The organism is Devosia sp. Root436 (assembly GCF_001426345.1).
Taxonomy (GTDB): domain Bacteria; phylum Pseudomonadota; class Alphaproteobacteria; order Rhizobiales; family Devosiaceae; genus Devosia.
This window is the reverse complement of record NZ_LMEM01000011.1, coordinates 337,780-393,567: the sequence shown is the minus strand read 5'-3', so window position 1 is coordinate 393,567 and position 55,788 is coordinate 337,780. Positions and strand designations below refer to the sequence as shown.

General features: G+C 63.6%; 57 protein-coding genes, 1 tRNA gene and 1 pseudogene. 44 read left to right on the top strand and 15 right to left on the bottom strand.

All coding sequences use genetic code 11. The features are described 5' to 3' along the window. The first annotated feature begins 23 nt into the window (after window positions 1-23). The gene (locus ASD04_RS12995; RefSeq protein ID WP_056257539.1) at window positions 24-308 is read left to right on the top strand and encodes a type II toxin-antitoxin system RelE/ParE family toxin; all 285 of its coding nucleotides are present in this window, start codon (window positions 24-26) and stop codon (window positions 306-308) included. Then, window positions 280-594 carry a HigA family addiction module antitoxin gene (locus ASD04_RS12990; protein WP_056257534.1) on the top strand — a complete coding sequence of 105 codons (315 nt, stop codon included), beginning with the start codon at window positions 280-282 and terminating at the stop codon, window positions 592-594. The genes ASD04_RS12995 and ASD04_RS12990 overlap by 29 nt, the downstream gene beginning before the upstream one ends. Window positions 595-613: 19 nt before the next feature. Here the strand turns inward: ASD04_RS12990 and ASD04_RS12985 are convergent, their stop codons facing one another. Then, window positions 614-1,633 (bottom strand): rhodanese-related sulfurtransferase, encoded by a 1,020-nt coding sequence (locus ASD04_RS12985; protein ID WP_082531205.1) that lies wholly within the window; start codon window positions 1,631-1,633, stop codon window positions 614-616. A 92-nt stretch (window positions 1,634-1,725) separates the two neighbouring features. On the opposite strand from ASD04_RS12985, the gene ASD04_RS12980 reads away from it, so the two are divergent. Continuing rightward, a complete protein-coding gene (locus ASD04_RS12980) occupies window positions 1,726-2,763 on the top strand; it encodes an aldo/keto reductase (RefSeq protein ID WP_056257530.1) in 1,038 nt (345 codons plus the stop codon). An 86-nt stretch (window positions 2,764-2,849) separates the two neighbouring features. On the opposite strand, the gene ASD04_RS12975 is transcribed toward ASD04_RS12980, so the two are convergent. The 4 genes from ASD04_RS12975 to ASD04_RS12960 form a co-directional block, all read right to left on the bottom strand. Continuing rightward, a complete protein-coding gene (locus ASD04_RS12975; protein ID WP_056257527.1) occupies window positions 2,850-3,332 on the bottom strand; it encodes an SRPBCC domain-containing protein in 483 nt (160 codons plus the stop codon). After that, the gene (locus ASD04_RS12970) at window positions 3,332-3,685 is read right to left on the bottom strand and encodes a metalloregulator ArsR/SmtB family transcription factor (RefSeq protein ID WP_056257525.1); all 354 of its coding nucleotides are present in this window, start codon (window positions 3,683-3,685) and stop codon (window positions 3,332-3,334) included. The genes ASD04_RS12975 and ASD04_RS12970 overlap by 1 nt, the downstream gene beginning before the upstream one ends. A 506-nt stretch (window positions 3,686-4,191) precedes the next feature. Continuing rightward, window positions 4,192-5,448, bottom strand: a complete 1,257-nt coding sequence (locus tag ASD04_RS12965; RefSeq protein ID WP_056257521.1) for an FAD-binding oxidoreductase — start codon at window positions 5,446-5,448, stop codon at window positions 4,192-4,194. A 224-nt stretch (window positions 5,449-5,672) separates the two neighbouring features. Beyond that, the gene (locus tag ASD04_RS12960) at window positions 5,673-6,083 is read right to left on the bottom strand and encodes a helix-turn-helix domain-containing protein (protein WP_056257518.1); all 411 of its coding nucleotides are present in this window, start codon (window positions 6,081-6,083) and stop codon (window positions 5,673-5,675) included. Between the two features lie 71 nt (window positions 6,084-6,154). Between ASD04_RS12960 and ASD04_RS12955 the strand changes: the two genes are divergently transcribed. Then, complete coding sequence (locus tag ASD04_RS12955; protein ID WP_056257515.1) at window positions 6,155-6,805, top strand: cation transporter; 651 nt, start codon at window positions 6,155-6,157, stop codon at window positions 6,803-6,805. Between the two features lie 8 nt (window positions 6,806-6,813). Here the strand turns inward: ASD04_RS12955 and ASD04_RS12950 are convergent, their stop codons facing one another. After that, window positions 6,814-7,725 (bottom strand): LysR substrate-binding domain-containing protein, encoded by a 912-nt coding sequence (locus tag ASD04_RS12950; RefSeq protein WP_056257512.1) that lies wholly within the window; start codon window positions 7,723-7,725, stop codon window positions 6,814-6,816. Between the two features lie 106 nt (window positions 7,726-7,831). Between ASD04_RS12950 and ASD04_RS19455 the strand changes: the two genes are divergently transcribed. Then, window positions 7,832-7,978 (top strand): hypothetical protein, encoded by a 147-nt coding sequence (locus ASD04_RS19455; protein ID WP_156461239.1) that lies wholly within the window; start codon window positions 7,832-7,834, stop codon window positions 7,976-7,978. Between the two features lie 53 nt (window positions 7,979-8,031). Continuing rightward, window positions 8,032-8,505: a hypothetical protein gene (locus ASD04_RS12945; protein ID WP_056257509.1), complete on the top strand. Its 474-nt coding sequence runs from the start codon at window positions 8,032-8,034 to the stop codon at window positions 8,503-8,505. Window positions 8,506-8,607: 102 nt separating this feature from the next. On the opposite strand, the gene ASD04_RS12940 is transcribed toward ASD04_RS12945, so the two are convergent. Beyond that, window positions 8,608-9,492 (bottom strand): extensin family protein, encoded by an 885-nt coding sequence (locus tag ASD04_RS12940; protein ID WP_056257506.1) that lies wholly within the window; start codon window positions 9,490-9,492, stop codon window positions 8,608-8,610. 100 nt (window positions 9,493-9,592) lie between these two features. Here ASD04_RS12940 and lepA point away from each other — a divergent pair, with 100 nt between their 5' ends. From lepA to ASD04_RS20000, 3 genes are all read left to right on the top strand, one after another. Beyond that, the gene (gene lepA / locus ASD04_RS12935) at window positions 9,593-11,398 is read left to right on the top strand and encodes a translation elongation factor 4 (protein ID WP_056257504.1); all 1,806 of its coding nucleotides are present in this window, start codon (window positions 9,593-9,595) and stop codon (window positions 11,396-11,398) included. A 754-nt stretch (window positions 11,399-12,152) separates the two neighbouring features. Next, window positions 12,153-12,407, top strand: a complete 255-nt coding sequence (locus ASD04_RS12925) for a DNA-binding protein (RefSeq protein WP_156461238.1) — start codon at window positions 12,153-12,155, stop codon at window positions 12,405-12,407. Window positions 12,408-12,586: 179 nt separating this feature from the next. Next, complete coding sequence (locus ASD04_RS20000; RefSeq protein ID WP_280137676.1) at window positions 12,587-12,721, top strand: hypothetical protein; 135 nt, start codon at window positions 12,587-12,589, stop codon at window positions 12,719-12,721. A gap of 40 nt (window positions 12,722-12,761) precedes the next feature. Here ASD04_RS20000 and ASD04_RS19450 read toward each other — a convergent pair whose 3' ends face one another. Beyond that, window positions 12,762-12,953: a hypothetical protein gene (locus tag ASD04_RS19450; RefSeq protein ID WP_156461237.1), complete on the bottom strand. Its 192-nt coding sequence runs from the start codon at window positions 12,951-12,953 to the stop codon at window positions 12,762-12,764. A 104-nt stretch (window positions 12,954-13,057) separates the two neighbouring features. On the opposite strand from ASD04_RS19450, the gene ASD04_RS12920 reads away from it, so the two are divergent. From ASD04_RS12920 to ASD04_RS12865, 13 genes and pseudogenes are all read left to right on the top strand, one after another. After that, window positions 13,058-14,605: an anti-phage dCTP deaminase gene (locus ASD04_RS12920; protein ID WP_056257498.1), complete on the top strand. Its 1,548-nt coding sequence runs from the start codon at window positions 13,058-13,060 to the stop codon at window positions 14,603-14,605. A gap of 70 nt (window positions 14,606-14,675) precedes the next feature. Next, window positions 14,676-15,320 carry a hypothetical protein gene (locus ASD04_RS12915; protein ID WP_056257497.1) on the top strand — a complete coding sequence of 215 codons (645 nt, stop codon included), beginning with the start codon at window positions 14,676-14,678 and terminating at the stop codon, window positions 15,318-15,320. Window positions 15,321-15,660: 340 nt separating this feature from the next. Next, complete coding sequence (locus tag ASD04_RS12910) at window positions 15,661-15,858, top strand: hypothetical protein (RefSeq protein ID WP_056257494.1); 198 nt, start codon at window positions 15,661-15,663, stop codon at window positions 15,856-15,858. 36 nt (window positions 15,859-15,894) lie between these two features. After that, window positions 15,895-16,359, top strand: a complete 465-nt coding sequence (locus ASD04_RS12905) for a glutathione peroxidase (protein WP_056257493.1) — start codon at window positions 15,895-15,897, stop codon at window positions 16,357-16,359. Window positions 16,360-16,533: 174 nt separating this feature from the next. Beyond that, window positions 16,534-17,172 (top strand): DUF1236 domain-containing protein, encoded by a 639-nt coding sequence (locus ASD04_RS12900; protein WP_056257490.1) that lies wholly within the window; start codon window positions 16,534-16,536, stop codon window positions 17,170-17,172. A 105-nt stretch (window positions 17,173-17,277) separates the two neighbouring features. Beyond that, window positions 17,278-17,739, top strand: a complete 462-nt coding sequence (locus ASD04_RS12895) for a cyclic nucleotide-binding domain-containing protein (protein WP_056257487.1) — start codon at window positions 17,278-17,280, stop codon at window positions 17,737-17,739. Window positions 17,740-17,742: 3 nt separating this feature from the next. Next, on the top strand, window positions 17,743-18,051 hold the full coding sequence (locus ASD04_RS12890; RefSeq protein ID WP_056257631.1) for a SelT/SelW/SelH family protein: 309 nt from the start codon (window positions 17,743-17,745) through the stop codon (window positions 18,049-18,051). Window positions 18,052-18,143: 92 nt separating this feature from the next. Next, a pseudogene (locus tag ASD04_RS19875) lies at window positions 18,144-18,326 on the top strand (DUF1508 domain-containing protein); the annotation flags it as partial. Window positions 18,327-18,350: 24 nt separating this feature from the next. After that, complete coding sequence (locus ASD04_RS19995; protein ID WP_280137677.1) at window positions 18,351-18,512, top strand: YegP family protein; 162 nt, start codon at window positions 18,351-18,353, stop codon at window positions 18,510-18,512. A 70-nt stretch (window positions 18,513-18,582) separates the two neighbouring features. Further along, window positions 18,583-19,386, top strand: coding sequence for a transporter substrate-binding domain-containing protein (locus ASD04_RS12880; protein ID WP_056257481.1), 804 nt, complete (start codon window positions 18,583-18,585; stop codon window positions 19,384-19,386). Between the two features lie 218 nt (window positions 19,387-19,604). Further along, on the top strand, window positions 19,605-20,405 hold the full coding sequence (locus ASD04_RS12875; protein WP_056257480.1) for an amino acid ABC transporter permease: 801 nt from the start codon (window positions 19,605-19,607) through the stop codon (window positions 20,403-20,405). Window positions 20,406-20,463: 58 nt separating this feature from the next. After that, window positions 20,464-20,958, top strand: coding sequence for a CreA family protein (locus ASD04_RS12870; protein WP_056257479.1), 495 nt, complete (start codon window positions 20,464-20,466; stop codon window positions 20,956-20,958). Between the two features lie 157 nt (window positions 20,959-21,115). Then, entirely contained in the window at window positions 21,116-21,751 is a 636-nt protein-coding gene (locus ASD04_RS12865) for a peroxiredoxin (protein ID WP_056257476.1), read from the top strand. A gap of 188 nt (window positions 21,752-21,939) precedes the next feature. Here the strand turns inward: ASD04_RS12865 and ASD04_RS12860 are convergent, their stop codons facing one another. Further along, window positions 21,940-23,364, bottom strand: coding sequence for an MFS transporter (locus ASD04_RS12860; RefSeq protein WP_056257475.1), 1,425 nt, complete (start codon window positions 23,362-23,364; stop codon window positions 21,940-21,942). A gap of 511 nt (window positions 23,365-23,875) precedes the next feature. Here ASD04_RS12860 and ASD04_RS12855 point away from each other — a divergent pair. Next, window positions 23,876-25,660: a hypothetical protein gene (locus ASD04_RS12855; protein WP_056257472.1), complete on the top strand. Its 1,785-nt coding sequence runs from the start codon at window positions 23,876-23,878 to the stop codon at window positions 25,658-25,660. A gap of 177 nt (window positions 25,661-25,837) precedes the next feature. Here the strand turns inward: ASD04_RS12855 and ASD04_RS12850 are convergent, their stop codons facing one another. The 3 genes from ASD04_RS12850 to ASD04_RS12840 are packed head-to-tail and all read right to left on the bottom strand — an operon-like array spanning window position 25,838 to window position 27,302. Beyond that, window positions 25,838-26,206: an MmcQ/YjbR family DNA-binding protein gene (locus ASD04_RS12850; RefSeq protein ID WP_244488311.1), complete on the bottom strand. Its 369-nt coding sequence runs from the start codon at window positions 26,204-26,206 to the stop codon at window positions 25,838-25,840. Window positions 26,207-26,261: 55 nt separating this feature from the next. After that, window positions 26,262-26,921: a peptide-methionine (S)-S-oxide reductase MsrA gene (msrA, locus tag ASD04_RS12845; RefSeq protein WP_056257467.1), complete on the bottom strand. Its 660-nt coding sequence runs from the start codon at window positions 26,919-26,921 to the stop codon at window positions 26,262-26,264. A 57-nt stretch (window positions 26,922-26,978) separates the two neighbouring features. Beyond that, the gene (locus ASD04_RS12840; RefSeq protein ID WP_056257465.1) at window positions 26,979-27,302 is read right to left on the bottom strand and encodes a hypothetical protein; all 324 of its coding nucleotides are present in this window, start codon (window positions 27,300-27,302) and stop codon (window positions 26,979-26,981) included. Between the two features lie 244 nt (window positions 27,303-27,546). Here ASD04_RS12840 and ASD04_RS12835 point away from each other — a divergent pair. Next, a tRNA-Ser gene (locus tag ASD04_RS12835) sits at window positions 27,547-27,636 on the top strand. 25 nt (window positions 27,637-27,661) lie between these two features. Here ASD04_RS12835 and ASD04_RS12830 read toward each other — a convergent pair. Together ASD04_RS12830 and ASD04_RS12825 are read right to left on the bottom strand one after the other, a co-directional pair. Continuing rightward, window positions 27,662-30,016, bottom strand: a complete 2,355-nt coding sequence (locus tag ASD04_RS12830; protein ID WP_056257462.1) for a PIG-L family deacetylase — start codon at window positions 30,014-30,016, stop codon at window positions 27,662-27,664. A gap of 9 nt (window positions 30,017-30,025) precedes the next feature. Then, on the bottom strand, window positions 30,026-31,270 hold the full coding sequence (locus ASD04_RS12825) for an ROK family transcriptional regulator (protein ID WP_056257460.1): 1,245 nt from the start codon (window positions 31,268-31,270) through the stop codon (window positions 30,026-30,028). A gap of 176 nt (window positions 31,271-31,446) precedes the next feature. Here ASD04_RS12825 and ASD04_RS12820 point away from each other — a divergent pair, with 176 nt between their 5' ends. The 6 genes from ASD04_RS12820 to ASD04_RS12795 are packed head-to-tail and all read left to right on the top strand — an operon-like array spanning window position 31,447 to window position 37,975. Next, window positions 31,447-32,700 carry an extracellular solute-binding protein gene (locus tag ASD04_RS12820; protein WP_056257458.1) on the top strand — a complete coding sequence of 418 codons (1,254 nt, stop codon included), beginning with the start codon at window positions 31,447-31,449 and terminating at the stop codon, window positions 32,698-32,700. Between the two features lie 26 nt (window positions 32,701-32,726). Next, window positions 32,727-33,641 carry a sugar ABC transporter permease gene (locus ASD04_RS12815; RefSeq protein ID WP_244488314.1) on the top strand — a complete coding sequence of 305 codons (915 nt, stop codon included), beginning with the start codon at window positions 32,727-32,729 and terminating at the stop codon, window positions 33,639-33,641. A 1-nt stretch (window position 33,642) separates the two neighbouring features. Next, entirely contained in the window at window positions 33,643-34,500 is an 858-nt protein-coding gene (locus ASD04_RS12810) for a carbohydrate ABC transporter permease (protein ID WP_056257454.1), read from the top strand. 3 nt (window positions 34,501-34,503) lie between these two features. After that, window positions 34,504-36,012 (top strand): argininosuccinate lyase, encoded by a 1,509-nt coding sequence (gene argH, locus ASD04_RS12805; protein WP_056257452.1) that lies wholly within the window; start codon window positions 34,504-34,506, stop codon window positions 36,010-36,012. Next, window positions 36,012-37,079 (top strand): sn-glycerol-3-phosphate ABC transporter ATP-binding protein UgpC, encoded by a 1,068-nt coding sequence (gene ugpC / locus ASD04_RS12800; protein ID WP_056257449.1) that lies wholly within the window; start codon window positions 36,012-36,014, stop codon window positions 37,077-37,079. Before argH ends, ugpC (ASD04_RS12800) begins: the two co-directional genes overlap by 1 nt. Then, a complete protein-coding gene (locus tag ASD04_RS12795) occupies window positions 37,076-37,975 on the top strand; it encodes a PfkB family carbohydrate kinase (RefSeq protein WP_056257440.1) in 900 nt (299 codons plus the stop codon). The genes ugpC (ASD04_RS12800) and ASD04_RS12795 overlap by 4 nt, the downstream gene beginning before the upstream one ends. 22 nt (window positions 37,976-37,997) lie before the next feature. Here the strand turns inward: ASD04_RS12795 and ASD04_RS12790 are convergent, their stop codons facing one another. Further along, window positions 37,998-39,035 (bottom strand): LacI family DNA-binding transcriptional regulator, encoded by a 1,038-nt coding sequence (locus tag ASD04_RS12790; RefSeq protein WP_056257437.1) that lies wholly within the window; start codon window positions 39,033-39,035, stop codon window positions 37,998-38,000. A gap of 166 nt (window positions 39,036-39,201) precedes the next feature. Here ASD04_RS12790 and ASD04_RS12785 point away from each other — a divergent pair, with 166 nt between their 5' ends. The 14 genes from ASD04_RS12785 (at window position 39,202) to ASD04_RS12720 (ending at window position 55,775) form a co-directional block, all read left to right on the top strand. Then, complete coding sequence (locus ASD04_RS12785; protein ID WP_056257434.1) at window positions 39,202-40,236, top strand: Gfo/Idh/MocA family oxidoreductase; 1,035 nt, start codon at window positions 39,202-39,204, stop codon at window positions 40,234-40,236. Window positions 40,237-40,247: 11 nt separating this feature from the next. After that, window positions 40,248-41,150: a sugar phosphate isomerase/epimerase gene (locus ASD04_RS12780; RefSeq protein ID WP_056257431.1), complete on the top strand. Its 903-nt coding sequence runs from the start codon at window positions 40,248-40,250 to the stop codon at window positions 41,148-41,150. A gap of 60 nt (window positions 41,151-41,210) precedes the next feature. After that, on the top strand, window positions 41,211-42,266 hold the full coding sequence (locus ASD04_RS12775) for a LacI family DNA-binding transcriptional regulator (protein WP_056257427.1): 1,056 nt from the start codon (window positions 41,211-41,213) through the stop codon (window positions 42,264-42,266). 109 nt (window positions 42,267-42,375) lie between these two features. After that, window positions 42,376-43,602 (top strand): sugar ABC transporter substrate-binding protein, encoded by a 1,227-nt coding sequence (locus ASD04_RS12770; RefSeq protein WP_082531197.1) that lies wholly within the window; start codon window positions 42,376-42,378, stop codon window positions 43,600-43,602. 66 nt (window positions 43,603-43,668) lie between these two features. After that, window positions 43,669-44,571 carry a sugar ABC transporter permease gene (locus ASD04_RS12765; RefSeq protein WP_056257423.1) on the top strand — a complete coding sequence of 301 codons (903 nt, stop codon included), beginning with the start codon at window positions 43,669-43,671 and terminating at the stop codon, window positions 44,569-44,571. Next, a complete protein-coding gene (locus tag ASD04_RS12760) occupies window positions 44,568-45,395 on the top strand; it encodes a carbohydrate ABC transporter permease (RefSeq protein WP_056257420.1) in 828 nt (275 codons plus the stop codon). Before ASD04_RS12765 ends, ASD04_RS12760 begins: the two co-directional genes overlap by 4 nt. Then, window positions 45,392-46,453: a sn-glycerol-3-phosphate ABC transporter ATP-binding protein UgpC gene (gene ugpC / locus ASD04_RS12755; protein ID WP_056257418.1), complete on the top strand. Its 1,062-nt coding sequence runs from the start codon at window positions 45,392-45,394 to the stop codon at window positions 46,451-46,453. Before ASD04_RS12760 ends, ugpC (ASD04_RS12755) begins: the two co-directional genes overlap by 4 nt. Before the next feature lie 8 nt (window positions 46,454-46,461). Next, the gene (locus ASD04_RS12750) at window positions 46,462-48,372 is read left to right on the top strand and encodes a beta-L-arabinofuranosidase domain-containing protein (RefSeq protein WP_056257415.1); all 1,911 of its coding nucleotides are present in this window, start codon (window positions 46,462-46,464) and stop codon (window positions 48,370-48,372) included. 204 nt (window positions 48,373-48,576) lie between these two features. After that, window positions 48,577-50,109, top strand: coding sequence for an ABC transporter substrate-binding protein (locus ASD04_RS12745; RefSeq protein ID WP_056257414.1), 1,533 nt, complete (start codon window positions 48,577-48,579; stop codon window positions 50,107-50,109). Window positions 50,110-50,163: 54 nt separating this feature from the next. Then, complete coding sequence (locus tag ASD04_RS12740; protein ID WP_056257411.1) at window positions 50,164-51,081, top strand: ABC transporter permease; 918 nt, start codon at window positions 50,164-50,166, stop codon at window positions 51,079-51,081. Continuing rightward, window positions 51,078-51,986 carry an ABC transporter permease gene (locus ASD04_RS12735; RefSeq protein WP_056257410.1) on the top strand — a complete coding sequence of 303 codons (909 nt, stop codon included), beginning with the start codon at window positions 51,078-51,080 and terminating at the stop codon, window positions 51,984-51,986. Before ASD04_RS12740 ends, ASD04_RS12735 begins: the two co-directional genes overlap by 4 nt. Before the next feature lie 2 nt (window positions 51,987-51,988). Then, complete coding sequence (locus tag ASD04_RS12730) at window positions 51,989-53,830, top strand: ABC transporter ATP-binding protein (protein ID WP_056257407.1); 1,842 nt, start codon at window positions 51,989-51,991, stop codon at window positions 53,828-53,830. After that, window positions 53,827-55,161, top strand: coding sequence for a lyase family protein (locus ASD04_RS12725; RefSeq protein ID WP_056257402.1), 1,335 nt, complete (start codon window positions 53,827-53,829; stop codon window positions 55,159-55,161). The genes ASD04_RS12730 and ASD04_RS12725 overlap by 4 nt, the downstream gene beginning before the upstream one ends. After that, complete coding sequence (locus ASD04_RS12720) at window positions 55,161-55,775, top strand: flavin reductase family protein (protein ID WP_056257398.1); 615 nt, start codon at window positions 55,161-55,163, stop codon at window positions 55,773-55,775. The genes ASD04_RS12725 and ASD04_RS12720 overlap by 1 nt, the downstream gene beginning before the upstream one ends. Window positions 55,776-55,788: the final 13 nt, after the last annotated feature.

Genomic DNA, 55,788 nt, shown 5'->3' with positions numbered 1-55,788 from the left:
GCCTGGCGTTACAGTGCCGGTTGATGATCCGCAGCTTCGCCAGCACCGAAACGGAACTGATCTGGTCGGGCCGGCGCAGCCGCAAGCTGCCACCCGATATCCAGTCTGTCGCCCTGCGCAAGCTGCGTTTGCTCAATCAGGCGCAGGTGTTGCAGGACTTGCGCGTGCCACCCGGCAATCGCCTCGAAGCCCTCAAGGGCAGTCGTGCCGGCCAGCATAGCATCCGGATCAACGACCAGTGGCGTATCTGCTTCATCTGGCAGCAAGGAGGACCAAGCAATGTCGAAATCGTTGACTACCATGTCTGACCTGCTGCCCAATCCGCATCCGGGCGAAATTCTGCTCGAGGAATTTCTCTTGCCCATGGCCCTGAGCCAGAATGCGCTGGCTCGTGCTGTGCATGTACCGCCTCGCCGCATCAACGAGATCGTCCTCGGCAAGCGTGCCGTCACCGCCGATACCGACCTGCGTCTGGCGCGCTACTTCGGCATGTCGGAAGGCTTCTTCCTTGGCCTCCAGGCCGACTATGACCTGATGCAGCGGCGACGCGAACTCGGCGACGACCTCACAGCCATTGAGCCGCGAGCCGCCTAGCAACCTCGGGGCAAAGAGCCTAGCCCGCTCTGTTCCGCGCCCGCGACGCCTCGGCCAGCGCCCGCTTGGCCGCCTTGCGCTCGGCCGCCACGCTCTTCGCGGCATCGCCCAGATGCGCCACGCCATGTCGCTTGCCCAGCTCCATCTGCTTCTGCCGCTCGGCCGCCGCCGCATGCTTGTCCGCTTCGCCGGCACAATGGGGGCAGCTCACACCCTCGACATAGTCGGCATGCGCCCGGTCCGCCGCCACCAGCGGCTGCCGGCAGGCCCGGCACAAGGTCGCCTCGCCCTCGACCAGCCCATGCCCCACCGAAACGCGCTCGTCGAACACGAAGCACTCCCCGGCGAAACGGCTTTCGCTCTCCGGCACCACTTCGAGATATTTGAGGATTCCGCCCTTGAGGTGGAACACTTCCTCGAACCCCTGGCTCAGCAGATAACTCGACGCCTTCTCGCAGCGGATGCCCCCGGTGCAAAACATCGCCACCTTCTTGTCCCTGGCCGGATCGAGATGGGTGGCCACATAATCCTTGAATTCGGTGAAGCTCCTGGTCGCCGGGTCCAGCGCCCGCTGGAATGTTCCCAGCCCCACCTCATAGTCGTTGCGCGTATCGACCAGCACCACGTCGTTGCGCGCGATCAGCCCGTTCCAGTCCTGCGGCTCGACATAGGTGCCCACCGCCATGGCCGGATTGGCCTCGGGCGCCCGCAAGGTGACGATTTCCGGCTTGAGCCGCACTTTCATGCGCAGGAACGGCATGGCGCCGGCCCGCGAATATTTGACCTCCGCCCCGGCGAGCCGCCCGGCGAAAACGTCGCCCGCAAACAGCCAACCGGCCAGCGCATCGATATCCGCCTCCGTCCCCGCCACCGTGCCATTGATCCCCTCGGGCGCCAGGATCAGCGTGCCCTTGATGCCGCGCCCGCCGCAGAATGCCGCCAGCTCTGGCTGGATGGCTTCGGCGTCGGGCAGGTCGGCAAATTTATAGATAGCCATCACCTTGTATGGTTGCTGGCCTTGGGGCAGATTAGCGTTCATATCGGATTCACGCGGGCTCATCGGCCCGCTCATACCATTCGCCGCGCCCAGCGTCACGCGCGGCCAAATCGCAAATTTTCGGGAGACTGACCATGACCTATCGGGCCGATACGGCACGCTATGACACGATGCAATACCGCCGCTCGGGCCGCTCCGGCCTCAAGCTGCCGGTCATCAGCCTCGGCCTCTGGCAGAATTTCGGCGGCACGCGCGACTATCCCTCGGCCATGGAAATCCTCGGCCACGCCTTCGATAGCGGCATCACCCATTTCGATCTCGCCAACAATTACGGCCCCCCGGCCGGCTCTTCCGAAGAGCTGTTCGGCCAGGTCATGGCCCGCGATTTCCGCCCCTATCGTGATGAGCTGATCGTCTCGACCAAGGCCGGCTACAATATGTGGCCCGGCCCCTATGGCGAATTCGGCTCCCGCAAATATGTGCTGGCCAGCCTCGATCAGTCGCTCAAGCGCATGGGGCTCGATTATGTCGATATCTTCTATTCCCATCGCTTCGACCCCGAGACCCCGCTCGAGGAAACCATGGGCGCCCTGGCCCATGCCGTGCGGTCAGGCAAGGCGCTCTATGTCGGCATTTCCTCCTATCCGGAAAAGGAAACGCGCGAGGCTTATGCCATCCTCAAGGACATGGGCGTCGCCACCACCATCCACCAGCCCAGCTATTCCATGATCAACCGCTGGATCGAGAACGACCACACCATCGACGCCTGTGGCGAACTGGGCATCGGCATCATCGCCTTCTCCCCGCTGGCCCAGGGCGTGCTGTCGGGCAAATACAATTCCGGCGACAAGTCCGGCACCCGCGGCGAAAATCCCAATGGCTCGCTCCGCGCCAGCCATATCGAACCCCGCGTCCTCGCTGCCGTCGACAAGCTCGGTGACATCGCCCGCAGCCGCGGCCAGTCCATGGTGCAGCTGGCCCTCTCCTGGGTCTTGCGCCGCCCGGAAATGACCTCGGCCCTGATCGGCGTGCGCAATCTCGATCAGCTCAAGGACAATCTGGGCGTGCTGAACAATCTCAGCCTGTCGCCCGAGGAAATCGCCGCCATCGACGCCGCCACCAAGGATGGCCAGATGGAACTCCACCCCCGCCCCAGCGGCTGGCTGCGGTAATCGCTGCACGCCTCGTGCCGCGTTTCCAGTAGCCCTCATGGTGAGGTGCGAGCTCTTGCGAGCCTCGACCCACGAGGGCGTGGCACTCAACCCGCCGCCAGCTTCTCCACCAGCCGGTCGATGGTCATCGCCATGCCCGGTTCGATCCCCTTGTCCAGCCAGGCCTCGACTTCGGCCTGGCTCAACTGGTCCGGCAGGTGCAGCGCCACGTCCATCCGCGTGCGCTCGCCCACCGGCGTCAGTTCCACTGTCACCTGCGGTCCGTTGCCGTCATCGGTGTCCGGCCAGCCGCCACTGGCGCCCCACGAAAACACCAGCCGGCGATTGGGCACGATTTCCCGGTAGATGCCGCCGGTCATGTAGTGCCGCTCGGCGGTCTCCACCATATGCTGCCGCCAGGTGCCGCCGACGCGCAGGTCGACCGTCGTGGCATGGTCCGGCCGCGTGCCGGGGTTGAAGAACCAGTCGAGATATCGAGGCTCGGTCCAGGCCCGCCACACCACTTCGGGCGGCGCATCCAGCATGCGCGTCAGTCGAAAGCCGCGCTCCTGTCGATAGGTCGGTGCCATCACCGGTCTCCCTGCTTGTCGTCGTCGGCCCGCGCTGCCATCATCGTCTTGAGCTGGGCTTCCAGCCGGTCGAAGCGTTCGCTGAAGAACCCCCGATATTCCGCCAGCCAGCTATCCGCCGCCTCCAGTGGCAGCGTTTCCAGCCGGCACGAGCGGAACTGTGCCTCCCGCGCCTTGCTGACCAGCCCCGCCTCTTCGAGCACCTTCACATGCCGCGATACCGACGGCAGGGTCATGGCGAACGGTTCGGCCAGTTCATTGATCGTCGCCGGCCCATGCACCAGCCGCGCCAGGATCGCCCGTCGCGTCGGATCGGCCAGGGCGGCGAAAGTGGTACTGAGGTGATCGGCCATATTTGCGTACTTCGCTAATTACGTAATATGCTAAATACGCCGCAATATCGAACCTGTCAATCGCCCGACGAGGAGTGGAGCGCACCCTCCCCTTGTGGGGCTTCGAGCCGTCCCGCATGGCAAATCGCTCCGGTGGAGCGATTTGAGGTGAGAAGTCCGTGAAGGCTACGCCCGAATGGCTGGAAGCGAGATAGGAGTTAGCTTCAGCTAACTCCGTGATCGAGCAGGGTGGGGGTATCTCTCCGCGAGTCCGGTGCGTGTGGCCACCCCACCCTCGATCCGTCCCCCTTTGCGGGGAGTGTTCACCTTGAACTCGTGAGCATTGTCTTGCGCGATGTCATCCCGGCGAAGGCCGGGATCCATCCTGAGGTCTATCCGCGCCCACGGGCCGCCGAGCTATCTCAAGATGGATTCCGGCCTGCGCCGGAATGACATCGTGATTGAAACCAGGCGCCAATTGTAAACACGCCCCCGGCAAAGAGGGGCGACTGACGGCCTTGTGCCGCCTACCGCCCCAGGAACCGCTCCATCCCGAACGGCTTCACGTCGATCGCCGGCTGCTCCCCGGTCATCGCCTGCGCCAGCAATTCCCCCGTCGCCGGCCCCAGCGTAAAGCCGTGATGGGCGTGCCCGATCCCCACATAGAGCCCCTCATGCCGCGGCGCCTTGCCGATGATGGGCATCATGTCGGGCGTACAGGGCCGCGCGCCCTTCCACGGCTCCGTGTCGAGCCGTTCGCCGAGATCGAGCAGTTCGCGCGCCGCCTTTTCCGCTCTGCCGAGCTGGATCGGCGTCGGCGCCGCGTCGCGCATGGCAAATTCCGCCCCGGTGGTCAGCCTGATGCCCCGCGCCATCGGCGCCAGCGCAAAGCCCACTTCGGCGTCGAGCACCAGTTGGTTGAGCTTGGCCCCGCCATGCGCGGTGTCGTAATGCATGTGATAGCCGCGCTTGACGAACAGCGGCAGCCGATAGCCCAGCCTGTCCAATATTTCGGGCGCCCACGGCCCCAGCGCGATCACCGCCTGCTTGCCGCCATGCCGCACTCCGTCCACCATCGTCGCCCAGCCCCCGCTCTCCTGGGTGAGCCCGCTTGCCGCGCCGCGCACGAAACGGCCGCCCAGCCGCCCGAACAGCTTGAAATACGCGGTCACCAGCGCGCCGGGATCACTCACCGTCCACGGATCGGTCCAGTGGATCGCCCCCGCCAACCCGCCCTTGAGGTCCGGCTCCATGGCCTTGAGCTCGGGCCATTCCACCACCCGGTGGGAAATGCCGAACTGGTCATGGTCCCGCCGCGCCTTCTCCGCTTCCCGGCGCAATCCCCGGTCGCTGCGAAAGGCCAATAGCCAGCCGCTCTTATGCACCAGCGCCTCGGCTTCCGGCCCGGCTTGCGCCATCAGGTCGGCATGCGTCACGATCGAGCGGCCGATCAGCGGCGCATAGCTCTGCACCACTTTGCGATAATGCTCGGGCGAGGATTCCCACCAATAACGCAGCAGAGCCGGCGCCAGCCGCGGCAGCGCCATCGGTTCATAGCGGGCCGCCGTGCTCAGATGCAGCCCCACCTGCATCAGCATGGCCAGGTCGCGCGGAAAGGCATGCGGCCGCACTCCCTCGCGCTGGATGATGCCGGCATTGCCGAAGCTGGTCTCGCGCCCGGGCTCGTTCTTGTCGATCAGCGTCACGCTGCGCCCGCGCCGCAACAGGTGAATACCCGTCGCCACCCCGACAATACCGGCCCCCAGAATGATGACGTCGTCCATGACAAGGCTCCCCTCCACCCAACATGGTCACATGCTAGCACAGCGCTTCCAGGAGTTTCACGCAATCGGCGAGGGTTGCCGCCATTCCACGCAACATCATCCGGTCAAATCGCGTCGGGGCGCAATATTATCCGGCTATTGCCGCCTGTGGCGAGCGACCTTGTCACCGGCGAGCGGATGGCCAGGGACGGGGTTCGTGCCGTGCAGCAGCATCAGGCAGCCCGTCATCCTTCGCCTTTTTGCCCTGGGCTGAGCGCGTCGATCACGCGGCAATCGCCCACCACGCCATGGCTGCAGCTCTCCAGCATGCGTTCCAGCTCGGCTTCGAGTGCGCGCAACGCACCAATACGCGCCCGCACCTCGCCCAGCCGCTCCGTAGCGATGGCGTCGATACTGGCGCAGGACTGGCCGGGCTGGTCCTGCAAATCCAGCAATTGCCGAATGCTGCCGATCTGGAAGCCCAGTTCTCGCGCGTGGCGGATAAAGCCGAGTCGGTTCAGATCATCCGCATCGAACAGGCGCCTGTTGCTGCCGCTGCGGTCCGTCGGCCGCAACAGGCCGATCTCTTCGTAATAGCGGATGGTCGGCACCTTGACGCCACTCCGTTCCGCAGCCTTGCCGATGAAAACGCCCATCGAAAATAGTCCTTGATCCTCTAGTCGCTGGAGATTGTAGGCTCGCGCTGTCAATCCAACAAGGAACCTCCATGAGCGCCCATTGCTGCGACCACCACGCCGAACCGCCAAAGCCCGATGCCGGCAAGGGCTACCGCCTGGCGCTCTGGGTCGTGCTGGCCGTGAATGCCGCAATGTTCCTCGTCGAGATAGGTGCCGGTTTCCTCGCTGGTTCGGCCGCGCTACAGGCCGACAGCCTCGACTTTCTCGGCGACGCGGCCAATTACGGCATCAGTCTCTTCGTTATCGGCATGGCCTTGCAGATCCGGGCCCGCGCAGCTTTGGTCAAGACGGCCAGCATGCTGGTTTTCGGCATCTGGGTCCTGGGCGTCGCCCTTTGGCACGCCATGACCGGCACGGTGCCGCAGGCCCAAACGATGGGCATTGTCGGAGCCACGGCCTTGCTGGCCAACGCGGCCTCCTTTGGCATTCTCTGGCGGTTCCGCGATGGCGACAGCAACATGCGATCGGCCTGGATTTGCACGCGCAACGACGTCCTGGGCAATCTCGCCGTATTGCTGGCGGCGCTGGGCGTCTTCGGCACGGGCACGGCCTGGCCTGATATCGCCGTGGCCGCGATCATGGCCCTGCTGGCCATCCAGGGTGCGGCGACCCTGCTCCCGCAAGCCCTCGCCGAACTGCGCTCAACCGCGGCGCGGCGCCATTCCCAGCTCAGAACCTGACGGGTGGCTCACCCCCGGCTCTGATACACATAACCGCGCACGCTGGCCGGCACTTCCTGCTTGAGCCAGGCGCGGAAGGCCCGCAGCTTGTGGCTCTCCCGCCGCCCCTTGGCCGTCACCAGCCAATAGCCCTGCGGCCCGTCCACCGCATGCTCGAATACCCGCACCAGCCGCCCGTCGCTGACCGCGTCGGCGCTCATCATGTCGGCCGCCATCAGCACGCCCTGTTCCGAAATGGCCGCGTCGAAAGCCAGCGAGGCATCCGAATAGACCGGCCCCGCCAGCTTGATGGCTGGGTCCATGCCCACTTCAGCCCGCCAGGCATCCCAGCTCAGCATCGTGGTTTCGTCCTGTATGACCGGCACGTCGCCCAGGTCCGCGGGGCGTTTCAGCCGCCTGGCAACCACAGGCGCGCAGACCGGCTGGTATTCCGTGCCGCCCACCAGCTCCGCATTCACCCCCGGCCATTGCCCATGCCCATAGCGGATGCCGCAGTCGATATCGGGCCGGCTGAGATCGAGCATGGCCGCCGTCACGTTGAGCCGCACCTCGATATCGCGGTGAAGCGCGGTGAATTTGTTGATGCGCCAGATCAGCCAGCGCGACGCAAAGACGCTGCCCACCGTCAGGTTCAGCACACCCTCGTCGCTGCCCTTGAGTCCGGCAAGTCCATCCTGCAGGGCGGCAAAGCCCGCTGTCAGCTGCGGCAGCGCCGCTTTCAGTGCCGGCGTGGGCCTGAGGCCGGACGGCATGCGCTCGAACAGCTCCATGCCCAGCCGCTCCTCGGCCCGGCGCAGATGCTGGCTCACCGCGCCGATGGTCACGCCCAGCTCCTCGGCAGCCGGCGCCAGCGCGCCCCGACGCGCCACGATCTCGATGGCACGCAGGGCATTGAGCGGAATGGGAAAGGCGCTGACCATATAGTTTTTCTATAGTCAAGCCGCGACCTTGTCCATTGTGGCCACGGCGCGGGAGGCGCATGAAAGGGTCATCACCATCTGCCGCGACCCGAAAGGAGGTCACAAAATGTCTAGTCTCCTGCCCAGGCTCCAACGCCTCTTCGCCGGCCTGTTTTCCACGCCTCGCCTGCCGCTCGACCCTGAGAACATGAGCCTGCGCGACTGGGCCGATCTGCCGGTGCATCACCCCTCGCGTGACCGCGCGCCGTGCTGAAGCCATAATCGGGCTTTTGAAGGGGTAACCGACCGCCCTTCAAGGAGCCTCCGATGATCCGCCCGTTCGCCGTGTTTGCCGTTCTCGCCCTCGGTCTTGGTGCCGCTACCGCGCAGGACGCCACCCCGGCCCCCGCCCAGGCCCCCGAAATCGTCATCGATCCGGCGGCCAGCCTCAATACCACGCCCAAGCAGGCCAATATGCTGACCGGCTTTTACGCCACCCAGGCCGTCATCGAGATTTGCGCGCTGGCCATCGAGCCCGATATTGCCACCGGCATGGCGGCCGACCGCGCCCGCCTCGAAACTGCCCTGGGCATGGATGCCACCATGGCTGCCGGCGCCTTCGCCCAGGTCAAGGCCGATGTCGAAAAGACCAGCCCCGACTGCGCCGATGGCAGCGCCGACCGTGCCGGCGTCGATGCCGTCACCGCCATCTACGCCGCCCTGCCACCCCCGGCCGCCGAAGCCCCCTCCCCGGCGGCCGGCACGGTGACCACCGACGCCCCGGCTACGCCGGCGCAGTAAATTTCGCCCATGAGTGGAGCCCACCCTCGCCCCTTGCGGGAGAGGGTGGTTTTTCCCGTTCAGCGGAAAACCGGGTGAGGGGAGCCGCCGCCCGATATCCGGCTACTCACAAATCCGCGCCGTACAGCTCTGCCCATGACATCCCAGATCCAGATGCAGGTGGTCGTGGTGCTCCGCATTGGCCTCCGGCCCCAGCACGGTGGTAAATTCCCCGCAGGCGGCGTCATGCGCCAGCCGCAGCAGCCGCCCTTCCGGCGCCGCCGCCGGCAGCCAGTCGCCCTCGACCGCGATGCTGCGCCCGTCCTCCAGCGTAAAGCCGGTCATATCCACCGCATTGGCAAAGCCATGCTCGGAGGTGAAGCCGTCGCTGGCATTGTTGCGGTTGCGGCACATATAGCTGATGCCGGTATCGATCTGCGCCAGCGCGCTGCCCAGCACGGTCTCGGCATAGAGATCCACCGTCTCGACCCAGTCGGGCAGGGCGCCGGCCATCTGGCAATTGGTGGTGATGGGGCTCGATAGCGGCACCATCCGCCCCCGGCTCATCACCCCGGTTACCACCAGCGGCGACTGCTCCCCGCATATCCCCTCATGCAGCGGCGGCGCCGTCTCGGCCGCCACCAGCCCCGTGATCACGGCCGGGCAGGCCACCTGGTAGATACGCTCCGGCTCCGGCACGGGTTCCACCGGCGCGGCGTCTGCTTCTTCCGCCGGTTCGCCATCGTCTTCTACCGCCGGCAGCACGGGGCCGGCCGGGGTGGCGACCACCGGTTCATCCGGCAGGCTGGGTGGCCTTGGCTTTGGTATGGGCGGTGGCGTGCTGGCAGCCGGCTCGCCCGGTTCTGCGCGCGGTGCCGGCTGGTGCTGGGCCGGCGGGCCGGTCAGGGTCTCGACGAAATCTTCGAGCGGTCCCAGGAAATCCTGGCTGCTGGCCGGAACGGCGCTGCTGGCGAGGATGGCGGCGATGACGACGGGAATGATGCGCATGGATACCCAACGCGCAGCCATGCAAAAGGTAGCGCCCCGACGCTGTTAACCTGCGCTAAACCATCTTTCTCGGCCCAAGCACTTCTGCTATCAGCGCCTCATGACAACGCCGCTTTCCCGCATCCGCAATTTTTCCATCGTCGCCCATATCGATCATGGCAAATCCACCCTGGCCGACCGCCTCATCCAGATGACCGGCGGGCTCGAACTCCGTGAGATGAAGGAGCAGGTGCTCGACTCGATGGATATCGAGCGCGAGCGCGGCATCACCATCAAGGCCCAGACCGTCCGGCTGACCTACAAGGCGCAGGATGGCGAGACCTATATCCTCAACCTCATCGACACGCCCGGCCATGTCGACTTCGCCTACGAAGTCTCCCGGAGCATGGCCGCCGTGGAAGGCTCATTGCTGGTCGTCGACGCCTCCCAGGGCGTCGAGGCGCAGACCCTGGCCAATGTCTACCACGCGCTCGACGCCAATCACGAAATCGTCCCCGTCCTCAACAAGGTCGACCTGCCCGCCGCCGACGTCGATCGCGTCAAGCAGCAGATCGAGGACGTCATCGGTATCGACGCTTCCGAGGCCGTGGAAATTTCCGCCAAGACCGGCCTCAATATCGAGGACGTGCTCGAAGCCATCGTCCACCGCCTGCCGGCCCCCAAGGGCGATATCAACGCCCCGCTCAAGGCCCTGCTGGTCGATTCCTGGTACGACACCTATCTCGGCGTCGTCGTCCTCGTCCGCATCATCGATGGCGTGATGAAAAAGGGCCAGAAGATCCGCATGATGGCCTCCGGCGCCGTCTACGAGCTCGATCGCGTCGCCGTCAACACGCCCAAGCTGGTGGAAGTCAAGGAACTCACCCCCGGCGAGCTCGGCGTCTTCACCGCCTCGATCAAGGAAGTCGCCGAAACCAATGTCGGCGACACCATCACCGACGATCGCAAGCCCACCGCCACCCCCCTGCCGGATTTCCGCCCGGCCCAGCCCGTCGTCTTCTGCGGCCTCTTCCCCGTCGATGCCAGCGACTTCGACGAGCTCCGCGCCGCCATGGGCAAGCTGCGGCTGAACGATGCCAGCTTCTCCTTCGAAATGGAAACCAGCGCCGCCCTGGGCTTCGGCTTCCGCTGCGGCTTTTTGGGCCTGCTGCATCTCGAAATCATCCAGGAGCGCCTCTCCCGCGAATTCGATCTCGATCTCATCGCCACGGCGCCCTCGGTGGTCTACGAGGTCGCGCTGACCAATGGCGAGACTATCCACCTGCACAATCCGGCCGATCTGCCCGATGTGATGAAGATCGAGGAAATCCGCGAGCCCTGGATCAAGGCGACCATTCTCACCCCCGACGAATATCTCGGCTCCATCCTCAAGCTCTGCCAGGATCGCCGCGGCATCCAGCGCAACCTGTCCTATGTCGGCAACCGCGCCTTGGTGGAATACGACCTGCCGCTCAATGAGGTGGTGTTCGATTTCTACGATCGCCTCAAATCCATCTCCAAGGGCTATGCCAGCTTCGACTATACCCTGGCCGATCACCGCCCCGGCGACCTGGTCAAGCTCTCCATCCTGGTCAACGCCGAACCCGTCGACGCCCTCTCCATGCTGGTCCACCGCACGGTGGCCGAGAGCCGCGGCCGCATCATGTGCGAAAAGCTCAAGGAACTGATCCCGCCCCACCTCTTCGTCATCCCGATCCAGGCCGCCATCGGCGGCAAGATCATCGCCCGCGAAACCGTCCGCGCCATGCGCAAGGACGTGACGGCGAAGTGTTATGGCGGCGACGCGACGCGCAAACGAAAACTGCTGGAAAAGCAGAAGGCGGGCAAGAAGCGCATGCGGCAGTTTGGGTCGGTGGAGATACCCCAGGAGGCGTTCATCAAGGCGCTGAAGATGGGGGATGACTGAGGGTCATCCCCCATCGTCATGAGCACTAGTGCCGTTTATGCCAAATTAGGTCACTAACCACAACCTGCCCAGACTCTAGAATGAGCTGTAGGGTATCGTGGTCACCAACCATAATAGCTTCGTCAATTTCGCCCTTTACCAACCGCTGAAGTAGCGTGGGTCTATCGAAGATGACGGTCCTCCCGATACGTCTTAAATCATATACTGTTGCGATGAGCGAATTTAGTTCCGCGCCTACCTCGCCAACATGTTGCAAAACAACGTCTTGTTGATAGTCGCTTAGCAATAAGAACTTGCGCCAATATCGATCATCTAGCGCATAAAAGTCATTTAGTGGCTGTGGCTTCGCGCCGCCATAGTGGATGCCCATTCGGCTCCCCCAAGTTTGACAGGTTGCTGCATTGTTTCCTCCCCAACTGAGTCCCATTAGCACTCACGGTGGCATAGTGCTAATGGCCCGTCAAGCGGGGCGGGCAGATCAGTGGTGATGGTATGGCGGTGTTCCGGCTATTGATCTGGCATAATTTTTATGCCATTAGAGTTCTGCCCACCGGAGTTGAGCGACAGCTCCTCCCACCCCAAAGGAGACAGAAATGAAGGATGCCCTGAAATTGCCTATCGTGCCTTACCTGGCCATCGAGAACACGCACCGCTAAGCGGCTGCGAGCTTAACACGGAACAGACGAGTCGAGGGAAACACGGATTAATTTATGAGCAGATGTGAGCCCTTCGTACTGCGTCGCAGGAAGAGCAAATGCCAAAAGATATCGAAACGTCCACACCAGAAGGAGAGACCGCGCGAGTTAGAATGACGCTTGATTTGTCGAGACGCTTAAACGAGCAGTTGGAGCGGTTGGCGACCGAGCGTCAGATTAGCAAATCGGACATAGTGAGATTTGCGGTCGAATTTTTGACGGCTGCGGACCAAGCAAAACGAGCAGGAATGCATGTTGGCGCTTGGAAAGAAGAAGCCGGAACGCGCAAGGAAAGAGAATTCATCGGGCTTTAGTGCCCAGACGAAAAGGGAGCCGGGCGGCAACCCAACTCCCCTGCCGTAGCTCATGCCCAGCCAGCTCGGCCGAAGCAATCGACACTTGACCAAGTTACCCTAATATAGGGCCGATTGCTCCGTCAAATCACAGAAGTGCTGGATGTGCCGCCCTTCGAAGGGCTTTCACGGAGGCCTCTATGGCCAACGAACGTACTGGCAGCAAGGTGGGAAGCATTGCTTCAAAAGCGCTTCGCGACCCTAAAAGTGTGACGCCAGCACAGATCAAAAAGATTGCTGCGTCAGCATTGACACAGCGCCCGAACAAAAAGTGAAATAGGTTGGCGCGGCCTCCGCGCCAACTCTTCTGCTTTACTAGGCTCGTTTTCTACCGGTGGTTTCTACAGATCCAGGAGGATAGCCATAGCGAGCGTAGCTGCCGGATTGCGACGCCTCAAAAGTACTACGTTTGTTTGGATCGGTGACATAGGTCAAACTGAGGCGCTTGGCCATCCTCTTGGCCGCCTGCTCAATCAACTCGACCTCGGATAGGGATTTTTCATCCATGAATCGCTCTCCAGTCGCCAAAGACGAATCACCTTAAGCCGAAAAAGGTTCCTACAGAGCTACTTTTTGCGGCCTAGATCGTAAAACTTGGGCTTGGAAGTGACATGAATTTGGTTCGCAGTGAGTTTCCGGAGCTTGTGTTCGGCATCGCCGCTCCCATCGGCGTTCATATTGACGCTATTTGCGAAAGCCTAGCGAACGAACTCCGCATTGTTCGATATGAGTCACACACGATAAAAATTACGAACCTATTGGACGATTTTCCATCTGGAGTTGAAAAACCCCAGCAACAGGATTTCGGCTCTGTGATCTCTTACAAGATCAACCACGCCAACGCGTTATGCGAGTTGTTTGCTGAGCCCTCGGTGCTGGCGCGCATAGCCGTTAGGGAGCTACGACAACTCCGTATCTCCCACACGCAGGACGCTGAGGTCATTCCTCCGGGGGTCGCATACATCATTCGTCAGCTTAAGCGTCCCCAGGAGGTGCAGCTACTGCGCCAGATTTACGGGAAACAATTCATCCTCATTTCGGCCTACGGCGCAGACGCGGATAGGCGAAACATCATCAGCGAGCGCCTCAAACGAACGCTGCCTACAAACACCACTTCCAGCGAAATAGCCTCTCGTACCGAAGAGCTGATCGACAGAGACGCGGAGGAGGGGGCCGACACGGGACAGCATCTGCGCGACACGTTTCATTTGGGGGATGTGTTCATTGACGGTATCAACAAAAAAGAGATGGACGACAAGCTCCATCGATTCGTTCAAGCGTTCTTCGGGAGGACCGATACAGCTCCAAGCAAAGACGAATATGGAATGTATGCGGCTAAATCCGCGTCTTTGAGATCATCAGACTTGTCGCGGCAGGTTGGTGCTGCCATCTTTTCCGACGATGGCGAAGTAATCACGCAGGGCTGTAATGAGGTTCCCAAAGCGTTTGGTGGCACATATTGGGATGGAGAAGAGCCGGATTTTCGCGATGTAGTGTTGGGCCATGACCCAAATGACGCGATGAAGAAGGAGGTGCTGCGAGAGGTTCTAGAGCGCCTGGAAAAGGCCAATCTGCTATCTAACACCGCCAAGCAGCACGGCACCCCAGCCACCTTATTGGAAGCGCTCTGTAAGAAGCCAACAGCCGAAGACTTAAAGCGGAACGACGGCACTGGAGCTCTTCTGGGTTCAGCACTCCTCGATCTAACCGAGTTCGGTCGTATTGTTCACGCAGAGATGTGCGCTGTCTGTGACGCCGCTAGATTAGGTAAGAGCGTCAAAGGTGCTACGCTTTATTGCACAACCTTTCCATGCCACAACTGCACAAAGCATTTGCTCGCCGCGGGCATAAAAAAGGTCGTCTATATTGAGCCTTACCCCAAAAGTAAGGCTCGAGATTTGCATGCCAATGAGGTGGCAATCGAAAGCGAGGTGCCCGGAAAAGTGTCCTTTATTCCGTTCCTTGGCATATCGCCGTATCGATATCGCGACATCTTTCAGAAAGCTCGGCGAAAAAACAAATCAGGAATGGCTCGGCGGTGGATCGACGAAGAGGACGTTCCCAAACCTATGTTGGATGCGGCATATCCGTCCTACTTGGAGGTTGAGCTTGCGGCTCTATCTACGTTCACGGGGGCGATCGTGGCTTTAACAAGCTGAAAAAATAATCCCCGCCCCTCCACCCCGCCTTACCCTCTCCTGTCCGGCATCCCGCCGCACAGGAAAAACCATGACCACACAAACCAGCCACCCGCCTTTCGCGCCCGGCGCTCAAGGCCAGCCTGCGGCGCAGGCTGCGCCCAATAGCCCGCCACCGCGTGAAGGCTATACCACCAAGCCCCAGGCCGAGCGGCATGAGGCGCTCTGGCTGAGCCTCGCCGCCCTGCACAAGGACACGATCGCGCTCGGCGCAAAGAAGCCCACCGCGCCCGTCTCCGATGCCCTGCGCATCAGTGCCGAAGGCCTGCTCAGCGATTGTGCCGAGTTCATCCGCCAGCGCGGCGAGCGCCTGCCGGTCGCCGCGCCGGATTTGGCGGGCCTTGCCGTCCAGCTCGGCCGGGCCCTGGCGGCGCTCGAAAGCTGGGAGAGCCACCACACCACCTGGGATGAGCGCTTCAACTGCCGCATCTGGCATCTCCATGCCGGCTACCTGCCGATCATGCGGCTCAAGCCGCCTGCCGCGGCCCTCAAGTTCAAGCGCGACGATTTGAACGCCATCCGCGTCAAGCTGGACGAGCGCTTCACCAACCTGCGCCTGCGCGATTTCTACAATGGCTTCCGCGCTGGCCGCCAAACCGAGCGGGAAAGCCGGCCGCTGGCCGCGGTAGAGGCCGAGTGGCAGAAAACTTATCCCCGCCTGCGCCTGTTCGAGTAAATTCATGCCCATCCCTCCGCATGGGCGGCCTGCAGCGAACAGTGGCGGGGGAGCCGGGTGCGGCTTCGCTGCTCGCACAGGTTCGAGTCCGGGCGGAAGCGTGTGCGCGACCCCCCGTACAGTTCCAAAAACCGGCGCCCCGAGGCGGTTTCCGTCTCATTAAAAACTACTCAGGGGCGAAAACCGCCTCGGGGCCCGCCTTGCTGCCCTGTCCCCGGAAGCGCCCGCGCTGTCCGGCGCTTCCGCGCGATTAAATCCCCGTTGCGCCGGCAAAGGGTATATACTGGCGCAAAGCCAAGGGCCGGATGGTCTAGTCCTCCAGCCGGAACGGAGCCTCCCCATGCACAAATACAAAATCGGCCAGACGCTCGATCTGCTGCCCAATCGCGGCAGTTCCAATCGCCGCGCCGGCGAATGCCAGATCGTCGCCTTGCTGCCCTATGAGGGCCATGCCGTGCAATACAAGGTCCAGGCCAAGGCCGAGACGCATCTGCGCATCGTCTCCGAAAACGATCTGCAGCAGCTCGCCCATCCCTGAGCCCGCTCTATCCCCGCTATTGCCGATTGTGCCATCATGACCACGCTTGCCGATTTCACCCTGCCCTTGCTGGATGGGACCAGCCAGAGCCTTGCCGCCTATACCGGCAAGGCGATGCTGCTGGTCAATACCGCCAGCAAATGCGGCCACACGCCGCAATATGAGGGGCTCGAGGCGCTGTGGCAGGCCTATAAGGACAGGGGCCTCGTCGTGCTGGGCTTTCCCTGCAACCAGTTCGGCGGCCAGGAGCCGGGAACGGCCGCCGAGATTGCCGAATTCTGTACGCTCAATTTCGGCGTCAGCTTCCCGCTCTTTGCCCGGCTCGATGTGAACGGCCCCGCCCAGAGTCCGCTCTATGCCTGGCTCAAAGCCGCCCATCCGGGCGATATCGAATGGAATTTCGCCAAGTTCCTCGTTGGTCGTGACGGCCAGGTGGCCGCCCGCTTCGCCCCCGATATCCTGCCGGCGGCGCTCGAACCGGCCATAGAGGCGCTGCTGTAGCCCATCGGCCACAGGTGCGGGCCGGATTTATCCCCGCGCGGAACGAAGGGCGCATAGTCCCGTTGTCAGATCACGGGGCGGAAATGGCGTGGACCCCGGGGTCGCACTTGCGATCCGTAGAGGTTTGCGCATCCGCAATGAGTGGCCTGTGCCACTCCGTGAAAGGACACAAAAATGAAGAAAATTCTCCTGGCCTCCGTGGCCGCGCTTTCGCTCGCCGCTGCAATCCCCGCTTTCGCGCAGGACAAGGTTGTCGGCGTCCAGTCCGATGCTGAAGCCGGCGCCGTCATCGGCGCCACCGGCGGCGGCACCACCGGCGCCGTGATCGGCGGCCTGCTTGGCGGCCCCATCGGCGCTGTCATCGGCGGCTTTGCCGGCGCCACCATCGGCGCCGAAGCGGGCATCGCCACCTCGTCCATCGATTATGTCGCGGCCCATCCGGTCGAGCCCATCTATTTCGACGGCAGCGCCGATATCGGCTTCGTCGTCCCGGCCGACGTGACCATCTACCCCATCGAGGGCGACGCGACCTATGGCTATGTCTATGCCAATGACCGCGTCTGGATCGTCGATCTTGAAAGCCGCGCCCTGGTGCAGTCGCCGGGCTATCTCGTGCCGCAGGTAGCCGCCGATTTCGCCGTGGCCAATCCGGTGACTCCGGTCCAGGTCGAAGGCGATGCGGTGGTCGGCTATGTCCTGCCCGACGGCACGGCGATTTCGACCATCCCCGATTCGCACTATGGCTATGTCTATCTCGGCGATCGCCCGGCCCTGGTCGATCAATCCAACCGCACGGTGGTCTGGATCAACTGATCCATCCACCCCGCCTGGTCCAGCCGCCCGGTTCGCGCCGGGCGGCTTTGCTTTTGACCGCTCAGCACGTTGCGCGATATAGAGAGCCGGCAGGCGGAGGTGCAGATGGCCGACATTCTCGAATATTGCAAAGGGCTCAAGCAGGTGAGCTTCAAGCCGGGCGCGGTCATGCTGCCCGAAGGCGAGCGCTTCGGGCGGCTCTATGTTTTGGTCGAGGGGCAGGTGGAAGTCATCCGCGAGCGCACCCAGGTCACCCATGTCGACGAGCCGGGCTCCATCTTCGGCGAAATGGCGGTTTTGCTCGACATGCCCCATTCGGCCACGGTCAAGGCGCTGTCGGCGGTCACCGCCTATGAAATCCCCGATGCACTGACCTTCCTCGATTCCCGCCCCGAATTCTCGCTGCACATCGCCACCATGCTGGCGCGGCGGCTTTACTACACCACCTCCTACCTGGTCGATCTGCAGCAGCAGGCCGCCGGCAAACGGCAGGATCTCGACCTGGTCGACCAGATCCTGGCGAGTCTCGTCGATCCGGCCGACCTCAAGAAGCGCAAGAAGGCCTGAGTGATGGCCGAAGGCGGACCAAGCCTCACCATCGCCTATTGCACCCAGTGCAACTGGCTGCTGCGCTCGGCCTGGATGGCGCAGGAAGTGCTGTCTACCTTCAGCCTCGAAATAGGGGCGGTGACCCTGCTGCCCGGCACCGGCGGTATTTTCGAAATTCATCTCGATGGAGAGCTGGTCTGGGAGCGCAAGCGCGACGGTGGTTTTCCCGACGTGAAGCAGCTGAAACAACTGGTGCGCGACCGCATCGATCCCGACCGCGACCTGGGCCATATCGATCGCGCCTCCGGCAACAGCCCGGAAATATCCTGACGCACCAGAGGGCTTCCCTTCTGCTCCCGTGCCGCTAAGCTACCCTTGCGAGAGCGGCCGGGTCGCGGCTGCCGAAGAGGAGTCCCAGCGTCATGGCACACAAGTTCAACATTACCCCGGCCGCCAACGATCAGTTCAAATTCGATTTCTCCTATAACAGCGAGAAGATTTTCTGGTCCGAGAATTACAAGGCCAAAGCCAGCGCCAAGTCGGCCATCGAGTCTCTGAAGAAGAATGCGCCGGGCGCTGCCACGGTCGATCTCTCCAAGGACGAGACCGGTTCCGGATACCGCTTCGAGATCGTTGCCTCCAAGGATGGCCAGCATTTCGTGCGCTTCGTCGCCGGCAATGGCGAAACCATGGTCCGCACCGAAACCTATACGTCCAAGGCCTCGGCCAGGAATGCCATCGAGTCGCTGCAGACCCGGGGACCCGACGCGCCGGTCAGCGACGAGGCATAAAGCCCATTTCCAAGCTTCGACCGAATGCTCTAGTCTCCCGGCAAAACATTGACTGGGAGACTGCCGCCTCATGCCTTCATTCACAAAATTCCTCGCCGTTGCCACGGCCCTTGCTGCTCTCGGCCTGCCCGCCGCCCAGGCGCAGGATGCGCTGCCCGATCTCGGTGGCCGCACCATCATTGCCGTCACTGAAAATGCCTATGTGCCGCTCAATTTCGCCGATCCGGCGACTGGCGAAGGCATCGGGCTTGAATACGATCTCTTCAACGAGATCGCCAAGCGCCTCAATGCCAAGGTCGATTGGCAGCTGTCGAGCTGGGACGTGATGATCCAGGCGGTGCGCGACGGCCAGTTTGAGGTCGGGATGGATGGCATCACCATCAATGACGAGCGCAAGAGCCAAATCGATTTTTCCGATTCATACCTCACCTCCCAGCAGCTGATGCTGGTGCGCGCCGACGAGACCCGCTTCACCGACGCCGCAACCTTCGCCGCCGATCCGGCCAATCTGGTCGGCGCCCAGGCCGGCACCACCAATTTCTACGTCGCCGTCTACAATGTTCTCGACGGCGACGAGGCCAATCCGCGCATCAAGCTGTTCGACACGTTCGGAACCTCGGTCGCGGCCCTGCAGGCCGGCGACGTCGATACCGTGCTGATGGATCAGACCTCGGCCAATGGCTATATCGGCGCCAATCCCGGCGCCTTCAAAATCATCGGCGAGCCCCTCGGCACCGAGGATTTCGGCTTCATCCTTACTCCCGGCTCCGACCTCGTCGCCCCCATCAACGCCGCCCTGGCCCAGATCAAGGCCGACGGCACCATGGACACCATCCAGCAGAAGTGGTTCTACGAGTACAATTCGGCGCAGTAGCCTTGCTGAGCTCTCACACTGGGGACGGTGACCCACTCTATCGGCTTCCTGCCCACCCTCCCCCTTGAGGGGAGGGTAGCGGCGCCAGGCCCGCAGGGGCCTTGGCAAAGCTGGGGAGGGGGTGGCTTTGTGGCTCATCAAGGGACCCCCTTCCTCATTCCCTCCCCTCAAAGGGGAGGGAAGAACGACTGAGAGGTCGAGGAACAAATAAGAAGTCCATGACCTACATCCCCCGCCGTCCCTCCATCCTCGCCCGTATCCCCTGGTGGTTGCTCGCCATCGGGCTGCTTTTCGTCATCGGCCTCTGGGCCATCACCAATGATGCCGGCTATTCCCAGATTTTCCGCGCCCTCTCCGGCGGCGTCGCCACCACCATCTGGGTCACCCTCGTCGCCTTCTTTGCCGCCACGCTGATGGGCCTGCTCGTCGCCCTGGCCCGCACCTCGAACAACCGCATCCTGCGCGAGATCGCCACCTTCTACGTGGAAATCATCCGCGGCATCCCGGTGCTGGTCTTCCTGTTCTACGTCGCCTTTGTCGGCGCGCCGGGCATGGTGGCCGGGCTCAACTGGCTGCTGCAGCCCTTCGATACAGTGGTCACCATCCGCCAGTTCGATTTCGTCTGGCGCGCCATCGTGGCGCTCACCATCTGCTATTCTGCCTTTATCGCCGAGATTTTCCGCGCGGGGATAGAATCGGTCGATCGCGGCCAGCTCGAAGCGGCGCGCTCGCTCGGCCTTTCCCGCTGGAAATGCTTCCGCCTCGTCACCTTCCCCCAGGCCCTGCGCACGATATTGCCGCCGCTCGCCAACGACTTCGTCTCGATGATCAAGGATTCCGCCCTCGTTTCGGCCCTGGGCGTGCAGGACATCACCCAGCTCGGCAAGGTCTATTCCTCCGGCTCGTTCCTGTTCTTCGAAACCTACAATGTCGTGGCCTTCCTCTACCTCACCATGACCATCTCGCTGTCCCTGCTGGTGCGGCTGCTCGAGCGCCACCTGCGCGAAAATCGCTACTGAGCGTCTTGCGCCGGGGGAGGAGCAGGGCCATCTAATGCCCGCAACCAGGAGCCCGCCCATGAACCGCCTCGCCGCCCTCGCCACCGCTGGCGTCCTCGCCGTCACCCTTGCTGCCTGCGGCGATAGTCGCGAGGTGGGCAATGTCGGGGTCGATTGGACCGGCAATGATATTTCCATCGATGCGGTGGCCGATCCGGAAGTGGCTGGCGTCACCTGCCATCTGGCCTATTTCAACCGCTCCTTCATCGATCGCATCAGCCAGGGCAACTGGTTCGAGGACCCCTCCTATTCGGCGCTCGATTGCTCGGTTACCGGCCCCATCACCATCGGCGATATCAATACCCGCGCCGGCGGCGAGGAAATCTTCAAGGAAGGCCGCTCGCTGATCTGGAAGTCGCTGCGCGTCACCCGCGTCTACGACGCCGCCAACAATGCCTTGGTCTATCTGGCCCATGCCCGCGAAATCCAGCAGGGCTCGGGCAAGATGAGCCTCTCGGTCATTCCGCTCAATGGCGAGCAGGTCACCTGGACCAACGGCGCCCCCACCCCCTGAGGGCTTTACTGCCGCAGGGCGTGCCTTTGGAACGCCATGGCGTTTCTGCCGCCCAAAACATAAAAGGATTTCACTCCCGGCCGCTTCATTGCGCGGGTGAGAGTACGATATTCTGTTCCAAGCGAGTAAGGGCCGTTGCGGCCCCAGAGGAAATAGCATGGCAATTCTGATTGGCGATACCGCCCCCGATTTCACGGCCGACAGCACCGAAGGCCCAATCCATTTCTATGACTTCATCGAAGGATCCTGGGCGGTCCTGTTCAGCCACCCCAAGAATTTCACCCCCGTCTGCACCACCGAATTGGGCTACACCGCCAAGCTGAAGCCCGAATTCGACAAGCGTGGCGTCAAGGTGCTGGGCCTGTCGGTCGATAAGCTCGAAGATCACGCCGGCTGGGCCAAGGATATCGAGGAAACCCAGGGCACCGCCCTCAATTTCCCCCTGCTGGCCGATACCAGGGGCGAGGTCGCCCGCCTCTATGACATGATCCATCCTAATGCCGATAATTCGCTGACCGTCCGTTCGGTCTTCGTCATCGGCCCGGACAAGAAGGTGAAACTCAAGATCGAATATCCGGCCTCCACCGGCCGCAATTTCGATGAAGTGCTGCGCGTCATCGACAGCCTGCAGCTCACCGCCAACCATTCGGTGGCTACCCCGGTCAACTGGAAGAATGGCGAGGACGTCATCATCTCCAGCTCCCTGTCGACCGAAGCCGCCAAGGAAAAGTTCCCCGATGGCTGGAAGGAACCCAAGCCCTATCTCCGCATTGTTCCCCAGCCCCGCGCGTAGCGCGGCACACGTTTTCTCCCTGACAAAACTGGGCGGTGGTTCATCCCACCGCCCTTTTCTTTTGTGATCCCTCGGCCGGTTCTGTCCCGCCTCCCTCAAGGGGGAGAGAGGTATGAACACTGGCCTCTGATCTTGCGCCTCCGCCCCTGAATGGGGAGTGATGGGAGCCACTGAGTCCGGAGTTTGTCCTACCCCGCCGCAAAGCTCGAATTCACATCCTGCGGCCGGATCATCCCCACCATCCGCCAGGCTGCGACAAAGGCAAGCGCCGCCATTGCCGCCCCCAGCGCATAGACCGGCACCACGGCCAGCTTGACCTCCACCGCCGAAATCGCCGCCGCCATGCCCGCCGAATTGGCCGCCACGCCGGCCAGCGCCGCGCCGATGGCATTGCCCGCCGATTGCGTCGTCGGCATCAGCGCCGAGGTGCGGTCGCGCTCCGCGTCGCTCGCGGCTTCCATCATGGTGAGGTTGAGATAGCCGTTGCAGGTGCCGAAGCCCGAACCGATCACCAATTGCCCCGCCACCACGATGGCGACCTGGTCCATCTGCAGCCCGGCCAATACCAGCACCAGCCCAACCGCGATCATCGCCGGTCCCAGCCGGATCAGCGTCTTGCGGGTTTCCTTGCTGCGCACATTGGCCACCATCACTGCCGAAGCGCTCCACGCCACGGCGAGCACGGCGGCGATGGCGCCCGCCGCTGTCGGGCCATAGCCCCACATTTCCTGCACGACGAGCACCAGGTAGACTGCCGATCCTGCCCCGGCGATATTGATCAGCAGCACCATCCACAATCCCGTGCCCACCACCGATACCGGCCGGAACGCGTCAGGCGGCATCAGCCGGTCGCGGCTGCGGCCATCGAGCCACACCACGCCCACCAGCAGCAGTCCAGCTCCGGCCAATAGGCCGATCGCCGGCAGCGGCTGCGCCAGGCCCGCCAGCGCCACCAGCATGATCGCCGCGCCGATGGTCAGCAGCCGCAGCCCCGGAAAGCTCACCACCTTGCGATCCTCCGGCGAATGCGCCGGCACCTTCACGACAACCATGGCGGCAAAGATCAGCACCAGCGGCACATTGACCAGAAAGGCGGCGCGCCACGACACCAGTTCGGTCAGAAGCCCCGCCGCTGCCGGCCCGCCAAAGGCCGCGATAGCCCAGATCATCGCCTGCAGCCCGAACACCTTGGGCACCAGCCGCGACGGAAACAATTCGGGGATCAGTGCAAAGCAGATGGCCGAAACGACGCCCTCGCCCAGCCCCTGCAGCGCCCGCCCCACCAGCACCTGCTCCATCGAAGTGGCACTGGCGGCAACCACCGTACCGGCAAGGAAAATGCCGGCCGAGATCAGCAGAGCTGTGCGCGCGCCGAGCCTTTGCTTGAGCAGGGCCGCGCCCGAGCCGCCCACGATGGCAAACACCAGGAACAGCGTCAGCGCCCACGAAATCAGCGCCACCCCGCCCATTTCCTGCACCGCCGTCGGCAGCGAAATCGACGCCAGGAAGGCATTGAACGCCAGCAGCGCTACGCCCAGGCAGAGGATCAGCGTCACCGTCGCATAGCGCGGCGTGAAAATTTCGGCCCAGTTTCCTTCAACGGAATCGGTCATGACAAACTCGGAATTAAAAAAGCGTATGCTTGGTATATTACGGGTGACGCAAAGGCAATTGCATATTCTCTAGGCAGGTCCGAAGCGAGGAGAATGTGTGGCGAGCCCACCACGCATCGCAACCACCGGCCCTCTTACCCTCCCCCTTGGGAAGGGAAGCGAGATAGGACTTCGGATGATCGAGCAGGGTGGGGGGGCTTGCGGGAGAGCTATGGAGTAAGACCACCGAGCGTGGGCTTCCTCATGAAGCATTCGCTTGCGCGATGTCATCCCGGCGTAGACCGGGATCCATCCTGAGGTCTATCCGAGCTATCTCAAGATGGATTCCGGCCTTCGCCGGAATGACACCGTGATTGAGGCCGGGCGCCAGTTGCAAACACGCCCCTTGAGGGCAGGGCAATCGCATTTGCCCGGCTCCACCGACGCGGACTTCCGCCCCCTTGCCATCCCCTCCACCCCATCTTAACCGCCCCGGTCCATCCTGCCGCCACCCCAGCGCAGGACCGCCCGCTTGACCGCCGCTCCCTCGTCCCGTCCCGATCTTCGCCTCGTCGTCCTCGTCTTCGCCGTGGCCGCGACGATCCTGGTTGTCCGCACGCTGGTCGGCCACGCCGATCTGCCCTTCTTCGCCGATACCGATGATGCCATGCGCATGGTCATGGTCCGCGATTTCCTCGCCGGCCAGCCCTGGTACGATCTCACGGCCCATCGCCTCAACACGCCCTTCGGCGCCGAATTGCACTGGTCGCGGCTGATCGACCTGCCGCTGGCGCTGCTGGTCATGGTCTTCACGCCGCTGCTTGGTGCCGATCAGGCTTTGGTGGCCGCCGGCTATGTCTGGCCGCTGCTGCTGCTGGTCCCGCTGCTCTGGCTCAGTGCCCTGCTGGCCCAGCGCCTTGTCGGGCCCGACGGTGTGCTGCCGGCCCTGGTCCTGCCGGTGCTGAGCCCCGCCATCACGGCCGAGTTCACCCCCGGCCGGGTCGATCACCACAATGTCGTCATCCTGCTGACGCTGGCGCTCATCTGGGCCGGCGTGGAAGCCATAAGCCGCCCGCGCTTCGCTTTGCTCTGCGGCTTTTTCGCCGCCACCACTTTGGCCATCGCCACAGAATCCCTGCCCACCATCGCCGCCGCCATTCTGGTGATGGGGCTGCTCTGGGTAGCCGATCCGGCCCAGGCCCGCACCATGCGCAGTTTCGGGCTGGCCTTTGCCGGCAGCGCGATGGTCCACCTCGCCATTTTCCGGCCGCCGTCGCGCTGGCTCGAAGCGGCCTGCGATGTGCTCTCGCCGGTTTATGTCGCGGTGGCGCTGGTCGTCGCCCTGGTCTTTACCCTCGCCAGTCTCGTACCCGCGCGAGCGCCATGGCAGCGCCTGGCCCTGCTCGCCGTCCTCGCCGGGATCGGCATGGGCATGGTCGCCCTGGTCTACCCCCAATGCCTCCACGGCCCCTATGGCGAACTCGATCCCTGGCTCCAGGTCAACTGGATCGCCACCATCGTCGAGGCCCGCCCCTGGTTCACCACCATCACCGAGCTGCCGGCCTATGCGGTCGCTGTCGGGCTGCCCGCTTTGCTGGCCAGCGTGGTCGTCGTCTGGCGCCTTTGGACCGTCCGCGAACGGCGCACCGAATGGGCGGCCTTGCTGCTGTTTCTCGTCTGCACCGCCCTGGTCATGCTGGCTCAGGTGCGTGGCGCACGTCTCGCCATCATGCCGGCCATGCCGGCCGCCGCCTGGCTCATCGTCACCGCCCGCCGCCGCTATCTGAACATGCCGCGCCTCGGCACCATTGCCGGCCTGGTGCTGAGTTGGCTGGCCTTTTCCGGCGTGGTGCTGTCCCTGCTGGTGCTGGGCGTGGTCAGTCTCGTGCCCGGTCGCCCGCAACAGATGGCCGAGGCCCGCGCCAGCAAGGAGCCGTGCCTATTGCCATCGGCCTTCGCCGATCTTGCCGCCATCCCGCCCGAACGGGTGATGACGCCCATCGATCTGGGCGCTCACCTGATGCTCTATACCCCGCACGAAGTCGTCGCCGCGCCCTACCATCGCAACCAGCAGGGCGTGCGCGACGCCTTCCGCTTCTTCAACGACCCCATTGCCGACGCCCGCGCCATCCTCGATGACAGGGGCATCGGCCTTGTCGTCCTCTGCCCGGCCATGGCCGAACTCAAGGGCCTTCCCAGCCGGGCCGAAGACAGCTTCGCCAACCTCTACGCATCAGGCAATCTGCCGCCCTGGCTGCAAGACGTAACCCTTCCCGGCGCCACCCTGCAGGTCTTCGCGGTTCTGCCGAAGAAATAGCCGGGGCCCCGGTCGTCGCCCCTCTCCCCTTGAGGGAGAGGGTGGTTTTTCGCGTCCAGCGGAAAACCGGGTGAGGGGTGCTGCGTTCAGGTATGCCAGAGGTGAAGTAAGAGACCCCTCATCCGCCCCTTCGGGGCACCTTCTCCCTCAAGGGGAGAAGGGAAGAGCGGCGCTTGGTCAGCCCAACCCCAGTTCCGCCCGCACCTTCCGCGTCAGCTTCCCCGCCACGATGCGGTGCGCCTCGCGCAGATAGGCTTCCACCTCATCCCCATCCAGCGGGCTGGCCACCGAAATCGCCACCCAGCCCGCCCGCGCGAAATAGGGTGCCGGCCGCACCCCTTCGAGTTCGGTCAGCAGTTCGTAAGCCATGTCGGAAACCTTGAGCCACACCTCGCCTGGATCGCGGTCGAGCAGCGCGAACACCTTGCCGCCGATCTTGGCGACCGAGTCATCGCGCCACTGGCGCACCAGGGTTGCCTTCGGCAGCGTCAGGATGAACGCTTCGAAGCCGATCCGTGTCATTATCTTGGGGTAGGTGACGCTCAATGCTGACAGTCTGCTAACAATAAGGCCGACCCGGTGAACCGGATCGGCCCTGTTTTCACTCGGCTGCGGCGACGCCCAGCCCGATGGGGCAAGAGACGCCGGTGCCCTGCAATCCGCAATAGCCATTGGGATTTTTGGCCAGGTATTGCTGGTGATAAGTCTCGGCGTAGAAAAAGTCCCTGGCCGGGGATATCTCGGTGGTGATGGCCCCCAGGCCCCGGCTGTTCAGTGCCGCCTGATAGGCCGCACGGCTCTTTTCGACCACTGCCGCCTGTTCGGGCGTCGTCGTATAGATGGCCGAGCGATATTGTGTGCCCACGTCATTGCCCTGCCGCATGCCCTGGGTCGGGTCATGCTCTTCCCAGAATGTCCTCAGCAGCGTGTCGAGGCTGACCGTGTTCGGGTCATAGACCACCTTGACCGCCTCGGTATGGCCGGTGCGGCCCGAGCAGACTTCCTCATAGCTGGGATTGGGCGTCGAGCCGCCCTGATAGCCGACGGCGGTGACGATCACACCCGGCAATTGCCAGAACAGCCGTTCGGCGCCCCAGAAGCAGCCAAGCCCGAAATAGATGGTTTCGGCGCCGGCTGGATAGGGGCCTTTCAGTGCCGCGCCATTGACGAAATGTTCAGCCACCACAGGCATTTCCGTGGCGCGGCCCGGCAGGGCCTCGCTGGCGTCGGGGATGGTGGTGGGCTTGGATTTGAAGAACATGTCTGTCTCCTTTCACTGCGTCATTCGCAGCATCGGCCGCCCTGGTTACAGGCGCCGTCAAATCTGGTCGGCGCGCAGATAGCGCTCGCGGCGCGGCTTGCGCCCCAGCAGCGCCAGCACGATTCCCGGCACGCCGAATACGGCAAAGGCCGGATAGTCCAGCACCGCCTTGAGCGCCGCATCGAGCAGGTCGGCAAAGAACCGGCTCTCGAAGAACGCCGCGACCGCCGCGAGGCTGGGCGGATGGATCTGCGTCCACAGATCCGCCAGGCTGGTGTAGACCAGGCCATTGGCGCCCAGCGATTTGGTGCCATCGATAACAAGCAAAACCAGCGCCAGGCCGATCAGCCAGGTGCCTGTAATTCGTAAGACGAGCCGCATCAACATTCCCTGTGCTTACCGGGGATAAGTTGAGGCTGGCCTACCCGTTCCGCCCCGTGCACAATTTCTTTGTGCCATGTCGGGCGGCCCGCTCACAAGGTGGGAATGCTTCCGCGCAAAAACAATCGTCATCCCGGTGTCGTGATCCCTTGCGCCCAAGGCGTTGATAAGTATATTGCGCCTCGCTCGCGTCGGCCACCCAGCCGGCCCCTCCGGCGTTTCCAGCCCGGGGATAAGGCGATGCGGAGAGATGGCCGAGTGGTCGAAGGCGCACGCCTGGAAAGTGTGTAGGCGGGTAACCGTCTCAAGGGTTCGAATCCCTTTCTCTCCGCCATTAATTCCTTGAAATATATCGGAAATTATGCCGGCTGCACCAGGTTGGCCATCAACCGGAATGCGCCGGGAACCAGATGGTCGAGCTGATGATGCAGCACCAGCCCCGTATGGGTATGGCGGCCCTTGCCGACCGGCGCCGAAATCAACGCACCCCTTAGCGGTTTTTCACCCGCATCGTGCAGCGACAGCAGCGGTTCGTAGGCCGCGTCCCAATCGGCCGCGAAGTAAAGGCCGCGCTCCTTGTCCCAGCCGGCCCAATCGTCAGGGCCGATTTTATTGGGTCTGGTCAATAGTTTGTGCTTGGGCGCGAGGATGGTGACCGGCGCCTCCGGATTGGTGACGCGCCAGCGTAGCGAGGGGCTGCCGATCACCACGCGGCGCGGCGGCGTAGCGTCGGGCGCCCAGCCATCGGAGGGGCGGTGATAAAGCGTAAGCAGATGACCGCCGGCCTCGACCCATGCGCGCAGCTTGCCGATGGCGGCGGCCAGGTCGGGGCGGACGCCAAAGGCGAAGGTGCCGACAACGATGGTGGTGTATCCGGACAGGTCGCCGGCCAGGGCGTCGGCATCGAGGTCGGTGGTGTCGAACCCCATGGCGCCCAGCCAGTACCCGACGCGATCGCTGCCGCCGCCGACATAGCCGATGCGCGTATCGGCGGGGCGCTGCAGATCGAGCGCCAGCACATTGAGCGCCTGCGGCGTCAGGAACTGGCTGCGGCCGATATGGGGATAGTCGATCGGGGTTTGGCGGTAGGCCAGGCGCCTGTCGGCCATCAGGGGCAGGCGATAAAGCCCATTGGGCAGCTTCGACGGTGGGCTGACGGTAACCCCGGTCTCGCTGCGGACCGCACCCCATCCGGTCGGAACAATCAGGGTGGCATTGGCGATCGACGATTGAGAACGAATGGCGATCGGCAATGGCCGGCTGGGTTCGCCCGATGGCAGGATGACCGCTTCGGGCAGCAATTGCACCGACTGCGCCGGGCCAATTGAAAACGGCTCCTCCAGTTCGATCGTCGCGCGAACCACGCGGCCGCCGATCGTGGTCTCCAGGGCCACGCTCAATTCGCCATTGCCACCCAGGCTGGAAAATCCCGGCGGATAGAGGCTGCTCAGCGGCGCCTCGGAACTGACGGCGATGGGATAGTGCATGACGCCATCGGCGGGCGCCGCCGACCCGACATGCAGCGGGCCACGGGCTATCGGCGTAGCCGAAACGGCATGCGCCCCGGTGGCGATGCTGAGCGTTGACTTTTCACCCGGCGCCACCCGGTTGGGCTCGGCCCAGGCGATCGGCGCAATGCCGGCGGCCAGCAGCAGGGCGGCATCGATCTCGTTCAGTTTGCGCCGGATGCGGTGGGCGTGGATGTCCTCAAGGTCGGAAACGCCATCAAGCGCGGTCGCGGCGGCAATGAGGGCATCGGTGATGGCCGCTCTATCGGGGAAGGCTGCGACCGCCGCGTCGATGCCGGCCTGTGCGGCGCGGAGCGCGATGGCCGCGGGCCCGCTCTGGCCATCGGCAAGTTCGCCCAGCGTCGCGGGCAGGTTCTGGCGGATATCGGTCTCGGTACCGGCAGGGCCGAGCTTGAGATGCAGCGGCCATTCGGTCGTTGGCGTGACTTTCCAGCGGCCCATGCCCTGGCTGGCGTGAAAAGCGCGCGACCATTCCCCGATCTCGCTGAATGCCGCGCCGGTGGGCATGTCGACACCAGGCGCCACGACGCGCACACTGGCATTGGGCGGGGGCACCTCGTCGTCATAGGTGTCCCCGCCGCCCGGCCAGGCCGGCAGATAATATTTGCCGACCGACCAGGGGGTGAGGCCGGGCGTCAGATAGCTGGGGTCGGCGGCCAGAACGATGGCGGCTTCGGCAGCTTCGGTCATGGCGCGATGGTGACCATGCTGGCCCGGCACGTCGAGGAAGGTTGGAATGACGATATCGGGCCGGTCACGGCGATAGGCGATAACCAGGCGTTCGATGATACGGTCCCGGCCCCAGCGCGCCAGCGTATCGGCGCCGTTCTTGGAAAAGCCGAAATCGTGCACCGGATCGTCGGGGCCATGACCGAGCCAGACGATATCGGCGTCCAGCGTGCGTGCGGCTTCTTCCATCTCGCGGGTGCGGAGGACCCCCAGCGCGCCGCCGCGTTCGGGCCCGAGGCCATTCTGGCCGCCTTCGCCCCGCGTCGAGCAGGCGACGATGACATGCATGCCAAAGGCGAAGCGCATGGCCGCCAGCATGCCCGATTGTTCGTCGTCGGGATGCGCGCCGGTATTCATCACCGTCAGCGTCGAGGTCAGCCGGCTGAGCGCCCGGTGCAGTTCGATCAGCAGGGGACGCGATTTCTGGCGGGCAAGGCGCTCGCGGGCGGTCAACATGGTCTGTCCTTAAGGCGTGGTCGGCAGGCCGGGTGCGAGATGCAGCCGGGGGGTCACGGTTTCGAGCATGGGCAATGCAGCAGCGCCCAGCGCCGCGGTCAATTGCCCGGTCTGGCCGCGAATGACGCGCGGTGCGGTGCGCACGCGGCGCGTGGCGACCGAGACCGGCATGGGATCGAGCGACGCGATGATTGCGTCGATCACTGAGTCGGGCAGCGCGCCGCCAAAGATGATGGTTTGCGGATCAAGCAGGTTCTCCAGCGCCGCGACCGTCGGCGCCAGATAGTCGGCAGCCTCGGCGATCCAATCGAGCAGCACCGGATTGTCGGCATCATGCAGCATCTGCAGGTCCGCCACGTCCGTCGCGGCGATGCCGGCGGCAGCCAGCTTTTCGCGCAGGGCATAGAGCGAGGCGAAATTCTCCAGCGCGCCATCGGGGCCATAAAGCGCCGGGCGGTTGCGCGGGGTGACGACGAAGTGGCCGATTTCGCCGGCATTGCCAAAGGCGCCGCGCAAGGGGCGGCCCTCCTGGATAATGCCCAATCCCAGCCCGACGCCGAAATAGACGAAGCCGAAATTGGCAAAATCCCGGCCGGCGCCATAAAGCCGTTCGCCCACGGCGGCGGCGGTGGCGTCGTTTTCGATCTCGACCGGCTCGCCGATGGCTTCGGAGGCGAGCGCCCTGGCATCCAGCCCGTCCCAGCCGGGCAGGGTCGCAGGACCGACCGAACTCATCCCCTCGATTTCGAAGGGGCCGGGCATCACCACGCCGACGCCGAGCAGGTTGACCGCGATGCCCGGCACCGACTGACGCAAGGCGTCCACGGCGTCGCGCAGGTCGGCAAGAATTCCGGCGGGGCTGGTATCGGCAACCGGCCGCACCGACTGGGCTCGCACCCTTCCGCTGAGATCGAGCAGGACGGCGCCGATATGGTCGGCGGCGATTTCAATGCCGGCGGTCATCGGGCCGTCGGGATTTACGGCGAACTGGATCGGCGGCTGGCCGCGGCCCGAACGTAGCCGACCGAGCTGGATGAGCAGGTTTTCCGCCACCAGTTCATCGACGATATTGGTCACCGCCTGCGGCGTCAGATGGGCGCGGCGGGCAATTTCGGTGCGTCCGAGATGGCCCTGGCTGCGCACCACGTCGAGCACGACACGCCGGTTATGCAGCCGGTTGCGCTCTGGATTGCTGCCGATGGCGAGGCTGCCGCGCGCTCCCGATCTTTCGCGTTTGCTTAAATCCCGCTCCATGGTGGAAGGCTATTTCTCGCGTCAGAATAACTCAAGTAGATTATTGTATTGACAAGTTTGGCCGCGCCAGATGAGCTACCAGGCTTGAGGCGTGGCCATGGCTGGTCTCGAAACAGGGAGTTTGTCCGTTCATACGCCGGCAGAAATGTCGCGTGGCGGACCATAAGGAGGTAACGATGCGCAATCGGTTCATGCTCGCCGGCCTTGCGGCCGGGATCAGTCTGCTAACGCTGGGCGCTGCCCAGGCAGTGGAAATTGAATACTGGCAATATGCCTATGACACCCGCGTCACGGCGATGGATCAGTTGATCGCCAATTTCGAGGCGGCCAATCCCGACATCACGGTCAAGCAGACGACCTTCCCCTATGACGATTACCAGACACGGGTGATCGCGGCCAAGGCAGCCGGGCAGGGGCCGGACGTGCTGCAGCTCTTCTACGGCTGGCTCGACAAGTTCCAGAGCGGCGGCGTGCTGCAGCCCTTGTCGACCACCGCATTCCCCCATGACCAGATCGAAGCCGATTTCTTCCCGATCGTGACGGCGATGAAGCGTGGCGACGACTATTACGGCCTGCCAACCGCGGTGCGCTCGCTGGCGCTGTTCTACAACAAGAAGCTGTTCGAGGAAGCCGGGCTGGACCCCGCCAATCCGCCCCAGACGCTGGATGAGCTGGTTGCCGCTGCCGTGGCGACCGCCAAGCATGACGATGCCGGCAATCTGATTTCCGAAGGCATCACGCTCGACATGGCCGGGCAGGATCACCAGTGGTGGCGCGAAGTCCTGACGCGCCAGTTCGGCGGCGTGCCTTATAGCGATGACTACCGCACGGTGACCTATGGCGAGAAAGGTGGCACCGAGGCGCTGAAATTCTACACCGACCTGCAGACTGAGCAGAAGGTGGGCCAGGCTGGCTTCATGGATGAAGGGCAGGCCGCGTTCCGCGGCGGCATGGCGGCGATGACCATCGACGGCACGTTCCGGCTCGGTTCGTTCCGGACCATCGATCAGTTCGAATGGGGCGTGACCGAACTGCCGGCCAATGCCGATGGCCTGCGGTCCAACTATGCCAGCTACTTTGCCAATGGCATCGGTTCCTCGGCACAGGGCGAAGAACTCGCCGCCGCCGAGAAGTTCCTGGCCTATGTCTCTTCGCCCGAGGCCATGCAGATCTGGCTCGAGGTCGTCGGCGAATTGCCGGCCCGCAAGGCCGCGGCCCTGACCGATACCAACCTTGCCGACCCGGTCCTGGCGCCCTTCCTCAAGGCGCTGGATTATGCGCAGACGACCCAGTTCGTCGACGAAGCCGGCCAGCGTCAGGTCGCCATCGACATGGCAAACCGCGTGCTGCTCGAAGGCCAGTCTCCCGCCGATTCCGTGGCTGAAGCGGCAGCCGCCGAGCAGGCCATCATCGACGACGCGACGAAGTAACCGGCATCGTGACGCACGGCGCAACCATCGGCGACGCGGCCCCCAAGGGCCGCGTCTGGGACCGGTTCCCGATCCGCACCAAACGCGTCATCTGGGCTTGGGCGTTTCTCGCCCTGCCAATCATTTTCTACGGCTGGATTCGGTTCTATCCGACCTTCCAGGCGTTCTGGATTTCATTCACCGACTGGGACATTCTCAAGCCGGCCCAGTTCGTGGGTTTCGAAAACTACGACAAGCTGATCCACGATCCGGCATTCTGGAAGGTATTCCGCAACACCTTCACCTATCTCATCATCGGCGCGCCGGTGAGCCTGGTGGTGGCCTTCGCCGTTGCCTATTATCTCGACCGCGTCCGCTTCATGCACGGCTTTATCCGGGCGCTGTATTTCCTGCCATTCCTGACCACGGCCGCTGCGTTGGCCTGGGTATGGCGCTGGATTTACCAGCCGGTGCCCATCGGGCTGATCAACGGCTTCCTGGCGCAATTCGGCATTCCGCAGCAGACCTTCCTCAAGTCGACGACACAGGCACTGCCGGCCATCATGGTCACGGCGATCTGGGCCGGGCTCGGGTTCCAGGTGATCATTTTCCTGGCCGGGCTCCGCGCCATTCCGCAGACCTTTTATGAAGCTGCGCGCATCGACGGGCTGGGCGAGGGGGCGATCCTGCGTAAGATCACGCTGCCGCTGCTCAAGCCGACCACGGTATTTCTGGTCGTCTTCTCCTCGATCGGGTTCCTGCGCATTTTCGACCAGGTCTACAACATGACCAGCAACGATCCGGGCGGGCCGCTGGGCTCGACCAAGCCGATCGTGCTGATGATCTACCAGACGGCGTTCTCGTCCTTCGACATGGGCTATGCCGCGGCACAGACGGTGGTGCTGTTCACCATCCTGCTGATCGTGTCCTTGCTGCAACTCTGGGTGTTGAGGAGCCGCTGAGATGACCGCCATTGCACCCGACGCCGGTCAGCCCCTGAAATTCGGTCGCATCCGGCCCGGCCAAATCCTGATCTGGACCGTGCTGCTGCTGGGCGGGCTGTTGATGATCACGCCCATTCTCTACATGTTCTCGACCTCGCTCAAAACGGCCAGCCAGGTCTATGACCTGCGGCTGATCCCGGCGGCGCCGAGCTTCGACAATTACGTCAAGGTGCTGTCGGATGGCAATTTCATGCGCTGGTTCCTCAATTCCAGCTTCATCGCCATCACCGTGACGCTCTCCAATCTGTTCTTCGATTCCATGGTGGGCTACACGCTGGCCAAGTTCGAGTTCCGCGGCCGCTACTTCATTTTCCTCGCGATCCTGTCGACGCTGATGATCCCCACCGAAATGCTGGTGATCCCGTGGTATCTGATGAGCGCGCAGCTGCATTGGCTCGACAGCTATTGGGGCATCATGTTCCCGGGCATGATGACGGCCTTTGGCACCTTCCTCATGAAGCAGTTCTTCGAAACCGTGCCGGACGATTTTCTCGAAGCCGCGCGGATCGACGGGCTCAACGAATTCCAGATCTGGTGGAAGGTGGCGATGCCTTTGGTGGCGCCGGCCTTGTCGGCGCTGGCGATCTTCACCTTCCTGGGCAACTGGACGGCGTTTTTCTGGCCGCTGATCGTCACCACCAGCCGCGAGCTTTATACGCTGCCGGTAGGGCTATCGAGCTTTTCGGATGCGCAGGATACGCGCTGGGAGATGATCATGACCGGGGCGGCGCTGGCGACGATCCCGACTTTGATCGTGTTCCTGGTGTTGCAACGCTTTATCGTGCGCGGCGTGATGCTGGCCGGGCTGAAGGGCTAGACCATGACCGATCCGCGTTCGAGCGACAGCAGCACCTTTCCCGATCCGGTCTACAAGGACACGGTGTTGCGCCCGCTCTTCGATGGGGCAAAGGCTCACCATGTCGCCGGCTTTCGCGCCATCGACCGGGCGCATCTGGTGATGCTGGCCGAGACGGGCATTGTCGATGCCGCATCGGCCGGCAAGATCGCCAGGGCGCTGCAGGCCATCGATGCTGAAGTCGATCCGGCCAAGCTGGTCTATACCGGCGAGGTCGAGGATTTCTTCTTTCTCATCGAAAAGGAACTCAAGGCGCGGCTGGGTCCGGATCTGGGCGGGCGGCTGCATACCGCGCGCTCGCGCAACGATATCGATCACACCCTGTTCAAGCTGGGCCTGAAAACGCGGCTCGACCTGCTGCTGGGCAAGGCCATCGCGCTTTACGATGCACTGATCGCAGCCGCGGAGCGGGAAAAGGCGACGCTGATCGTGGCCTATACGCACGGCCAGCCGGCGCAGCCGACAACTTTCGGCCACTATCTGGCAGCCGTCATCGAAGTGCTGGGCCGCGATATCGAGCGTCTGTTCGAGGCGCGCGCCATCGTCGACCTGTCGCCAATGGGCGCCGCGGCGATCACCACGTCGGGATTTCCGATAGATCGCGCCCGCATCGCCCGGCTGCTAGGCTTTGCGGCGCCGCTGCAGAACTCCTATAGCTGCATCGCGGCGGTGGATTATGTGACATCCACCTATGGCGCTATTGAGTTGCTGTTTCTCCATCTCGGCCGGCCAATCCAGGATTTGCAGTTCTGGACCAGCTTCGAGGTGGGGCAGGTCTATGTGCCCAACGCCCTGGTGCAGATATCGTCGATCATGCCGCAAAAGCGCAATCCGGTGCCGATCGAACATCTCCGCCTGCTGGCCAGCCAGACGTTCGGCCGGGCGCGGGCCATGCTGGACGTGATGCACAACACGCCCTTCACCGACATGAATGACAGCGAAGGCGAAACCCAGGCAATGGGCTACGAGGCTTTCGAAAGCGCCTATCGGGTGCTCGACCTGCTGGCCGCGGTAGTGGCGCAGATCCGCATCGATCCGGCGCGGGTGGCCAACAATATCCGCCGGTCCTGCATCACCATTACCGAACTGGCCGACAGCCTGGTGCGGCGCGAAGGACTGTCGTTCCGCGAGGGCCACGAGATCGCAGCGGCGGTGGCCAGGGCCGTGGTGGCCATGGACGGCGATCTGCCGGTCGATGGCTTTGTGCCATTCCGCGCGGCTTTCCAACAGGCAACCGGCCGCCAGACCACCATAGATGCAGCGCTCTTCGCCGAATTGGTATCGCCCGAGCATTTCGTGGCGGTGCGCGACCGTCTCGGCGGTCCGGCGCCGGCGCCGCTTGCTGCCTCGATTGCCGGCTACCGCGACAAGGCGGCCGATTTTGCGGCGCTGATGCGGCGGCATGGCGATGGCGAGGCCGCCGCCGTCCAAGAACTCGAACACAAATTCTCTGCCCTGATGGGAGCGGCCTGATGGCAAATATCGAACTGCGGGGGCTGGTCAAAAGCTACGGCAAGACGACAGCGGTGCATGGCATCGACCTTGACATTGCCGATGGCGAATTCGTGGTGCTGGTCGGCCCCTCCGGCTGCGGCAAGTCGACGACTTTGCGCATGATCGCGGGTTTGGAGGACATTACCGCCGGCACGCTGAAAATTGGCGGCGAAGTGGTCAATGAGCGCGAGCCCAAGCAGCGCAACATCGCCATGGTGTTCCAGAACTATGCCATCTACCCCCATCTGAGCGTGGCGCAGAATATCGGCTTCGGGCTCTATACCGCCAAGCTGAGCAAGGCCGAAAAGGACCAGCGCATCCTGGCCACGGCGAAAATCCTGGGCATGGAGGATTTGCTGAAGCGCCGGCCGTCCGAACTGTCAGGCGGGCAGCGCCAGCGCGTCGCCATCGGTCGGGCCATGGTGCGCGATCCGGTGGCGTTCCTGTTCGATGAACCCCTGAGCAATCTCGACGCACAATTGCGGGCGCAGATGCGGATCGAGATCAAGCGGCTGCATCAGCGATTGGGCACGACCATCGTCTATGTCACCCACGACCAGATCGAAGCCATGACCATGGCCGACAAGATCGTGGTGATGCGCGACGGACGGATCCTGCAGGTCGGAACCCCGACTGAGCTCTACGAAAGCCCGGTAGACGTGTTCACCGCGCGCTTCATCGGCAGCCCGTCGATGAACTTGGTGCCGGGCAAGGCGGCCGGCGACACGCTGACGGCGACCGGCGCCACGATCGCGGGCCTCGATTCAGCAAGCGCCAGCGGCGATGTGCTGATTGGCGTGCGGCCGCATGATCTGGTGGTCGGCGAAGCCGGCGCCTCCGGCCTGTCGCTGTCCGGCGCCGTCACCGCGGTCGAGCCGCTCGGCTCGGAGACCCTGGTGCATCTGGATATCGCGGGGACCGAAGTCATCGCCACGGCGCCCGGCAAGCTCGTGCCCAAGGTCGGCAGCACCATCACCGCTGCGGCGCTGCCGGGTTCGCTTTACCTGTTCGACGCCACAACCGAGCAGAGTCTGGGCCGGCGATGACCGGTCAGCAGAGCCGGCGCGGCATCATCAGTGCCGGCAGGATTTATTGCGACCTGGTATTCACGGGGCTGCGGGATATGCCGCGGCTCGGCACCGAGGTTTTTGCCGAAGCCATGGCGCCAGTGCTGGGCGGCGGCGCCTTCATTGCGGCCGCCCATATTGCGGCGCGCCAGCGGCCGTCGGCATTGCTGTCGCGCTTCGGCATCGACTCGCTGTCCATGGCGCTGGAAAGCCAATTGGTGGCCAGTGGCGTCGATTTGCGGTTTGTCGAGCGGCAGGCCGATGCCGGGCCGCAGGTGACCGTCGTCATGGCCCATGCCAGCGATCGCGCCTTCCTGTCGCGCCGGGCCGGGCGGGCTCTGCCGCGTGACTATGGCGCCGCGCTGGATTGGGACCAGGCGCGCCACCTGCATATTGCCGAATTTGCGACGCTGGCCGAATTTTCCGACCTGGTGCAGCGCGCCAAGGCCAGCGGGCTGACCGTATCGCTCGATCCGAGCTGGGACGAGACGCTGATCCGCCGTCCCGAATTGCTGGCTGCATGCGGCGGCGTCGATGTGTTTCTGCCCAATGCCGAGGAAGCCCTGGCGATCACAGGCACCAGCAGTGTCGAAGCGGCCATTGGCATATTGGAGGGCGTGTTCCCGGTGGTCGCCATCAAGCTCGGGCCTGAGGGCGCGATGCTGAGCGTGGGCGGATGGCGCTTCGCCAAGCCGGCGCCATCAGTCACGGTTGTCGACACCACCGGGGCGGGCGACGCCTTCAATGCCGGTCTGCTGGATGCCTGGCTCGACGGGCTCAGGGCCGAGCAATGCCTCGATGCCGCGATCATGGCGGGCAGCCTGTCGGTCCAGGCGGTGGGGGGCACGGCGGCGCTGCGATCCGGCGCGGCATAGCACCGAAGAACTACGCTGGCCCCTACGCAGGCAGGGCCATGTCGCTGTCGCCCGGCACGAGCTCCAGCGGAACGACCTTGCGGACGACGCCAAGCGGATAGGCTTCCGCATAGGCCGGCATCGTGGCCAGGAGGCTCTCGGCCAGCGTAATGCCCAGGTCGCGCAATGACAGCCGGAAGCAGGTCAGTTTGGGCACCAGGTAATGGGCCTGGGGGCTGTCGCGGCCGATAATGGCAAAGGTCTTGCCGGGGACGAGACCGACTTCGTGCAGGCCATTGTAGAAGCCAACGCACATGACCTCGTTGGTGAGCACGAAGCCGGTCGGGCGCTGGTCTGCCGGCATGGCGGCTATCGCATGGGCAATCTGGTGCCCGCCCCGCTCATTGGGGGGCGCGCGGAAGACCATGTTCGCGTCGAACGCGATGCCATGCCGTTCCAGCACCTTGCGGTAGGCGTCAACGAAGACGAAGCCGAGATTGGTGTCGTCGCGCGGCGCAAAGACCCCGATCCGCCGGTGCCCCTTGGCGATCAGCCGCGACACGCCGACTTCGGCCATGCCCTCGAAGTCGAGGTCAAGCCAGGGGTGCCCCGCATCGGTTTCCGAACGCCCAAGCGCGATGAATGGAATCTTGCGGCTGGAAATGAAGTTGATGCGATGATCCACCCGTTTGGTGGCGGAGATGATCAGCGCGTCGGCGAAGCCCCGCGCCACCACGCGCTGCATATAGGCCTCGGGATCCTCTTCGGACGAGCACAGCAGGGCGACCAGGTCGAGCTGGTGCCGGGCGAACACTGTCTGCACGCCGTCGAACACGCTCATGAAGAACACGTCGCCCTCGCCGGTGATCTGTGGGCCAGTCTGCATCATGAAGCCGACGACGCCGGTCGACCCCTTGCGAAGCGAGCGTCCGGCCTGGTTGGGCACGTAGCCGATTGCCGCCGCGGCCTCCACGACGCGCCGGCGGGTCTCCTCGTTTACGTCGGGCTTGCCATTCAGGGCGCGTGAAACCGTGCCGATGGACACGTTGAGCTGCTGCGCCAAGCGTCTGATACCAGTCATGTTTTCCCGCAGTTTCCTCAGGCGGTCCGCTTTGTCCGTAAACGTTTACGAATCCCCATTGACACATCCGGGGGCCAAATAATAGCGTCGTAAACGTTTACGGGACTGCGCTCCACGATGCTGCACAAGACGGCAAGGGCAGGCTGAAGTCCATAGGGAGGATCGTTTGATTTTCACGGCAGCGCTGGCCGGTTGCGGCAGCATGTCCAGGGGCTGGCTGACCGCCATCGCCACCCATCCCCTGCTCGCAGGCAAGGTGCAGGTGGTCGGGCTGGTCGATCTCGATCTTGCCACTGCCGAGGCGCGCGCCGATGAATTCGGCCTCTCCGGCATTGCCATCGGCACCGACCTCGACGCGATCCTCACCCAGACCGGGCCCGACCTGCTGTTCGACGTGGTCGTTCCCGCTGCTCGCGCCGGCGTGGTTGAGACCGGCCTGCGCCACGGCTGTCATGTCCTCAGCGAAAAGCCCATGGCGGCCAGCATCGACGAGGGTAGGGCGATGATTGCCCAGGCCGCCGCCGCCGGCCGCCTGCATGCCGTCGTGCAGAACCGCCGCTTTGTCGCCGGTGTCCGCCGCATCCGCCGGCTCATCGAAAGCGGCGTGCTGGGCGAGATCACCGGCCTCAACTGCGATTTCTTCATCGGCGCCCATTTCGGCGGCTTCCGCGAGGACATGGACCATGTGCTGCTGCTGGACATGGCCATCCACACGCTGGACGCTGCCCGCTTCATGGCCGGCAAGGCGCCCCAGGCCGTCTATTGCCTCGAAACCAATCCGCGCGGCTCATGGTATCGCCAGGGCGCCGCGGCCAATGCCATTTTCGAGTTCGAGGGCGGCATGGTCTTCAACTATCGCGGCTCCTGGTGCGCCGAGGGTGCCAATACCAGCTGGGAGAGCGCCTGGCGCGTCATCGGCAGCAAGGGCACGCTGCTCTGGGACGGCGAGGACCGTTTCGAGGCCCGCATCGTCGATGGCGACAGTGGCTTCTTTCGCGATCTCAAGGCCATCGACGTGCCGCCCCCGCTCGATGCGGACCAGACGCATGGTCATGCCAGCGTCATCGCCGATTTTCTCGCCGCCATCGAGACGGGGCGCCCGCCCGAGACCGTCGGCAGCGACAATATCCACAGCCTCGCCATGGTCTTTGCCGCCATCGAAAGCGCGCGCACGGGCCGGCGCGTATCCATTGCAGTTTGAGGAATTTCAACGTGAGCGATCCCGCCAAATCCATCCGCATCGGCACCATGGTCAGCGCTTCGGCCGGCAAGTCCGCCGAGCGCATCGCCGAGATCGCCGATCTGGGCTTTGAGAGCTTCGAGCCTTTCTTCTGGCAGACTACCAATGGCCAGGACCTTGCCGAGCTGGGCAAGCGCAGCCTCGAAGCCATCGGCAATCGCGACATCACCATTTCCACCCTGGGCATGTTCGGCAATCCGCTCGAGGACCAGGAGATGGATCGCCAGACCCTGCAGGGCTGGAAGGACTGCATCGACAATGCCCACCATTTCGGCGCCACCTGCGTCGCCGGCTTTACTGGCCGCATCCGCAACAAGCCGCTGACCGACAGCCTGCCGCAATATCGCAAAGTGTGGTCGGAGCTGGCGAAACGCGCCGCCGACAAGGGCGTGCGCATCGCCTTTGAAAACTGCGCCATGGACGGCAACTGGCAGAGTGGCGACTGGAACATCGCGCACAATCCCGATGCCTGGGAGCTGATGTTCAACGAGACGCCGGACGACAATATCGGGCTCGAATGGGAGCCCTGCCACCAGATGGTCTATCTCATCGACCCGCTGCCGCAGATCCGCAAGTGGGCCCATAAATTCTTCCACGTGCACGGCAAGGACGCCACCGTCCGCTGGGACGTGATCCGCGATCATGGCGTCTTCGGCAAGGAAAAATTTGTCTTCATGCGCACGCCGGGCTTCGGCGACAGCAACTGGACCGACGTCATTTCCGAGCTGCGCCTGGCCGGCTGGTCGGGCTCCATCGATATCGAAGGCTGGCATGATCCGGTCTATCGCGACGCGCTGGAAATGACCGGCCAGATTCGCGCGTTGAACCATCTCAAGGCGGCCCGTGGTGGCGATCACGTAGCCATAACAGGATAAGTATGACTATTGACGAGTCGTGAGAAACCGTTTTATCAAACCTGAGAAAAGGGTTTTCCTTTGAGGTACGCCGACGTGGTCAAGGCAGAACGCATCCGCATCTACGACGTCGCCCGCGTCGCCGGCGTCAGCGTTGCCACGGCCTCGAAAGCCCTCAACGACACCGGCCGCATGACCGAGGCGACCCGCCAGCGCGTCAAGCAGACGGCCGCTTCACTCGGTTTTCGCCCCAATGCCATGGCGCGAGCCCTCACCCAGCACCGCAGTTTCACCGTCGGTCTGCTGACCAACGACACCTATGGCCGCTTCACCCTGCCGGTGATGGCCGGAATATCGGAAGCCCTGGTGGACGAGGGCGTTTCGGTTTTCCTCTGCGGCATCGAGGACGATGCGGCGCTGGCCAGGCTCCATGTCGACGCCATGCTCGACAAGCAGGTCGATGGCATCATCGCCACCGGCAAGCGTATCGACCGCCGCCTGCCGGTGGATTTGTCCGGCCTGCCGGTGCCGGTCGTCTATGCCTTCACCGAGGGCCCCGACGACGCCGTCACCCTGGTCTCCGACGACGCACAGGGCGCGCGCGAGGCAACGGAATGGCTGTTAGGCAAGGGGCGTCAGCGCCTTGTCCATATCACCGGGCCACAGAGCTTCGCCTCGGTCACGGCGCGCGCCCGCGCCTTCAGCGCTGCGGCAGGGGCAGGGGCTGCCATTCTTTACGGAACATGGTCCGAAGCCTGGGGCCACGAGGCCGTGGCGCAATTCTGGTCGTCCGGGGCCCCGCGCCCCGACGCCATCTTCTGCGGCAATGACCAGATCGCCCGCGGCGTGGTCGATGCGTTGCGCGAACGGGGCGTGGCCGTGCCGGAGGATGTTTCGGTCATCGGCTTCGACAATTGGGAGATCGTGGCAGCCGCCACCCGCCCGCCGCTGACCACCGTGGACATGAATCTCAAGGAACTTGGCCGCGAGGCCGGACGCCTGATCCTCGAGCTTGCCGAAGGCAAGCCGGTCGAGCCGGGCGTCCGCAAGCTGCCATGCAAGCTCGTGGTGCGCCAATCCTGCGGCGGCGATGCTATCGCCCCCAGCGACAAGGGAGAGGCGCCCCAGGAGATTTAAGGGTGCTGCCGCAGGCGTTGCAACCGCCTGCGGCAGCGAGGAAAGGCCGCAAGGGAAGAGGAACCCAAGCGGCATGGATCGCGGCCCGAGGGCCGCAAGGGAGGATATAATGCAGTTTGTTAAGCTCGGTCTATTGGCCGGTCTCGCTGTCGGCGCATTGGTCGCAGCGACCCCGGCCTCTGCGCAGGTGACGCTCAAGGTCTGGTCCATCGATGGCAATGACCGCCCCGGCATCGCCGATACCTTCTCCAAGGAATTCGACGATGCCAATGACGATATCGTGGTCGAGTACCGCTATATCCCGTTCGATGAACTGGTGAACGAGACGCTGCGCGCCTTTGCCACCGGCAATGCCCCCGACATCGTCTCCTTCGACAATCCGGACTTCGCGCTGTTCTCGTCGCGCGGCGCCATGCTCGACATCACCGACCGCGTCGCCAATTCCGATATCATCGGCAAGGCGGAGTATTTTCAGGGCCCGCTGAACTCGGTGACCTGGGATGGCAAGCTGTTCGGCCTGCCCAAATATACCGACACGATCGGCATCTTCTACAACAAGGACATGTTTGCCGCCGCCGGCCTCACCGAGCCGCCCACCACCTGGGCGCAGGTGGTCGACTATGCCGAAAAGCTCACCGACCCGACCCACAATGTCTATGGCGCCACTTTCTCCGCCCGTGCTGGCGAGGAAGGCACCTTCCAGTTCCTGCCGATCATCCAGATGTCCGGCGGCGACGCCAACAAGGTCAATACCGAAGGCGCCGCCCAGGTGCTCGATCTCTGGAAAGAGATGATCGATAACGGCTGGGCCTCGCGCGACGTGCTGAGCCTGGGCCAGTGGGATTCCACCGGCACCTTCAATGCCGGCAATGCCGCCATGGCCATCTCCGGCCCCTGGGAAATCGACCGCATGGTCGAGGATGCCAAGTTCGACTGGGGCGTGGCGCTGCTGCCTACCATCACCGAAGGCGGCGAACGCTCCTCGGCCCTGGGGGGGTTCAACTGGGGCATCATGTCGACCACCCAGCATCCCGATGAGGCCTTCCGCCTGCTCGAATATTACGTGAGTCAGGAAGATCGCCTGTTCCCCGAATTCGGCAACCTGCCGGCCCGCGGCGATATTGCGCTGCCGGTGACTGGCGTCGAGAAAAAGGATGCCGCCCTCAAGGTGTTCCAGGAACAGCTGCAATATGCCAATCCGCGTGGTCCCCACCCGGATTGGCAGAAGATTTCCAAGGCTATCTATGACGCCATGCAGCAGGCCCTGACCGGTCAGATGTCGTCCATGGACGCGCTGAACCAGGCTCAGGCCACCATCGACACCATCTTCAACTAGTCCTCCCCACTGGCCGGCCGGGGTTCGCTCCGGCCGGACTTTCTTTCAATCGCATGGAGAGGTCCGGTGTCGCGATTTTTCAACGCCCTGCGCGACGGGGTGGGATTTGATATCCTGCTGGTCGGCGCAGCCCTGCTTTTCCTGCTCGCTCTGGCCGGCGCACCTTTGCTCTACAACGTGCTGATGAGTTTCCAGCAGGTGGACATGTTCACCCTGGGCGTACTGTTCCGGCCCTTTGTCGGCTTCGACAACTATGTCGCTGTGGTGCGGCAGCCCGAATTCTGGCTGGTGACGCGCAATACGCTGATCTTCGTTTTCGGCTCCATGAGCGGACAATTCGTGCTCGGCTTTGCCCTGGCGCTGTTCTTTGCGCAGAAATTTCCCGGTGCAGCCACCATTCGCGGCCTCTTCCTGGTCTCCTGGGTCATGCCGGGCCTCGTGGTCGGCGCCATCTGGAGCTGGATCCTCGCCGGCGATTTCGGCGTGCTCAATGTCATCCTCAAAAATCTCGGCATCATCCAGGCCAATGTCGTCTGGAAATCCGACCCGAACTTTTCCATCTGGGCCGTCATCATCGCCAATATCTGGCTCGGCCTTGCTTTCAACATGCTGCTGCTTTCGGTTGGCCTCGCCGCCATTCCGCGCGACCTCTACGAGGCGGCCGAGCTCGATGGTGCCAACGCCTTCCAGCGCTTCTGGACCATCACCCTGCCGATGATGCGCTCGACCATCGGCGCGGTGCTGTCGCTTGGCCTGATCGGCACCCTGCAGCAATTCGACCTTTTTCCCGCGCTCACCGAGGGCGGCCCGGCCAACACCTCCAACGTCGCCGGCTACTGGTCCTGGCAGCTGAGTTTCCAGCTCTATGACTTCGCCAAGGGCGCCACCGTTTCGGTGATGATGTTCGTGCTCGTGCTGTTCGCCTCGATCATCTATGTGCGCTCGACCCGCCACGAGGTGCGCGGATGACCCGGTCCTATACCCCCTGGCTGCTGCTGCTCGTCGCCCTGGTGCTGGCTGCCGTCTACCTGTTCCCGCTCTACTGGATGTATGTGACCAGCCTCAAGGGCAGCTCGGAAATCTTTGCCAATCCGCCGACCTTCTGGCCCGTAGCGCCCGATCCGGGCGTCTATCCGGCTGTCTGGGCACGCCGCAACATGCCGGTTTTCCTCAGCAATTCGGTGATCATCGCCGCCGGCGTCACGGCGATCACGGTGATCCTGGGCACCGGTTGCGCGTATGTGCTGGCGCGCTACCGCAATGTCTGGATCGATATCGGCCTGTTCTGCGTGCTCATGCTGCAGGTGCTGCCGGCTTCGGTGATGGTGACCCCACTGTTTGTCGGGTTCAACCAGATCGGCCTCCTCAGCTACCCCCGGACTGCGGTGGTGCTGGCGGCAGCGGCCAAGGCCATGCCCTTCTTCGTCGTGCTGGTGCGCGCGACCTTCATGAGCGTGCCGCGAGAATTGGAGGAAGCCGCGCTGGTCGATGGCAATTCCCGCGTCGGCGCGTTCTTCACCATCGTATTGCCGCTGGCGCGCAATGGCATCCTCGTCTGCGCCATCCTCACCTTCATGAGTTCGTTCGGCGAATATATCTACTCCAAGTCGATCATTCAGGATCCCAACCTGCAGCCGGCCAGCGTCGGCCTGTCTGGCTTTCTCGGGCCCAATTCTACCGACTGGAATTCCATCATGGCCTATGCGGCGATCTACGTGACGCCGATCCTGGCCGCCTTCGTCATCCTGCAGCGGCGCATCGTCGCCGGCCTGACCTCGGGAGCCCTCAAATGACCGCCCAGATCGAACTGCGCAACATCGACAAATACTATGGCAGCTTCCGTGCCCTCAAAGGCGTCAGCCTCGCCATCGAGAAAGGCACCTTCGTCGCATTGGTAGGCCCCTCTGGCTGCGGCAAGTCCACCCTGTTGCGCTCGATCGCAGGCCTTGAAACCATCTCGTCGGGTGAGATCACCATTGCCGGCCAACCCATGACCGGCGTGCCGCCGCGGCGGCGCGATGTCGCCATGGTGTTCCAGTCTTACGCGCTTTACCCGCATATGACGGTGGAGGAGAATCTCACCTATTCGCTGCGGCTGCATGGCGTGGGCAAGGTGGAGGCCCGCCAGAAGGCAGGCGAGGTCGCCGCCACGATCGGGCTGTCACAATTGCTTGGCCGCTATCCCAGGCAACTCTCGGGCGGCCAGCGGCAGCGCGTCGCCATGGGGCGCGCCATCATCCGCAATCCCAAGGCCTTCCTGTTCGACGAACCTTTGTCCAACCTCGACGCCGCCCTGCGCGTGCAGATGCGCAAGGAAATCCGCGCCCTGCATGACCGGCTGGGCGCCACCTCGGTCTATGTGACCCACGACCAGATCGAGGCCATGACCATGGCCGACTGGGTGGTGGTCATGCGCGATGGCATCATCGAGCAGCAGGGCCGACCCCTCGATCTCTACGACCAGCCCGTCAACCGGTTCGTTGCAGGCTTCATCGGCTCGCCGGCCATGAACTTCCTGCCGGCCACGGTCACTCCGGATGGCAAGGCCATGACGCTTGATGGCCTTGGCGAAGGCCAAATCCCGCTCGCCGTACCGGCGGGGCCGGGCCGGGCGGTCATTGCCGGCATGCGCCCCGAGCATCTGCGCATGGCACAGGGACCGGCCAGCTTCCACCTCGAGGTCGGCACCATCGAATCCACCGGATCGGCCACCTACCTGGCCTCCGCCGATGGCGCCTTGCAACTGGTGCAGAGCGAACGGGCGGAGCTGAAGTCCGGCGATCGCATCGGCCTCGAAATCGACCCCGCCCGCATCCACCTCTTCGATCCCGAAACCAGCGCCAGGATCTAGCTCCCGCCATGTCACACTACATCCCCGTTCCCTTCCCCGACGTCAGGCTGGAGGGGCAGTTCTGGCGTGAGCGCCTCGAAACCGTGCTGACCCGCACTGTGCCCAGCCAGCACCGCAAGCTGGGCGAATACGGCATCCTCGACTCGCTCAAGCTGCCCAGCCCGACGCCCCCGCTGCGTTTTCCACGCCATGCCAACGGCTTCACCGTGCAGGTGTTCTGGGACAGCGATGTCGGCAAGTGGATCGAGGCGGCAAGCTACGCGCTGGCGCATCGCCGCGATGCCGATATCGAAGCCAAGATCGAAGCCGCCATCGACGATCTCGAAAAGGCCCAGGCGCCCGATGGCTATCTCAACTGCTGGTATCTCGGCCACGAACCGGAAAACCGCTGGACCAACCTCCGCGACAATCACGAGATGTATAATGCCGGCCACCTGCTGGAAGGGGCCATCGCTTATTTCCGCAGCACCGGCCGGCGCCGCTTCCTCGACATCATGGAACGCTATCTCGACCACATCTATTCGGTCTTCGGCACCGGGCCGGGCCAGAAGCGCGGCTATGACGGGCACGAGGAAATCGAGCTGGCGCTGATGAAGCTCCACGCCCTGACCGGCGAGAGGAAACATCTCGATTTCGTCGCCTATCTCATCAACGAGCGCGGGCGCCAGCCGCATTATTTCGACATCGAACGCGAGGCGCGGGAGGGCGGCGACAGCCGCCAGCGCTACGTCTTCGCCAACTACGAATATTCACAGAGCCACAAGCCGGTGCGCGAACAGGACAAGGTGGTCGGCCATGCCGTGCGTGCCATGTATCTCTACACCGCCATGGCGGACCTTGCCGCCAAGCTGGGCGATTCCGGCCTCAAGCGCGCCTGCGAGGTGCTGTGGGACGATGTGATGGAAACCAAGATGTATGTGACGGCGGGCCTGGGTCCGTCAGCGCATAATGAGGGCTTCACTCATGATTTCGACCTGCCTAACCAGACGGCCTATGCCGAAACCTGCGCCTCGGTGGCTCTGATCTTCTGGGCCCAGCAGATGCTGCATCTCGATCTCGACGGCAAATATGGCGACATCCTCGAACTGGCCATGTTCAACGGCGCCCTCAGCGGCCTGAGCCGTGATGGCGAGCATTATTTCTACGCCAATCCGCTCGAAAGCAATGGCACGCCAACCCGCTGGGATTGGCATACCTGCCCCTGCTGCACCATGAATGTCAGCCGCCTCGTCGCGTCGGTGGGCGGCTATTTCCTCTCCGTCGCCGAAGATGGTGTCGCCTTCCACCTTTACGGCGGCATTGCCACCAATGTCGAAATCGCCGGCACCAGCGTCGCATTGCGCGAGGTCTCGATCTATCCATGGAAGGGCGACATCGCCATCCATGTCGATCCGGCCAGCCCGGCCGCCTTCGATCTCAAGCTGCGCATTCCCGGCTGGTCGTCCGGCGCGACGGTCTGGGTCAATGGCGGGAAAGTGGATGAGTCTGGGGCGGTCAACGGTTACCTCACCATCCACCGCGTCTGGGCGAAGGGCGACGTCGTCACCCTCGATCTTCCCATGCCGCCGGTCCGGCTCTATGCCCATCCCGGCGTCATCATGGATGCCGGCCGCGTGGCGCTGAAGCGGGGCCCGCTGGTCTATTGCGTTGAAGAAGCCGACAATCCCGGCGGCCGGGTGCAGCGCCTCAAGCTCCCGCGCGATGCCGAGATTACCGCAGAAAGCCGCCCCGACCTCTTCGATGGCATAGTCGCCCTTAGGGCCGACGCTACCGCCATCGACGAGAGCACCTGGACCGGCCTTTACCGCACCTCTCCGGCCCATGAATCCCGGTCGAGCCTGACCGCCATTCCCTACTATCTCTGGGCCAATCGCGGTCAGGGCTCCATGGTCGTCTGGGTGCCCGAGGCGGCTGGCTGACACCAGTAAGGCCAGCATCCCACAGTGATGCGGCTCGCCATCGACGAGCCGTGGTGGCTGCATTGACCCCGCGCTGCTAGAAAGCAGCACCCGCCATTTATCCCGTACGACTCTGCGAAATTCCGCATCTATTCCTCTAATGTTTCGACTTTTGGAACAGACGGAAGTTTGGGAAGGCTACGGGGAAGTGTTAGGGAGGAGCCAATGCATTTCTTGAAAGCCATCACGCTAGCCGCCTTGCTGGGCACGGCCATCGTCAACCCCGCCATGGCGGGCAAGTCGGACGACACGCTGCGCGTAGCCTTCGTGGAGGAAATCCTCGAACTCGATTACAACTACACCACCAAGCGCGAATATATCATCATCGCCGACCTGATCGACGAGAACCTCTTCGAGATCAATCCGGAGACCAATGAATTCGAACCGGCGGTCGCGACGGGATATGAATATATCGATCCGCTGACCATCGAGGTGAAGCTGCGCGACGACGTCACCTTCCACAATGGCCAGAAGCTGACCGCCCGCGACGTGGCCTATACCTATAACTGGATCATCGATCCCGAAAGCGAGAGCCACCCGGGGCCGGGCCACGCCACCTGGCTCAAATCGGCGGAAGTCATCGACGACTACACGGTCCGCTTCCATCTGCTCAACGATTATCCGCTGGCCATCCGCGACCTGGCCACGCGCGTCAGCATTCGCCCGGAAAACACCTATCACGTGAACGGCGAAGTGGTCCGCAATGCGGCCGCGCTGGAGCCGGTGGGTCTCGGCCCCTATCGCGTTGCCAGCTTCAAGCCGGGCCAGGAACTCGTGCTCGAGCGCTATGACGGCTATTATTCCAACAGCCCCAAGGGCGACGTGCCGATCGAGAATATCGTTATCCGCACCATTCCCGATATCGGGACCCAGCAGGCCGAGCTGATGAGCGGCGGCATCGACTGGATGTATAACGTGCCGCTGGATGTGGCGCAGAGCGTCGAGGGCCTGCCCATGGTGGAGCATCTGTCCGGCCCGGACCTGCGCGTGTCCTTCGTCGTGCTCGACGCCGCCGGCCTGACCGATCCGGATGGCCCGCTGACCAACCGCCAGGTGCGCCAGGCGATGAACCATGCGGTCAACAAGGCCGACATCGCCCAGTATCTGGTGGGTGGTTCGGCAGAGCCCATCCACACGCCGTGTCATCCGGCACAGTTCGGCTGCGACACCAGCATCCAGGATTATCCCTATGATCCCGAAGTCGGCCGCCAATTGCTGGCCGAGGCGGGTTATCCCGATGGTTTCCCGCTTGATCTCTGGGCCTATCGCGACCGCTCCATCGCCGAAGCCGTCGCGGCCGATTTCGAAAAGATCGGCATCGACGTCAACCTGCGCTATGTGCAACTGGCCTCGCTCGATCAGGCTCGCGCCAATCAGGAAATCCCGGCCTATATCGGTACCTGGGGCTCGGGCGGCACCGCCGATACGGCGCTGATCGCCAATATTCACTTCAACGCGACCACCGACCGCAACCTGTCGGGCGACGAAAAGCTCACCGAGCTGGTCCTCGCCGCCGAGGCGACCAGCGATCAGGACGAGAGGCGCCGCCTCTATACCGAAGCGCTGACCATCATCGCCGATGAAGCCTATTGGGTTCCGCTGGTGACCTATTCGATGAATTACCTGATCAATTCGGAACTGAACTTCCCGCTCAATGCGGATGGCCTGCCGCGCCTCTATTCGGCAAGCTGGAAATAGGCTTGTTCCAAACATCGAGCCGGCCTGGTGCCGGCTCGAACAGGGATTGATGCTATGCTCAAATACATCCTGCAGCGGGCAGCGCTGGCGCTTGCCGTGGCCCTTGTCGTCTCCTTCGCCACGTTCATGTTGCTCAACTATGCGACGGACCCGGCATCGGCCCTGGCCGGGGAGGATGCCACCCCCGAGATCGTCGAGCAGATCAGGCAGACCTATGGTTTCGACCGGCCGGTCTTCGTGCGCTATTTCGAGTGGCTGGGTGGCGTGGCCCACGGCGATTTCGGCGAGAGCTACTACTGGAACAAGGATGTGGCCGCGCTGGTTCTCGAGCGGGCGCCGGTGACGATCGCCCTGGCCCTGTCGGCGCTCATGGTCACCATTGTCATCGCCATTCCGCTGGGCGCCATTGCCGCCTTGCGACCCAATTCCTGGGCCGACCGCCTGGCCCTCACCTTCGCCGTCTCGGCCCAGGCCATCCCCAGCTTCTGGCTGGGCCTGATGCTGATCATTCTTCTGGGGGTCATGATCCCCCTCCTGCCGATTTCGGGCGACAGCTCCTGGCAGCATTTCGTCATGCCGGCCTTCGTGCTGGGGGCCAGTTCCGTGCCCGCCGTGATGCGGCTGACCCGGACCGGACTGATCGAGGTCATGGAATCCGACTATATCCGCACCGCCCGCTCCAAGGGCTATCGCGGTTTTGCCCTGCTCCGGCGCCACGCCATGCGCAACGCGCTGCTGCCTGTGGTGAGCGTGCTGGCCGTGCAGCTCGGCCAGAAATTCGGCGGCTCGGTGATCACCGAAAGCGTCTTCGCCATCAACGGCCTGGGGCGCCTGGCGCTGCAGTCGATCCTGGGCTCCGATATCCCGACGGTGCAGATGCTCATCTTCATCTTCGCCCTCATCTTCGTGCTGATGAACCTGCTGGCCGACCTGCTCAATGCAGCGCTCGATCCGAGGATCCGTATCTCATGACCATCTCCTCTTCCACCGACCTGCCCACTGCCCCGGAAACCAAAGCTCCAGCGCCCCGCGCGCTGATGCTGCGCCGGGCGCTGGAGCATAAGGGCTTCATCGCCGGCGTAGTTATTGTCGGCACCCTCATCCTCGTGGCCCTGCTGGCGCCGCTGCTGGCCCCGCACGACCCGTTCGCTCAGTCATTGCCCCACCGCCTGCTGCCGCCCGTCTGGGCCGAAGGCGGCAGCTGGGACTACCTGCTGGGCACCGACCAGGTCGGCCGCGACTATCTCAGCCGGCTCATCTATGGCGCGCGCGTCTCGCTTACCATCGGCTTCGGCGCCGCGCTGATCGGCATGATGATCGGGGTGACCCTGGGCGTCTGTGCCGGCTATTTTGGCGGCTGGGTCGATCATTCGGTCAGCTTCCTCTTGACCGCGCAACTCGCTCTGCCCGGCCTGCTGCTGGCCATGGCGCTGGTCTTCATCATCGGGCCATCGGTGTGGGTGGTGATCGGCATCATCGGCGTGCTGCACTGGACCTATTTCCTCGTGGTCACCCGCTCGGCGACGCAGCGGCTGAAATCGCAGGATTTCGTGGCCGCCGCCAAGGCGATGGGCGCCTCGCGCTGGCAAATCCTGGGCACCGAAATCCTGCCCAATCTGTCCAGCCAGATCATCGTCATCTTCACTTTCGAGCTGGGCATTTCGATCCTGGCCGAATCCTCGCTGTCCTTCCTGGGCGTCGGCATCCAGCCGCCCACCCCGTCCTGGGGTCTCATGATCGCCGAAGGCAAGCAGGCCCTGTTCTACCGGCCCTGGCTGGTCATTCTCCCCGGTATCTCGCTGTTCCTGCTGGTGATCGGCGCAAACCTCCTGGGCGATGGCCTGCGCGACATCACCTCGCCCCAGGGGAGGAACTGACGATGCTCGACAAGCGCACCATTCTCAGCGTCGACGATCTCGAAGTTGTCCTCCACACCGCTGTCGGCGATCTCAAGGCCGTACGCGGCACCAGCTTTGATCTCAAGGCCGGCGAAGCCATCGGCATTGTCGGGGAATCGGGCTCGGGCAAGTCGATGACCGCGCTTGCCTTGATGCGTCTGCTGCCGCGCATCGCGCAGTTGCGCGCCAATGCCATCGCGCTGGACGGCGCGGCCATCGATAGCGCCAGCGACCGCGAATTCGCCCGGTCCATCGCCGGGCAGAAGATTTCCATGATCTTCCAGGAGCCGATGACCTCGCTCAATCCGGTCTATTCCATCGATAGGCAGATGACCGAGGCGGCGGTGCAGTTTGCCGGGCTCTCGTCCAAGGCGGCGCGGGCCCGGGCCATAGAGCTGCTGGAGCGGGTGGGCATACCCGACCCGGTTGGCCGGCTCGAGCAATATCCGCACCAGCTTTCCGGCGGCCAGCGCCAGCGCGTGATGATCGCCATGGCGCTGATGAACGAGCCCGAACTGATCATCGCCGACGAGCCCACCACGGCGCTTGATGTGACCGTGCAGGCCCAGATCATGGAGTTGCTGGCCGAACTGCGCCGCGAATTCGGCATGGCCATGATCCTCATCACCCATGATCTGGCCGTGGTTGCCTCGACCGTTGACAAGGTGGCGGTGATGTATGGCGGCGAGATCGTTGAAAAAGGGCCGTGCCGGGAGGTGCTGAGCAATCCCCTGCACCCCTATACCCGCGGGCTTCTCGCCTGCGTGCCCAAGATGGATGGCACGCCCCGCCGCCTCGGCGCCATTCCCGGCATCGTGCCGGCGTTGCTGGGCGAGGTCGACTTCTGCGTCTTTTCCTCGCGTTGCGCACATGTCCGCGACATCTGCCGCGCGCAGCGTCCCCCGCTCCAGGGCGATGGTGGACGCAGCTATAACTGCATCCTCACCCCCAACGAGATCGCCATCCTGCCCCCGGCGCAGCCCACAGAGGAAATGGCGCCGCCACAGGTGGAGAGCGGGCCGGCACTGATCGAGGCGCAGGGCATCCACAAATTCTACCGGGTCAAGAAGAGCCTGTTCGGCCAAACCAAGACCCTCCATGCCGTCAACGATGTGTCTCTGCAAATTCGGCGCGGCGAAACCTTTGCGCTGGTGGGAGAATCGGGATCGGGCAAGACGACTCTGGCCAAGATCCTGCTCGGCCTGAACCCGGCGGACGGCGGCGACGTTCTGCTCGACGGCGAGCCGGTCAACGCCATGGATGGCCGCAAGCGCGCCCGGCTGATGCAGCCGATCTTCCAGGACCCCTATTCCTCACTCAATCCGCGCCACACCATCGCGCAGATCATCGTCCGCCCCCTCGACGTGCATGGCATCGGCGATGCCGCTTCGCGCAAGCAGGCGGTGCTTGATGTCATGGACCGCGTCGGCCTGCCCGAGCGTGTCCTCAACAATTATCCCAGCCAGATGTCGGGTGGGCAGCGCCAGCGCGTCGCCATTGCCCGCGCCCTCATCATGAAGCCGGCTTTGCTGGTCTGCGACGAGCCCACCTCGGCGCTCGACGTGTCGGTGCAGGCACAAATCCTCAACCTGTTGGCCGACCTGCAGCAAGACCTGGGCCTGACCTACATGCTCATCACCCACAATATCGCCGTGGTGCATCAGGTCGCCTCGCGGATCGCGGTGATGCACCAGGGAAGGATCGTCGAAATGGGCGAGGCCCGCAAAATCCTGCGTGCACCCGAGCACGACTATACGAGGCTCCTCCTGTCCTCGGTGCCCGAACTGGCGGCCGCAGCCGCCAAAGAGCCAGTGCAACCATGATCACCCCGCAGACCGTCTTCTCCCGCGCCAATCTCTGGCAGACCTGGCTCGATGTGGAAGCGGCCATGGCGCTGGCCCAGGCCGAGATCGGCATGATCCCGCAATGGGCCGCCGACGAGATTGCCTGCAAGGCGCGGCTGGACAATTTCGATACCGCCGAGCTCGAACTCTCGGTGGCCGAAACCATGGCCCCCATCGTGTCGCTGGTGCGCGCGCTGTCCGATATTTGCGGCGATGCCGGCCGGTTCGTGCATTGGGGCGGCACCACGCAGAATATCATGTCCACTGGAAGGCTGCTGCTGGTGCGCCGCTCCCATCAGGCCATGCTCAATGCACTGGCCCGCGCCATCGACCGGCTCGGCACGCTGGCCGACCAGCATGCCGAAACCGTCATGGTGGGGCGGACCAATCATCGCCAGGCCCTGCCCATGACCTTCGGCTTCAAGGTGGCCGGCTGGATCGAGGAACTAGCGCGCCAGAACGAGCGCTTCCTGTCGACCGAAAAGCGGGTCTTCGCGCTGCATTTCGGCGGCGCCATCGGGGCCATGCACTCCTTCGAGGGCAAGGGCGAGGCGCTGAACGCCGCCATTGCCCGCCGCCTCAACCTGACTCCTGTATTGGTTCCCGACCGGGTCTCGCTCGATGGCCAGGCTGAATATGTGGCCTGTCTGGCCCTGTTCGGCATGACCGTCGGCCGCATTGGTTCCGAACTCTATCGCCTCATGGCCGATGAGATCGGCGAAGTCAGCGAAACGCTCGGCATCGCCGTCGTCGGCAGCTCCACCATGCCCCACAAGGTCAATCCCAAGCACGTCGTGCATCTGGTGTCATCAGCCGCCCATCTGCGCTCGAAGGTAACCGCTGCGCTCGAGGCGGGCATGCCGGCGCATGAAGGCGATGCGGCAAGCAACCAGTTGATGTCGAGTACGATCGAGAGCGCTTCGGCGCTGGCCTGGGAACTGGCCGAGCGGCTGGAGACCACGCTCGCCAATATCGAAGTTCATGCCGCCAGCATGGCGCACAATCTTGACCTCAATGCCAGCGTCATCGCCAGCGAGAATCTGATGATGCTGCTCGCGCACAAGATCGGCAGGACGGTGGCGCATGACGTGGTGCATCACGCCGTTCTCCACAGCGACGAGACCAGCCTCGCCGACACCCTTCTGGAAAACAGCCTGGTCGGCGGCGCGATGGGCCGGGCCGAAATGGAGGCGGCGCTGGTGCCCGCGCACTATCTGGGCGACAGCGTCGCGATCGCGCGCAAGGCAGCCTCGCTTGCCGCCGCCACGGCCACCGCAATCCGGTCCAGATCGGAGGCCTGGCCGGCGTGATGGCGACCTATCATTCCTTCGACCCGGCGCTGGGTCACGGACTGCCGCACGACCCGATAAAGGCTATCGTGGCGCCGCGACCGATCGGCTGGATTTCCTCGCTCGACAGCGCCGGCACGGCCAATCTGGCGCCCTACAGCTACTTCAACCTCTTCAACCATAAGCCACCGATCCTCATCTTCGGCAGCGAGGGTCGCAAGGACACGATCCGCAATATCGAACATACCCGCGAATTCGTCTTCAACCTGGCGACGCGAAACCTGGCCGGGGCCGTCAACCAGACCTCGGCGGTCCAGCCGCCCCATATCGATGAATTCGTTCTGGCAGGCCTGGAGAAGACCCCCTCGACAAAGGTGGCGCCGCCACGGGTTGCCGGCGTCGCCGCGGCCATGGAATGCCGGCTGGTGCAGGTGCAGCAGCTCACCGACGCCGCCGGCGTGCCGATCGATACCCATCTGGTCATCGGCGAGGTGGTGCAGGTTCATATCGATCAGGCCTGTCTGGTCGATGGCTTGTTTGATATCAAGCGGGCTGGAACCATCGCCCGATGTGGCTATCGCGGCGACTATGTCGAGGCCGGCGAGACATTCGAGATGCTCCGGCCGGGACGCTAGGACTGGAGGCGGC

Coding starts and splice junctions, on each gene's coding strand:
- ASD04_RS12970 (WP_056257525.1), bottom strand. CDS start 3,685: ATGGCCGATCACCTCAGTACCACTTTCGCCGCCCTGGCCGATCCGACG.
- ASD04_RS12880 (WP_056257481.1), top strand. CDS start 18,583: ATGCCTTCATTCACAAAATTCCTCGCCGTTGCCACGGCCCTTGCTGCT.
- ASD04_RS12925 (WP_156461238.1), top strand. CDS start 12,153: ATGCCAAAAGATATCGAAACGTCCACACCAGAAGGAGAGACCGCGCGA.
- ASD04_RS12950 (WP_056257512.1), bottom strand. CDS start 7,725: ATGGTCAGCGCCTTTCCCATTCCGCTCAATGCCCTGCGTGCCATCGAG.
- ASD04_RS12790 (WP_056257437.1), bottom strand. CDS start 39,035: ATGACTGGTATCAGACGCTTGGCGCAGCAGCTCAACGTGTCCATCGGC.
- ASD04_RS12860 (WP_056257475.1), bottom strand. CDS start 23,364: ATGACCGATTCCGTTGAAGGAAACTGGGCCGAAATTTTCACGCCGCGC.
- ASD04_RS12745 (WP_056257414.1), top strand. CDS start 48,577: ATGCATTTCTTGAAAGCCATCACGCTAGCCGCCTTGCTGGGCACGGCC.
- ASD04_RS12990 (WP_056257534.1), top strand. CDS start 280: ATGTCGAAATCGTTGACTACCATGTCTGACCTGCTGCCCAATCCGCAT.
- ASD04_RS12870 (WP_056257479.1), top strand. CDS start 20,464: ATGAACCGCCTCGCCGCCCTCGCCACCGCTGGCGTCCTCGCCGTCACC.
- ASD04_RS12750 (WP_056257415.1), top strand. CDS start 46,462: ATGTCACACTACATCCCCGTTCCCTTCCCCGACGTCAGGCTGGAGGGG.
- ASD04_RS12915 (WP_056257497.1), top strand. CDS start 14,676: ATGACCACACAAACCAGCCACCCGCCTTTCGCGCCCGGCGCTCAAGGC.
- ASD04_RS12795 (WP_056257440.1), top strand. CDS start 37,076: ATGACCGGTCAGCAGAGCCGGCGCGGCATCATCAGTGCCGGCAGGATT.
- ASD04_RS12890 (WP_056257631.1), top strand. CDS start 17,743: ATGGCCGAAGGCGGACCAAGCCTCACCATCGCCTATTGCACCCAGTGC.
- ASD04_RS12735 (WP_056257410.1), top strand. CDS start 51,078: ATGACCATCTCCTCTTCCACCGACCTGCCCACTGCCCCGGAAACCAAA.
- msrA (WP_056257467.1), bottom strand. CDS start 26,921: ATGTTCTTCAAATCCAAGCCCACCACCATCCCCGACGCCAGCGAGGCC.
- ASD04_RS12900 (WP_056257490.1), top strand. CDS start 16,534: ATGAAGAAAATTCTCCTGGCCTCCGTGGCCGCGCTTTCGCTCGCCGCT.
- lepA (WP_056257504.1), top strand. CDS start 9,593: ATGACAACGCCGCTTTCCCGCATCCGCAATTTTTCCATCGTCGCCCAT.
- ASD04_RS12895 (WP_056257487.1), top strand. CDS start 17,278: ATGGCCGACATTCTCGAATATTGCAAAGGGCTCAAGCAGGTGAGCTTC.
- ASD04_RS12940 (WP_056257506.1), bottom strand. CDS start 9,492: ATGCGCATCATTCCCGTCGTCATCGCCGCCATCCTCGCCAGCAGCGCC.
- ASD04_RS12760 (WP_056257420.1), top strand. CDS start 44,568: ATGACCCGGTCCTATACCCCCTGGCTGCTGCTGCTCGTCGCCCTGGTG.
- ASD04_RS12910 (WP_056257494.1), top strand. CDS start 15,661: ATGCACAAATACAAAATCGGCCAGACGCTCGATCTGCTGCCCAATCGC.
- ASD04_RS12965 (WP_056257521.1), bottom strand. CDS start 5,448: ATGGACGACGTCATCATTCTGGGGGCCGGTATTGTCGGGGTGGCGACG.
- ASD04_RS12975 (WP_056257527.1), bottom strand. CDS start 3,332: ATGGCACCGACCTATCGACAGGAGCGCGGCTTTCGACTGACGCGCATG.
- ugpC (WP_056257449.1), top strand. CDS start 36,012: ATGGCAAATATCGAACTGCGGGGGCTGGTCAAAAGCTACGGCAAGACG.
- ASD04_RS19455 (WP_156461239.1), top strand. CDS start 7,832: ATGTCTAGTCTCCTGCCCAGGCTCCAACGCCTCTTCGCCGGCCTGTTT.
- ASD04_RS12840 (WP_056257465.1), bottom strand. CDS start 27,302: ATGCGGCTCGTCTTACGAATTACAGGCACCTGGCTGATCGGCCTGGCG.
- ASD04_RS12865 (WP_056257476.1), top strand. CDS start 21,116: ATGGCAATTCTGATTGGCGATACCGCCCCCGATTTCACGGCCGACAGC.
- ASD04_RS12995 (WP_056257539.1), top strand. CDS start 24: ATGATCCGCAGCTTCGCCAGCACCGAAACGGAACTGATCTGGTCGGGC.
- ASD04_RS12905 (WP_056257493.1), top strand. CDS start 15,895: ATGACCACGCTTGCCGATTTCACCCTGCCCTTGCTGGATGGGACCAGC.
- ASD04_RS12810 (WP_056257454.1), top strand. CDS start 33,643: ATGACCGCCATTGCACCCGACGCCGGTCAGCCCCTGAAATTCGGTCGC.
- ASD04_RS12725 (WP_056257402.1), top strand. CDS start 53,827: ATGATCACCCCGCAGACCGTCTTCTCCCGCGCCAATCTCTGGCAGACC.
- ASD04_RS12875 (WP_056257480.1), top strand. CDS start 19,605: ATGACCTACATCCCCCGCCGTCCCTCCATCCTCGCCCGTATCCCCTGG.
- ASD04_RS12720 (WP_056257398.1), top strand. CDS start 55,161: ATGGCGACCTATCATTCCTTCGACCCGGCGCTGGGTCACGGACTGCCG.
- ASD04_RS12955 (WP_056257515.1), top strand. CDS start 6,155: ATGAGCGCCCATTGCTGCGACCACCACGCCGAACCGCCAAAGCCCGAT.
- ASD04_RS12985 (WP_082531205.1), bottom strand. CDS start 1,633: ATGAACGCTAATCTGCCCCAAGGCCAGCAACCATACAAGGTGATGGCT.
- argH (WP_056257452.1), top strand. CDS start 34,504: ATGACCGATCCGCGTTCGAGCGACAGCAGCACCTTTCCCGATCCGGTC.
- ASD04_RS12945 (WP_056257509.1), top strand. CDS start 8,032: ATGATCCGCCCGTTCGCCGTGTTTGCCGTTCTCGCCCTCGGTCTTGGT.
- ASD04_RS12830 (WP_056257462.1), bottom strand. CDS start 30,016: ATGTTGACCGCCCGCGAGCGCCTTGCCCGCCAGAAATCGCGTCCCCTG.
- ASD04_RS12820 (WP_056257458.1), top strand. CDS start 31,447: ATGCGCAATCGGTTCATGCTCGCCGGCCTTGCGGCCGGGATCAGTCTG.
- ASD04_RS12730 (WP_056257407.1), top strand. CDS start 51,989: ATGCTCGACAAGCGCACCATTCTCAGCGTCGACGATCTCGAAGTTGTC.
- ASD04_RS12825 (WP_056257460.1), bottom strand. CDS start 31,270: ATGGAGCGGGATTTAAGCAAACGCGAAAGATCGGGAGCGCGCGGCAGC.
- ugpC (WP_056257418.1), top strand. CDS start 45,392: ATGACCGCCCAGATCGAACTGCGCAACATCGACAAATACTATGGCAGC.
- ASD04_RS12770 (WP_082531197.1), top strand. CDS start 42,376: ATGCAGTTTGTTAAGCTCGGTCTATTGGCCGGTCTCGCTGTCGGCGCA.
- ASD04_RS12920 (WP_056257498.1), top strand. CDS start 13,058: ATGAATTTGGTTCGCAGTGAGTTTCCGGAGCTTGTGTTCGGCATCGCC.
- ASD04_RS12740 (WP_056257411.1), top strand. CDS start 50,164: ATGCTCAAATACATCCTGCAGCGGGCAGCGCTGGCGCTTGCCGTGGCC.
- ASD04_RS12980 (WP_056257530.1), top strand. CDS start 1,726: ATGACCTATCGGGCCGATACGGCACGCTATGACACGATGCAATACCGC.
- ASD04_RS19450 (WP_156461237.1), bottom strand. CDS start 12,953: ATGGATGAAAAATCCCTATCCGAGGTCGAGTTGATTGAGCAGGCGGCC.
- ASD04_RS12960 (WP_056257518.1), bottom strand. CDS start 6,083: ATGGGCGTTTTCATCGGCAAGGCTGCGGAACGGAGTGGCGTCAAGGTG.
- ASD04_RS20000 (WP_280137676.1), top strand. CDS start 12,587: ATGGCCAACGAACGTACTGGCAGCAAGGTGGGAAGCATTGCTTCAAAA.